This window comes from Pseudomonas sp., from assembly GCF_046581935.1.
GTDB lineage: Bacteria > Pseudomonadota > Gammaproteobacteria > Pseudomonadales > Pseudomonadaceae > Aquipseudomonas.
The window spans coordinates 1-56,397 of the sequence record NZ_JAYGFK010000025.1 but is presented as its reverse complement, the minus strand read 5'-3'; the positions used below and the strand labels follow the sequence as shown (position 1 = coordinate 56,397).

Here is a 56,397-nt window from a genome sequence, read left to right as displayed (position 1 = left end):
TTGAGCCAGACGATATCGGCCACTGCAATATGGTTGAGTGTGCCGAGGATGGAGGTGAAGAACGCTCCACGGTCCTCATTCAGTGCCTGTGGCGAAAGCTGGCCGGCCGCTGCATAGAGCTTGTCGTTCATCCATGCGTTATAGCGGGCCAGTAACTGGTAGTGGGCAAGTTGGGACATGGCACTTAACTCGGCAATTAAGGTTCAGTCAGGCATCGAATACCGGGCGGAAGAAGGTGCGCTCGTAGCTAACCACACATTGCGTCTCTTGCGCATACTGGAAGGCTGCCAGGCACTCGGCGTCAGCGAAAGACTTGAGGCGATACTGCTCGTACTCTGCCAGGCTGGGGAAGCTGAACATCGCCAGGCCGATATTGTTGGCGCCTTCCGACGGCAGAAAGTAACCGTGATGGATGCCGCCAAACTTCGCCACCAAGGCAATCCACAGTTTGCCGTAATGCTCGAATTCCTTGAGTTTGCGCGGGTCGAGCACATAGCGGATATGACAGGTGATCATGCTGGCCTCTCTAATAGTCTTGGCTGGCTAATTCAGGCCGCTCACGGGTTCAACGGTGAGTGAGCTGAGTGAGTATTTCTTTTACTACGGGCACAACAGATAGAACCAGCAGTGCGGCCATGCTGTAGTTGAACCACTTGCGATTCTGCTCGCTAGTCAGCAGGTTTTTAAGCATTGAGCCGAACAGCAGCCAAACCCCAACGCAGGGAAACGACACGACAAAAAAGGTCAGGGCGATTGTCAGGTTCTGCGTGTAAAAACTTGCGCCAATGGTTGTGAAGGCTGCAATTGCACCTGTGGCGACTACCCAAGCCTTCGCATTTACCCACTGAAACAAGGCTCCTTTCATAAAGCTCAGGGGCTTGGCTTGGTGCTCTGCAGTAACCGCACCCGCCGATCTGGCAATTAACCAGGCCAGATAGAGTAAATACAGCGTGCCAACGCACTTGATGATGAAGTGTAAGCTGGGGAATAGGTCAAATAGCTGGGCGAAGCCCAGGCCAACAAGCAACAGCATGATGGTAAAACCAACACATATTCCCGCCAGTAGCGGCAGGCTTCGTTTGATGCCGAAATTCAGGCCGGATGTCATCACCATAATGTTGTTTGGCCCAGGTGTTACTGAGGACGAAACAGCGAAGAGAATGACGGCGAGTAAATATTCCATGTGACTGTCCATAGCGCTGTGTTTCAGCAGATTTAGGGTCTGCTGAGGTGTTAATCAAGTTTTGCTTTTTCGATCATTGAGCGGTAACGCGGGGCTTGCCCGCCCTGGTACGCGAGCGGGTGGCTTAGGCTATGGGCGTGGTTATACAAACCAAAATTCGACCTCGTCGGTCTCTACTTCAAATGACGCCGCGTGCTCTACATGTGCTGGTACGTGATACCACTCGCCGACGCCCACTCGGATGGTTTGGTTGTTCATGGTCAGGAGCAATTCGCCGCGCGTAATCACACCATGGTTATCGGTTTCATGGCTGTGCGGCGGGATGGATGTTCCTGCAGGGTATGACGCAAATAGCACGGTACTGTCTTTTGCCTCAAGTTTGTAGGCATCGAAGCGGCCATCAAATAGGGGTAGTTGTTTAATTCTATTTGGGTACTTGCCTGGCATTTTATTTCTCTTCCTTGTAATGCATCACGGATTGTCAAATTGTGAAGACTGCTCTTATTTATTGCGGGCTTATCTGGCTATTTGTTCTAGGCACGTTTCGACGCCATTTATTGTGAAAGTAAAATCGTCATGCCCTTGTGAGGCACAGTAAATAAGCCGGCCGTTGCTCTGGCGATTAGGCGCTGGCGCTGGCTTTATATACTGTGAGCGCCTGCAGGCGTTCGCGATTTAACGCCTCGCCCAGTTCGGCACCCTTAAACCCTTGAGCGAGCAAAGGTTGCACGGCTACCGCCCGCGCTGCGTGCATTGCGGCGCGCAGGTAATCGGCTTGCGGGTAGGCGCGTTGTTCCAGACCGAGGCGGCCACGGGCGTCCATTTCGCACGCTGCGATAAACTCCTCGAAGCGTTGTGGGCGGCGGAATACGTCGAAGCCTTGCAGCAGTTTGAGCAAGGTCGAGGCCTTCAGCTCTAGCGCGCGATGGCCGTGGGTGTGGAACTCGCCGACCTGCAGGGCGAGTTCCTGGCAATCCTTGGGAACTTTGCAGCGCTGGTTGATCGCGCGGATCAGCTTTAACCCTTTGTGCTCGTGGGCGATGTGCCGGGGCCATTCGGCTTCGGGTGTCAGGCCTTTGCCGACATCGTGCAGCAGGCAGGCCCAGCGCACCGTCAGCGGTTGCTGATGTTCGGCGCATTGGCGCAGCACGCTAAGCACATGCACGCCTGTGTCAATTTCTGGGTGATGGGCGGCTGGTTGTGGGATGCCGAACAGCATATCGACTTCTGGCAGCAGCACCTGCAATGCGCCACAGTCGCGCAAGACTTGGATAAACACATCCGGGCGCGGCTCCATAAGCGCGCGGGAGATTTCCTTCCAGCTGCGCTCGGGCGTCAAGGCGCTGAGTTCACCCGACTCGCTAAGCTCGCGCATTAGCGCCATGGTTTCGGCGGCGACCGTAAAACCCAGGGGCGCATAGCGCGCGGCAAAGCGTGCGACCCGCAGCACGCGCAACGGATCTTCGGCGAAGGCCGGGGAGACATGACGTAGCAACCTGGCGTCGAGGTCGCGCTGGCCGTCATAGGGGTCTATCAGGTTGCCTTGGTCATCTTCGGCTATGGCGTTGACGGTCAGGTCGCGGCGGACCAGGTCTTCTTCCAGGGTCACGTCCGGGCTGGCGAAGAAGGTGAAGCCGCCGTAGCCATGGCCGCTTTTTCGTTCGGTGCGGGCCAGGGCGTATTCCTCGCCGGTTTTGGGGTGCAGGAACACGGGGAAGTCCGCCCCCACCGGACGGTAGCCCAGTTTGAGCATCTGCTCGGCACTGGCACCGACCACCACCCAGTCGATCTCGCTGACTGTGCGGCCTAACAGGCGATCGCGTACTGCGCCGCCTACTTTGTAAATCTGCATCATGGTTCCTCCGCTAAGTGCGGAGGATAGCGGCTGGCCGCTGACGATGGGTAGCCTGGATGTGTTTTCAGTGGGTCCCCGGATTACATGCGTCCGGGCTAGGGGCTGTTAGGGCGCTGCTTGGGGGATCTGTTGCAGTAGCGCTTGGGTCGCGCGTTCGAGCAATTCAGCGCTGTCCTTGGCGGGGCTCAGGCCAGTGTTGATCAGGCCTTCCCAGAGGGGCTGCTGTGTTGGGGTAGTCAGGCGAATGCGCAGGGTGCCGGTCTCATCGCGCAGGCGATGCATCGCTTGATAAGGGCCAAGCGGTGTTGGCGGTGCGCTATCAACCTTGATATCCAGCGGACTGTCCTGCATCGCCAGTGAGTAATGCACCTGAATCTCTGCCTGTGGGTTGGCCTGATAGCCGCGCGCACTCAAACCTTCGCGCAGTAATTGTGCAAGCTGCGCATTACGCTCGATAAACGCTGCGTCGTCTTGCTCGGGCTGTTCGGCGGCAACCAGGGCAAAGGTGTGTTTGCCGGCTAAATCAACGCTGGCTGGGGTCAGGATCTGGGCACGAGGCAAATTGCTGCTGCAAGTGGCCATCGCTAGGCACAGCAGTAGAACGGCAAATAGGCGCATAAGCAGACTCCTCGTGGGTCTGCTGTTCATGCTGGTGCTCGGCATAGGCGTGCACAACCGATCAAATGGGTGGAATCATCAGGTCGAGGCGCGGGTAGTCGCCGTCATGGCTAGCATCACTTTTCGGTGGAACATGCTGGGTGCCGATCAACTGATCACCTTGGTACATATCCAGGTGGATATTGAAGCCCCACAAGCGGTGCAGGTGTTTCAGTACTTCTTCTGTCGAGCTGCCCAGCGGTTTACGGTCGTGTTGTTGGTGGCGCAGGGTCAATGAGCGGTCACCACGGCGGTCGATACTCCAGATTTGTACGTTGGGTTCGCGGTTGCCCAGGTTGTATTGCGCGGCCAGGGTTTCACGAATCTGCTGGTAGCCGGGCTCGTCGTGAATCGCCGGGACGTACAGTTCGTCTTTCTGGTCATCATCGAGAATGCTGAACAGCTTGAGGTCGCGAATTACCTTGGGTGACAGGTACTGCAGGATGAAGCTCTCGTCCTTGAAGCTGGTCATGGCGAACTTCAAGGTGCTTAGCCAATCGCTGCCGGCAATCTCCGGGAACCAGCGGCGGTCTTCGTCGGTTGGCTCTTCGCAGATGCGGCGGATGTCGCGATACATGGCGAACCCGAGGGCGTAGGGATTGATGCCGCTGTAGTAGGGGCTGTCGAACGGCGGTTGGTAGACCACGCTGGTGTGCGACTGCAGGAACTCCATCATGAAGCCTTCGGTCACCAGGCCTTCGTCGTACAGATCGTTCATCAGGGTGTAGTGCCAGAAGGTGGCCCAGCCTTCGTTCATCACCTGGGTTTGGCGCTGCGGGTAGAAGTACTGGGCGATCTTGCGCACGATGCGGATGATCTCGCGCTGCCAGGGCTCCAGCAGCGGCGCGTGTTTTTCGAGGAAGTAGAGAATGTTTTCCTGCGGTTCGGCGGGGAAGCGTTTGTTGTCCGTGTCGCCGCCCTTGCTGGCGCTTTTCGGAATGGTGCGCCAGAGGTCGTTGATCTGTTTCTGCAGGTGTTCTTCGCGGTCCTTCATGCGCCGCCGTTCTTCCTCGGCGGAAATCGGGTAGGGACGCTTGTAGCGGTCGACGCCGTAGTTCATCAGGGCGTGGCAGGAGTCGAGCAGGTCCTCCACTGCGTCGATACCGTGGCGTTCCTCGCATTGCATGATGTACTGCTTGGCGAACACCAGGTAGTCGATGATCGAGCTGGCATCGGTCCAGGTGCGGAACAGGTAGTTACCCTTGAAGAAGCTGTTGTGGCCGTAGCACGCGTGGGCAATTACCAAGGCCTGCATGCAGATGGTGTTCTCTTCCATCAGGTAGGCGATGCACGGATCGGAGTTGATCACGATCTCGTAGGCCAGGCCCATCTGCCCGCGCTTGTAGCCTTTTTCGGTGCTGAGGAAGTGTTTGCCATAGGACCAGTGGTGGTAGCCCAACGGCATGCCGACCGAGGCATAGGCATCCATCATCTGCTCGGCGGTGATCACCTCGATTTGATTGGGGTAAGTGTCCAGTGCGTAGCGTTCGGCGATACGACTGATCTCGCGGTCATAGCTGCGGATCAGCTCAAAGGTCCACTCTGAGCCAGTAGAGATCGGCTGACGCCGTTTATCTTGGGCATTGGTCATGTGGTAAGCCTCCGCTGGAACAGGTCGCGGAATACCGGGTAGATATCCCCGGCAGAAATCAGTTGCTGCTGAGCGAAGGTGTCGGCGAATGCCTCACTCACTTGCTCATACTCAAACCACAGCGCCTGGTGCTCGCGCGGGGTGATCTCGACGTAGGTGAAGTACTGCACAAACGGCATGATCTTATTGATCAACAGATCCCGGCACACGGGTGAGTCGTCATTCCAGTTGTCGCCATCCGAGGCCTGTGCCGCATAGATATTCCATTCGTTGATCGGGTAGCGCTCGGTCATGACCTCGTGCATCAATTTGAGCGCGCTGGAAACGATGGTGCCGCCGGTTTCCCGTGAATAGAAGAACTCCTCTTCGTCGACCTCTTTGGCGCTGGTGTGGTGGCGGATAAACACCACTTCGATCTTGTCGTAGTTCCGCTTGAGGAACAGGTAAAGCAGGATAAAGAAGCGCTTGGCGATGTCCTTGGTCGACTGGGTCATCGAACCGGACACGTCCATCAGGCAGAACATGACGGCTTTGGAGCTGGGGTTGGGTTGTTTGACCAGCAGGTTGTACTTGAGGTCGAAGGTGTCGAGGAAGGGCACGCGCCTGATCCGATCACGCAGTTTGCTGATGTCCTCTTCAAGGGCCTGAATATCACCGAAGTTGTCGGGTTGCTCTTGCTTTAGACGCTCAAGCGCGGCCTCCGCCGCTTTGAGCTTGTTACGGCTGCTGCCGGAAAGGGCGATGCGCCGAGCGTGTGCCGAACGCAATGTGCGGACGATATTGATCCGCGATGGATTGCCTTCGTTGCTGATCCCCGCGCGCACGCTCTTGAAGGTATCGCTGCCGGTCAGGTGGCGTTTGATCAGGTTGGGCAGCTCCAGGTCCTCGAACATAAAGTCGAGGAATTCTTCCTGGGTGATTTGGAAGACGAACTCGTCGATGCCTTCGCCGGCGTTGCTCGCTTTGCCGGCACCTTGGCCGCCGCCACCACCTTGTGGACGGGCAATTTTCTCGCCAGTGGTGAATTCTCTATTGCCAGGGTGCACGGTGGTCTGGCGGCCGCCGCGGCCGTGGTGCAGCACCGGTTCGTCAATGTCGCGGCCGGGGATGCTGATTTGTTCACCGTGCTCCATATCGGTAATGGAGCGGCGGCTGACCGCCTCTTCCACGGCCTTCTTGATGTGGTCACGGTAACGCCGCAAAAAGCGCTGGCGGTTCACCGTGCTCTTGTTTTTGCCGTTCAGGCGTCGGTCGATCACATGGCTCATAACTGCCCTCCGTGCACTGCATACATCAGGCGCAAACATTGGCAGAGCACACTGGCGTGCTCTGCACCGCTATGTAGCCTGTTGCATCAGGCCGCTTTATTGCGATTTACGAACACGCAGGTACCACTCGGACAGCAGGCGAACCTGTTTGTCGGTGTAGCCGCGCTCGACCATGCGAGTGACGAAGTCGTTGTGTTTTTGTTGATCCTCCTTGCTCGCCTTGGCGTTGAAGCTGATGACCGGTAGCAGGTCTTCGGTGTTGGAGAACATTTTCTTCTCGATCACCACGCGCAGCTTTTCGTAACTGAGCCAGGTTGGGTTCTTGCCGTTGTTGTTGGCGCGGGCGCGCAGCACGAAGTTGACGATCTCGTTGCGGAAATCCTTCGGATTGCTGATGCCAGCGGGTTTTTCGATTTTCTCCAGTTCTTCGTTTAGCGCCACGCGGTTGAGTATTTCGCCGGTTTCCGGGTCACGGTATTCCTGGTCCTGAATCCAGAAGTCGGCGTACAGCACATAGCGGTCGAAGATGTTCTGCCCATACTCGCTGTAGGACTCGAGATAGGCGGTCTGGATTTCCTTGCCGATAAATTCGATATAGCGCGGGGCCAGGTACTCCTTGATAAAGCGCAGGTAGCGTTCGCGCACTTCGGCGGGGAACTGTTCTTGCTCGATCTGTTGCTCCAGCACGTAGAGCAGGTGAACAGGGTTGGCGGCCACCTCATGGGGGTCGAAGTTGAACACCTTGGAGAGAATCTTGAAAGCAAAGCGGGTCGACAGGCCGTTCATCCCTTCATCCACGCCGGCGGTGTCACGGTACTCCTGAATCGACTTGGCTTTTGGGTCGGTGTCTTTGAGGTTCTCGCCGTCATACACGCGCATTTTCGAGTAAACGTTGGAGTTTTCAGGTTCTTTCAGGCGGCTCAGTGTGGTGAATTGCGCGAGCATTTTCAGGGTGTCCGGCGCGCAATGGGCTTTGGCCAGGGAGCTGTTGAACAGTAACTTGTCGTAGATTTTGATCTCGTCGGTGACGCGCAGGCAGTAGGGTACCTTGACGATGTAGATGCGGTCGATGAACGCCTCGTTGTTCTTGTTGTTGCGGAAGCTGTGCCACTCTGATTCATTGGAGTGGGCCAGCAGGATGCCGCTGTAGGGGATCGCGCCAAGGCCCTCAGTACTGTTGTAGTTACCTTCCTGGGTGGCGGTCAGCAGTGGGTGCAGCACCTTGATCGGTGCCTTGAACATTTCAACGAATTCCATCAACCCCTGGTTGGCCCGGCACAGTGCGCCCGAGTAGCTGTAGGCGTCGGCATCGTTCTGCGGGTATTCCTCAAGCTTGCGGATGTCCACCTTGCCGACCAGGGCGGAGATGTCCTGATTATTCTCATCACCGGGTTCGGTTTTGGCCACGGCTATCTGGTTGAGAATCGAGGGGTAAAGTTTGACCACCCGAAACTGGCTGATATCACCGCCGAATTCCTGTAGGCGCTTGGTCGCCCAGGGCGACATGATGCTGCCCAGGTAGCGCCGTGGGATGCCGTAATCTTCTTCCAGAATGGCGCCGTCTTCAGCGTCGCTGAACAGGCCGAGTGGCGATTCAAATACGGGCGAACCTTTGATGGCGTAGAACGGCACTTTCTCGATCAGGTGCTTGAGTTTTTCCGCCAGGGACGATTTGCCGCCGCCCACTGGGCCGAGCAGGTAGAGAATCTGTTTCTTCTCTTCCAGGCCCTGAGCAGCATGGCGGAAGTAGGAGACGATCTGGTCGATGCACTCTTCCATGCCGTGGAAGTCGGCAAAGGCTGGATAGCGGCGGATCACCTTGTTGGAAAAGATACGCGACAGTCTCGGGTCAGTTGAGGTGTCGAGCAGTTCCGGCTCGCCAATGGCCAGTAGCAGGCGTTCAGCTGCTGAGGCATAGGCTCCGCGGTCCTGCTTGCACAGCTCGAGGTACTCCTGGAGGGAGAGTTCCTCCTGGCGAGTCGCTTCGAAACGTTGTTGGAAGTGGCTGAAAATGCTCATGACTTCACCTCGCTCGATGCGCAGAGCCGGTGCGGGGTCGGTCAGGTGCCAGGTAGCTCCGGTGCGGATGCAGCCGGGATAAAACCCCCAGATCACCTAATAGTCATACCGATGGCCCGATGCCGTTTGGCCGGCTCTACCTTGTTTTGGATGGCCTGCGCTAAAGGATAGTTCGGAATCAGTGGTGTTAGGGGGACTGTAACGGCAACAGAGTATTACCGTTGGTCGGGAGTTGCCGGCAGGCCGCTGCTGGCGCGGCCTGAACGCTGAAAAAAATTATTCGGCTGGAGCTTGTGCGGTGTCATCGGGAAAGGTGGCACGCCATAGCTCGAAACCACCATCGAGGCTGTAGACATCACTGAAACCCTGGCCGACTAGGTAGGCCGCCGCGCTCTGGCTGGAGTTGCCGTGATAGCAGGCCACGATCAGCGGTGCATCAAGATCAGCTTGGCTGATAAAGCTGTGCAGTGAATGGTTGTCGAGGTGCTGCGAGCCGCTGATATGTCCGGCAGCAAAACTTTGCGGATCGCGGATATCGACGACAACTGCACCCTGTTGGCGTAAGGCCTGGGCTTGCTCGGGTGGGATGCGTTTGAATTCGCTCATGCTTGCTCCTTACAGTCGCAGCTGTATTTCTCGCCGCTATCGATGTTCATCAGGGTCATGCTCGCCCCCCATACACAGCCGGTATCCAGGGCCACCACGTTGGGCTCCTGGCATTGACCTTCAAGCGCTGCCCAGTGGCCGAAGATGATGCGTTGCTCACGGGCTTTGCGCTGTTTGTAGCTAAACCAGGGGGCGTAGCCCGCTGGTGCGCTGCCTACGCCTTCCTTGCTTTTCAGGTCGAGGGTGCCGTCGGCTTTGCAGAAGCGCATGCGGGTGAAGTAATTGGTGATCACCCGCAGGCGGGTCACGCCTTGCAGGTCGCCGTGCCACTTGGCCGGTTCGTTGCCATACATGCCGTCGAGAAACAACGGCAAACGTGCATCGTCGCGCAGGGCTTCTTCAACTTCGGCGGCACGTTTGAGCGCCTTGCTTATATTCCACTGCGGCGGAATGCCGGCATGCACCAGGGCCGTTTTGCGGGCGTCGTCGTAGTGCAGCAGTTTTTGCCGGCGCAGCCAATCAAGCAAGTCGGCTGCATCCGGCGCGTCGATAATCTCGCGCAAGGTGTCGCCTTTTTTCAAGCGTTCAATATTGTGCGCCACGGCCAAAAGATGCAGGTCGTGATTGCCCAGCACGCAAGTTAGCGCATCGCGCATGCCATAGAGAAAACGCAGCGTTGCCAGGGACTCAGGGCCGCGATTGACCAAGTCGCCAACCAGCCATAGTTTGTCCTGTGCAGGGTCAAAGGCCACACGCTCAAGCAGGCACTGTAGCGGTTTCAGGCAACCTTGCAGGTCGCCGACGGCGTAGGTGGCCATTAGTGCAGCGAGCCCGGCACCGCAAGGCGGAAGGGCGCGATGATGGCGTCAAAGCGTTTGCCGTCTTCGGCGAGCATTTGGTAACTGCCCTGCATGATGCCGACGCGAGTGGCCATCACCGTACCGCTGCTGTAGGTATGGCTTGCGCCTGCCTCAATCAGTGGCTGCTGGCCGATTACACCGGCGCCGCGTACTTCCTGCACGCGGCCGTCGCCATCGGTAATCACCCAATGGCGTGAGAGCAACTTGGCCGGCAGTTCGCCGTTATTACTGACGGTTACCGTATAGGCAAAGGCGAAGCGGCTTTGCTCCGGCTGCGATTGCTCCGGCAGGTAGCGGGTAACGACGCTGACGTCGATGTTGTAGCGCGAATCGCTCATGCGTAATTAACTCGTTAGACGGAAAGCCAGTCTAGTCGCTGTCAGTCGGGGTGGGTTGCTCAGCCAGTTTGTCCGCCAGGCGGACAAACGCTGCCAGGTCCAGCTGCTCGGGGCGCAGGCTGCCATCTACGCCCGCGGCTTCGATGGCGTCGGCTGGCAGCAACGCCTTGAGGGTATTACGCAAGGTCTTGCGGCGCTGGTTGAAGGCTTCGCGCACCACACGCTCAAGTAAGTGGTGGTCCTTGGCCGGATGCGGCAGAACTTCGTGTGGCACCAGACGGACGATGGCCGAGTCGACCTTGGGCGGCGGGTTGAACGCGCCGGGGCCGACATTGAACAGATGCTCTACACGGCAGTGGTACTGCACCATGATCGACAGCCGCCCCCAATCACCACCGCCAGGCGTGGCCGCCAGACGTTCGACCACTTCCTTTTGCAGCATAAAGTGCATGTCGCGGATCAGTGCGGCGTTATCCAGCAGATGGAATATCAGCGGTGTGGAGATGTTGTACGGCAGGTTGCCGACCACGCGCAGGCTGTGCGGCGCGGCCTGCAGTTGGTTGAAATCGAACTTCAGCGCGTCGCCTTGATTCAGGCGAAAACGCGGGTTGTTGCCGAACTGGTGTTGCAGGATCGGGATCAGGTCGCGGTCGAGCTCAATCACGTCGAGCTGTGCACCGCTGTTCAGCAGGCCTTCGGTGAGAGCCCCTTGGCCCGGGCCGATTTCCAGCATGTGCTCGCCTTCGCGGGCATGGATCGCACGCAAAATGCGATGAATGACCCCTGCGTCATGCAGGAAGTTTTGGCCGAAGCGCTTGCGCGCGCGGTGTTGGTATTCGGACATGCAGCGGCTCCAGGCTTTAAACCAAGGGCTTAAAGCGTATTTAACGCGTGTAGAAAGCCCAGCAGTTTAACAGCATTGGCGGCTTGCGCTCTGTGCTGGGCGCGGCTGTCAGTGGCTTGTTGTCTGGCTGTCGGCCATTTCGTAAGCGGTACGCAGGGCAACCTGCAGGCTGCCGCTGTCAATCTTGCCGCTCCCCGCTAGGTCCAGGGCCGTGCCGTGGTCGACTGAGGTGCGGATGATGGGCAGGCCCAAGGTGATGTTCACTGCCGCGCCAAAGCCTTTGTACTTGAGTACTGGTAGACCTTGGTCGTGGTACATGGCGAGCACCGCATCGCACTGTTCAAGATGCTTGGGGGTGAACAGTGTGTCGGCCGGCAACGGGCCAATCAAGTTGATACCTTCGCTGCGCAGTTGTTGCAGTGTGGGCTCGATGATCTCGATTTCTTCACGGCCCAGATGGCCCCCTTCGCCCGCGTGAGGGTTGAGGCCGCAGACCAGGATGCGTGGTTGGGCGATGCCGAATTTCGTGCGTAGATCGTGATCGAGGATGCGCGTGACCCGGCTTAGGCGTTCCGGGGTAATGGCTGCGGCAACATCCTTGAGTGGCAGGTGCGTAGTCACTAGCGCTACACGCAGGCCATGGGTCGCTAGCATCATCACCACTTGCTCGGTATGTGTCAGCTCGGCAAGAAATTCGGTATGGCCGGAGAAGGTGATCCCTGCTTGGTTGATCACACCCTTGTGTACGGGCGCGGTAATCATCCCGGCGAAATCGCCATTAAGACAGCCTGTGCCCGCGCGCGCGAGGGTCTCCAGTACGTAGCGCGCGTTGTTTTCGTCCAATACGCCGGGCTTTACCGGCGCGCCCAGTAAGGTGTTCCATACATACAGGCTGCCTGCGGGGGCGGCTTGGCTTGGCCAGTCTTTGGGATCGACTGCTATCAGCTTAATGTCCAGCCCGAGCAGTTGTGCCCGCTCAGCCAGCAAGTCGCGGTTGGCGATGGCCACAAGCACATGCGGTTGTGCTTCGTGGGCCAGTAACAGGCACAAGTCCGGGCCTATGCCGGCGGGTTCGCCTGGAGTCAGGGCAAAGCGACGAAGGGCAGTCATCAAGGTGCTCTCGGTTAGGCGCCAACTGGATTGGTGCGCAGTTAAGGGTATTTAGGTCGCTGTGCTGTGGCATAAAAAAGCCCAGCTCTGCGTGTGCATGAGCCGGGCTGTTTATTACTGAGTTAGCGCTTCTAACGCTATCAGAGCTTGATCTCGACGTAGGCCTCGTCGCGGATCTGGCGCAGCCAGGCTTGCAGCTCTTCATCATATTTGCGGTTGCGCAATACGGTTCTTGCTTGCTGTTCGCGGTACTCAGCGCTGCTGTCTGTGGCGCGGCGGCCCATGACTTCAAGCACGTGCCAGCCATAAGGGCTTTTGAAGGGTTTGGACAGTTGGCCCGCTGGCGTACTGTTCATGACTTCGCGGAACTCGGGCACCAATACGTTCGGGTCAATCCAGCTCAGGGTGCCGCCGTTAAGCGCTGAACCTGGGTCTTCCGAGTAGCTCTTGGCCAGTTCTGCGAAGTCTTCACCCGCCAGGATGCGCTGGTAGAGACGCTCAATCAGGCGCTTGGTCTCGGCTTCAGTGCGGATTTCGCTGGGCTTGATCAGGATATGGCGAACGTTGACTTCATCGCGCACCTGAGTGCCGCCGCCACGCTTCTCCAGCAACTTGATCATGATAAAACCGCCCGGCGTGCGTATCGGCTCCGTTACTTGGCCGACCGATAGGTCGCCGAGCATCTTGTCGAACGGTGGTGGCAGTTGTCCGGCTTTACGCCAGCCCATTTCGCCGCCTTCCAGTGCAGTTTCGCTGGCCGAACGGGCAATAGCCAGTTGAGCAAAGTCGGCACCTTTTTGCAGTTGTTGATACAGGTCCTGCGCTTGGCGGTCGGCAGCCTGGATATCTTCTGGTGAGGCAGCTTCGCTCACTGGGATAAGGATGTTGGCTAGGCGAAACTCTTCCGAGAGCTGCATCTTGCCGAGGTCCGAGGCGAGGAAGTTCTGCACTTCCTGATCGGTCACCTGAATGCGCTCTGCCACACGGCGTTGGCGCACGCGGCTGATGATCATCTCGCGGCGTACTTGGTCACGTGCATCGGTATAAGACAGGCCATCTTTCGCCAACGCCGCGCGAAATTGCTCGATGCTCATACCGTTACGCTGAGCAATAGTGCCGATGGCCTGGTTCAGTTCTTCATCGGTAATCCGGATGCCGGAGCGATCACCGATCTGCAGCTGAATGTTCTCGATGATCAACCGTTCCAGCACTTGCTGGCTGAGTACGTGCTCTGGCGGCAATGCTGCGCCGCGCTGAGTGATGGTCTGCTGTACTTCACGCAGGCGTGAATCAAGCTGGCTTTGCATAACAACATCGTTATCAACAATTGCCACGACACGGTTGAGTGGTCGTACTTCAGCATGCGCCACAGTACCCAGAAACAGCGCGCCCAACAGCAGGGGGCGCACGCAATCAGAAAGCTTGATCTTCACGTTCACGATAACCTTGAATGCCTTGGTCGAGGAAAGTCTCAACTTTATTACCAACTACACCACCCAGACCTTTGAGCACGATCTGCAGGAAAATACCGCGGTCAGCCTGGTCGTTACGCGAGGGGCTCAAACTGACTTCGTTATAGTCAATCCAGTAACGGTTGATCAGGCGCAGCTTCCAGCAGCAACTGTCGTACTCGAAACCGGCAAAGGCTTCCAAGGTGCGATCTTGGCTGTAGTCATACTGCCAGCGGGAGATTACGTTCCACTGCGGCACGATCGGCCAGATAATCGAGAAGTCGTGCTGGCTGATCTTGTAGTAGTCCTTGATGTATTCAGGTGTTCCCGGGGTGCCGTAGTCACCGCCGCCTACTACCCAGTTACCACTGGCCTCGTCGTAGCGCACAGTGTCATTGCGGTAGCGATAACCGGCGTTGACCACCTTGTTCGGGTTGTCTTCTGGTTGGTAATGGAACATCGCGCTACCAGAGCGGGTGCTGCCGCTATCTGGGTCCCAGTTGAAGTCGGACGAGAAGCGCCAGTCGCGGTTAAAACGGTAGAGGTACTCCAGCGCATAAGGTGAAACTGTTGCGGTGGCTTCACTGCGCGTACGATAGTCAATGCCCGGCATTTGCACTTTGCGGTCTGCAAAATAGATTGCCTGGCCAATGCTGAAGCGTTGCCGCTCAAAGCCATTCGGCTCAATCCAGCGGTTGGTTACGCCCAGCGAGAGCTTATTTTCATCGCCGATACGATCCTTACCGGAGAAGCGATTCTCGCGCCACAGTGAGGAGTAACTGAAGCGACTTTCGCCAGTATCAAAGACCGGAATATCAGTCTGATCTTCCTCCGGTACATAGAGGTAGAACAGGCGCGGCTCAAGCGTTTGCCGGTAGGACTTGCCGAACCATTGCGTGTCTCGGTCGAAGTACAGGCCGCTGTCCAGACTGAACATGCCAATGCCGCGGCTTTGGCTGCTTTTGTATTCCTGCTCTGCCAGCAGTGTGTTCTTGCCTTGCTGGTCCAAACTCAGGTTGTAGTTGGTTTGCAGGTACTTGACCTTGGGCGTGATGTAGCCCCAGCTCCATTCCAGTGGCAGGCTTACCGCAGGCTCGACATGCAGGCGCTCGCCATTAGCGCGGGCTAAACCTTTTAGGCGAACGTCGTACCAGTCTTCTAGGTTACCGTCTTCGTCTGAGTATTGGCCGTTGCGTAGGCTGCGATCAAAGCGCACAAATTCCGCGCCATAGGTAAAGTTAAAACCGGCGGGTTCAGCGGGCAGCTTGCCATCGAGCGTTAGCTGAGGCAGACGGTTATAAGGCGTAATGTCGGTAATGTTGGCCATTTCATAGGCGTGCACATTCAACTTGGCGGTATAGCTCTCGCCGCGGTAGGTCAGGGTGCCGCGTTGGTCAACATAGCTGGTGGTGCTAATGCCCAGGTCGGTGTTCAGATCTTGGAAGTAGTACGGGTCGCTGATATCGGTGTAATCAACTTCTGCCAGCAGGCGCTCATCAAGGCCCTGCTTGTGCTGCCAGCTGTACATCCAGCGCTGATCTTGGTATTCCGACTGCAGTTTGCGGTCGTCATTACTGTCTTGCAGGAATGCTGCGCCTACCTGGCCTTCGCTGCTTTTGGTGAGGTAGCGGAATTCGCCTTCCATCAGCAAGCCGCGATCACTCATGTAGGTAGGGTACAGCGTGGCATCGTAGTTCGGTGCCAAGTTGAAGTAGTAAGGCGTTTGCAATGTCAGGCCATTACTGCCTGAGCTGCCAATGCTCGGCGGCAGGAAACCGGACTGGCGACGATCATCAATCGGGAAATAAATATAAGGTGTGTAGAACACCGGAATATTCTTCACCCGCAAGGTCACGTTGGTTGCCGTACCGAAACCCGTTGCAGGGTTCAGGGTGATGTTATTGCCTTTCAGGTGCCAGGCGTTGCTGCCGGGTTCGCAACTGGTATAGGTGCCGTCTTTCAGGCGGATGATCGCGCTTTCTTCACGCTTGGCGTAGAGCGCGTTACCGCGGACATGGCTCTTGTGCAGCACATACTCAGCGTTGTCGACCTTGGCTTCACCGTTGTCCAGTTGCAGTTCGGCGCGGTCACCGACAACCAGCATGCCTTGGTCACGCAGACGCACATTGCCGATCAGCTCGCCGCGGTTTTCCGCCTGGCGCAGGTTGGCCTCATCGGCCTCAACCTGCATGCCGGCCTGACGCAGCACCACATCACCGGCCAGCGTAGCGACTTGTTCTTCCTGCTGATAGCGCGAAGCTTTAGCTGAGAGGAACATCGGCGCATCGCTCATCGGCGTCTTGTCGTTCATGCCTGGTCGAATAGGCTCAACGTACGCGCCTGCGCAGTAGGGGCCGGCTTCAGCCAGTTGAGCCGCCGTGAGGTTCTCACGAGGGACCCAGTCGAGGTGGCTGTAGTCAGCGCTGCGCGATGTCAGACCCTTGCCACGGCTTTCCGTAACCAGGGTTGCTTGCGCAGCTTTGCCCTGGCCGGACTCAGCGCTGCTTTCGCCGGCCTTGCTGCTGGCAAGCGAATCACGTTGTGCTGGTCGGGCTGGCAGTGCAGCATTGCTGGTTTTCGGGGCGCATGCCCAGCCGCCGGTGGCGGAAACCTGGCAATCGTACTGCTCAGCTGCGATAGCAAAAGGAACGGCTAAAGGTTGTAGCGCCAGAAGGCTGCCAGTGACCAGTAGAGGGAATTTTTTACGAAACGCGGGGTATTTTACTGCCATCTTATTTTTTCCGGGCTTCCTGCGCGCCATTGGCCCTGAGGCCGCACGCCTCTCGATGGGCTTGAAAAGATGCTGGATAATAAAGCATGACCCGCGCAACGGCTAGCGCCGTCGGAGACCTTGTAATGCCTGATGAAGATGTTCGCCTAAAACTCATTGAAAATTGGCTGCAAAAAAAGCTGCCTGAGCTATTTGCCGAGCAGGGCTGGGGGGCTGTACCAGTCGCTATTTTAACGCCGGCCAGTAGTGACGCCAGCTTTCGCCGTTACTTCCGCTGGCAGGGCGCGGGACGCACGCTGATCGTGATGGATGCTCCTCCGCCGCAGGAAGACTGCCGGCCATTCGTCAAGGTCGCGCAGTTACTGGCCGGGGCGCAGCTGAATGTGCCGCAGATCCTTGCTGCAGACCTTGAGCGCGGCTTTTTGTTGCTCAACGATTTAGGTCGGCAAACCTATTTGGATGTGATCAATGAAGGCAATGCGGATGCCTTGTTTGCTGATGCCCTGCAGGCGTTATTGGCCTTTCAGCAATTGCCGATGAATGAGCCCATGCCCAGTTATGACGACGCATTACTGCGCCGTGAACTACAGCTTTTTCCTGAGTGGTATGTGCAGCGCCATCTGGGTATCGATTTCAGCCCGGCGCAGCAGGCTGCCTGGCAACGCTGCAGTCAGTTGTTGATCGACAGCGCCTTGGCGCAACCCAAAGTGCTGGTGCATCGCGACTATATGCCGCGCAACCTGATGCTCAGTGAACCGAACCCTGGCGTGCTGGATTTTCAAGATGCGGTCTACGGGCCGGTGACTTACGACGTTACCTGTCTGTTCAAGGACGCTTTCCTGAGCTGGCCGGAGGCGCGCGTGCGCAGTTGGCTGGAGCAGTATTGGCAGCAGGCGCGTGACCTGGGTGTGCCGGTGCAAGCGGAGTTGGAAGACTTCCTGCGGGCCAGCGATTTGATGGGCGTGCAGCGTCACCTCAAGGTAATCGGTATTTTTGCGCGCATTTGTCACCGCGACGGCAAACCCAAATACCTGGGTGATGTGCCGCGCTTCTTCTCTTATATAGAAGCGGTATTGGCGCGTCGGCCGGAACTGGCTGAGCTGGGCGAATTGCTGGCCAGTCTGCAGCGGGAGTCAGTATGAAGGCGATGATTCTGGCCGCCGGCAAAGGTGAGCGGCTGCGCCCGCTGACCTTGCACACCCCAAAACCCTTGGTGCGCGCTGCTGGTGTGCCGCTGATTGAGTATCACGTGCGCGCCCTCGCGGCGGCGGGGTTTACCGAGCTGGTGATTAATCACGCCTGGCTCGGGCAGCAGATTGAGGACTACTTGGGCGATGGCGCGCGCTTCGGCGTCAGCATTGTGTATTCCGCTGAAGGTGAGCCACTGGAAACCGGCGGCGGTATTTTTCAGGCGTTGCCGCTATTGGGCGAGCAGCCCTTCGTCCTGGTTAATGGCGATATTTTCACGAATTACCCCTTTGCCGAGCTGCGTCGCCCGTTAACCGGGTTGGCTCATCTGGTGTTGGTGGCGAACCCCGATCATCACGCAGGTGGTGATTTCTGCCTGCAGGCCGGGCAGGTGAGTGATGCACAGGAAGGGCAACGTAACCTGACCTATAGCGGCATGGCGGTTCTCTCGTCTGACTTGTTTGCAGGTTGTCAGTCGGGGGCTTTCAAGCTCGCGCCATTGCTGCGCAAGGCCATGGCGGCAGGGCGGGTCAGCGGTGAACAGTTTGCCGGTTGCTGGGTCGACGTTGGCACCCATGAGCGTTTGGCAGAAGTCGAGCGTTTGCTTGAGGCGCGCGAATAAGATGCTCTGGCCTGCGACGTTGCTTGGGGCAGTTGCCGGGCTGGCTGTGGCCAGTATTCCGGGGGCGATGCTGGGTGCTCTGCTTGGCCAGGTGCTGGATCGACGTTTGCGCCTGCAGTCCTGGGCGTCGTTGCGTGAGCGTTTGGGTGGCCGTGCCGAGCCGAGTGATGAATGGCTGCTGTTTGTGTTGCTGGGGCGCTTAGCCAAAAGTGGTGGGCGTGTGCTGCCGGCGCATATTCAGCAGGCGCAGGCGGAAATGCAGCGCCTGGCGCTGAATAGCGAAGGCCAGCGTCAAGCGATAGCCGCATTTGCCCAAGGCAAGACGGGACGTGACAGTTTGCGCGGGCCGTTGCGGCGCCAGCAGGCGCATAGTGAAGCACTGTTGCGCGCCTGTTGGCGCATGGCCTGGGTTGATGGTCAGGTCGGGCAGGCTGAGCGTGAGTTGATCATGCTTTGGGGTAAGTGGCTGCAGGTCCCGCCGGCCACTCAGGAGCAGTTTAGTGATGCTTATGCGCCGCAACAGGGGCCGCTCGCTTCATCTGTCAGCACGGCTTATCAGCGTGCGCTGAATGTGTTGAATGTCAGTGCCGATGCCGAGCCAGCACAGATTAAGCAGGCTTACCGGCGTTTGCTCAGTCGCCACCACCCCGACAAATTGGCCGGCAGTGGGGCTTCAGCGCAACGCTTGCACGAAGCGACTGAGCGCACCCGTGAGTTGCACCAGGCCTACGACCTGATTCGTCAGCGCCATGGGTTTCGTTAGGAGGCGGGCCAGTTTTAGCGCGATGCTGCGTTTCTCGATGACTCATCTATTCGCATCTCGAGCCTTGCCTCGTGCTAAAACTGGCCCCGACTCGGCTGAGAACAAAACTGCAACAGACTCTATCGATTGGCATGCTGAGTTATTTGGCTTGTAGCTTCATCTTCAGCCAGCCTTTGATCCGCCGGTACAGTTGCTCCTGCTCGGCTTCGCGATTGCCGGGCAAGGCTTTCATGGCCACCTGTATATAAGCGGGATGTTTCTGCCGTTTGCTGGCTTGCGAGCGCTGCAGCGCGGCTTGGCGGTCGGCCGGCAAATCTTTGTAGTAGAAGTCGCCGGTGGCCAATTGCAGTTGTGGGATCAGCTCATCCAGTGGCGGGGTATAGCCAGTGGGTAGCTCGGCAGCGACCAGCAGGAGATTTTGGATGTTGGCTGGTTTACGTTCTGCCAGGTAGCGTGCGGCCCAGTAGGCACCGCTGCCGTGGCCAAGCAGGACGATGGTTTTGGCCTGCTGTTGCTCGGCGAAGCCGATGGCTGATTCGATGCGTGCCAGTACCCGTCCGGCATGGGCCTTCTGTTGTTCTTCAGGGGGCGGCAGTGGTGTTGCGGCGGTTGCGCTGTCGGCGCTGCTGGCGTCTGCCGTGGTTTTGTCCGGCGCAGGTTCGCTGGCGGCCTGGGCGTCTGGAGTTGCTGCGCTGTCGGCTGGTGACTCAGTAGGCGTTGCACTGCGTGGCGGGAGCGCGTCGCTGTTCGGGTCCGGCAGGGTCAGGCTGAGGCTATGCCAGCCAGCATCGGGTAGTTTATGGCGTAGTGGGCCAACGCTTTCTGGCCAGTCGGCCGTTTCCTCATCACCGGGCAGGATAATCACCACGCCACTTGGCTCGGCGACATTGGCCGGTAGCCAGAGGGCAAGAAAGCTTTCGTCGCCGGCCTGCAACTGTTGTTGCTCTTTTTTCTCCAGTTGCTGTTCCAGTGCCGTGGCTTCCAGGGCACTGCGTTCTATTAATGGGGGGCGCGTTACGGCTGCGGGTTGCTCACTCTGTTGGCTGCCCTCAGTGCTCGGCTCGCTAGCTTGTGCCCATAGCTGTGTGGCTTGCGTCGACAGCAGTATGATCAAGGCAGCCGTTAAGCTGTGGGCAAGGCGGGGCATTGAGTCATCCTCGGGTGGTAGGTCTGCAGAGACTAATACGCGGGCCGGCCGTTGTCAGGTGCGCGTGAGCTTGCAGGGCGAGTGCCGGACTAAGGTAAGGGCTGGCGCTGCAAGGGTTGGCAATTTTTAGGAGCATCACGGCGTTGTCGCGCATTCTTATTTTCCTGCTGTTGTGGCCTGGCGTGCTTTGGGCCGAGAGCGCTGCGTTGCCGCTGCGCCCGGTGTTTAGCGCCGAGCAAAAGGCCTGGCTGCAGGCCCATGGCGAACTGCGCGTCGGTTTGATCATGCAAGCGCCCTGGGCGCAGTACGAGCGTCGCCAGCAGCGGCTTTCCGGGGTTAATGTCGATTTGGTCAACCGGCTTTTGCAGGGTATGGGTGTGCGGCCGCAGTGGCAGCGCTACAACGATCAGGTTGAGCTGGAGGCTGCCTTACAGCGTGGTGAAGTGGACCTCGCCCCCGGCTTGCAGCAAACCCCGAAAGGGCTGCGTCGCTGGCTTTACTCCGACCCCTATATGCGTGTGCCGCATTTGGTGGTGGGCACGCGCCGTGGCAGCAGTGCGGTCGACTTGGATCGCCTCGGCCGTGATGAGAGTGTTGCTGTGCGCGGGCCTGGTGTGGTGTATGAGTATCTACGCACGACGCAAAGTAATCTGGAGCTGCGCAGTGTCAGTTCTGAGCGTGCCGCCCTCGACCTGCTGCAGCGTGAGGAGGTTAGCTATGCGGTGGTCGATGAAGCGCGCCTGAGTTTGTTGCTGCGTGAGCCGCAATTTGCTGGGTTTAGCATCGTCGGTGATATTGGCCTGCCGCAGTTACTGCGCATTGCCAGCCGGCGCGATGCACCGATTCTGGCGCAAATTATCGGGCAGACTCTGCAAGCCTTGCCCGCGCGTGAGCTGGACCGCTTGCAGGAACGCTGGTTTCCGATCAGCTCTGGGCAGCTCGGCAACCCACTGGCTTTCTGGCGCGGCGTTACGTTGCTGCTGCTGGTCGCGTTATTGGCGGCTTCGGCCATCATCATGCATTTACGCCCCCAGCGGCGCGCGCTTGAACGTCAGCTGCTGGATGCTCGCGCTCTGCTCAGTCAGCGTGAGGAGGCTGAGCAGGCGTTGCGCCTTAGTCAATTTTCTATCGACCACAGTACGGTGGGCATTCTCTGGGTCAACTGGGACAGCCATGTGCGCTATGCCAACCTGGCGGCCGAACGCATGCTCGGCTATAGCACTGGGTCGCTGGTCGAGCTGCCGCTGGGTCATCTGGAGCCCAGTCTGGATATGGACCGCTGGCTGAGCCTGTGGCGTCAGGCGCGTGGCAGTGATGAGCCGTTAGCAGATTTTGAAACCGACTGTCGGCGCGCCGACGGCAGCCTTTTGCCGGTGGATATTTCTCTGAGCTTTCTGCGCTTTGCTCAGTCCGAATACCTGGTGGTGTTTCTCAGCGATATCACCGAGCGGCGGCGTGCGCAGGCCGCCTTGCAAGAAAGTGAGGCGCGCCTCAAGGGGATTGCCGGCAATGTGCCGGGACTGGTATTTCGCTTAGAGCGGGCTGCTGCGGATAAAACCGTGAACTTCGCCTATATCAGCGAGGCCAGCCAGGATCTGGTGGGTTATCCGGCTGCCGAGCTGCAGCGTGTGGACCGTGGTTTGCGTAGCCTGGTGCACCCCGATGATCAGGCGAGCTACCACCAAACACAGGATGCCGCCTTGCTTGGCGACCGTGATTGGCAATGGCAGGGGCGTATTCTCACGCGAGCTGGCGCGTTGCGCTGGGCTGACATCAAGGCCACGGCCCGCAGCTTGGGCGAAGGCCGGGTGGTGTGGGATGGCATTGTCTGGGACATCACCGACAACAAGCAGGTGGAGCTGGAGTTGGCCGATTCCCGTGCGCGGTTGCGTGAGTTGGCCGCTCATTTGGAGAGTGTGCGCGAGGAGGAAAAGGCGCGTATCGCTCGCGAAGTCCACGACGAGCTTGGTCAGGTACTTACCGTGCTCAAGTTGGAAACCGCCATGTGCGAGCTGGCATTCGCCGGTCAGGTTGACGGTTTGGATGAACGCTTGCGCAGCATGAAGCGCCTTATCGCCCAGTTGTTCCAGCTGGTGCGCGATGTGGCCACGGCGCTGCGGCCACCGATTCTCGATGCGGGTATCGCTTCGGCGATTGAATGGCAGGTGCGCCGTTTCGAGGCCCGCACCCAGATTCCTTGTCTGGTCGAGGTGCCGGAGAACCTGCCCAAGCTGAGTGATGCCAAGGCTATTGGCCTGTTCCGGATTCTTCAGGAGGCACTGACCAACATCATGCGCCATGCCGGCGCACACAGTGTGCAGGTCTATCTGCGTGTTGAAGGCGAAGCGCTTTGTTTGTGTGTGATTGACGATGGTAAAGGCTTTGTCCCCGAGCAGCGTAAAGCTGGGCAGTCGTTCGGCCTGGTCGGTATGCAGGAGCGGGTGTTTATGCTGGGCGGACACTTACAGATTGACAGTCAGCCGGGCGAGGGGACTACGCTGCTGGCGCAAGTGGCTCTGGATAAGGAAGAAATCTCGTGATTAGGGTTGTGGTGGCAGAAGATCACGCCATCGTGCGCGAAGGTATCAAGCAACTGATCGGCATGGCCCGCGACCTTGAGGTGGTGGGCGAGGCGAGTAATGGCGAGCAATTGTTGGAAGTGCTGCGCAAGGTTGAGTGCGATGTGGTGCTGTTGGATATCTCCATGCCAGGCGTCAATGGCCTTGAGGCGATTCCACGGATTCGCGCACTGACAAAACCGCCCGCCGTGTTGGTGCTGTCGATGCATGATGAAGCGCAGATGGCTGCACGCGCCCTGAAAATTGGTGCGGCCGGCTATGCCACCAAGGATAGCGATCCGTCGCTGCTGATTACGGCGATCCGCAAGGTCGCCGGTGGTGGGCGTTATATCGACCCGGAATTGGCCGACCGCATGGTCTTCGAAGTCGGTTTGACGGATTCGCGGCCGCCGCATGTGCAGCTTTCCGAGCGTGAGTTTTCCGTCTTCGAGCGCTTGGTGCGCGGCGAAGGGGTCAACGACATTGCCCTGCACCTGGCGGTCAGTAATAAGACCGTGAGTACCCATAAAGCGCGGTTGATGCAGAAGCTGGGCATCCAATCAGTGGCTGACCTGGTGCGTTACGCCATGGAGCATAAATTGCTCTAGAGCAGGGCGCTGAGCCGGCCGGCGAAATCGCTTGATCGGGCGTGGCGCTCGCGCCGTCTGCCCTGGCGTTTTGCTCATTCTGGTGCGGCCCGCGCACCCCTTTGAAGCGCACGGCTAATTCTGTGTTTTTGTAGGGCAATGCCTACAAAACTCTCTCCGGTTGCCTGATAACAAGTTGTCATCCCGCCCGATTCTTCCCGCGCCGCGCCGCACCTAGTCTTGTACTCAACAGCGTGCAGACAAGAAAAAGGTGTGGCGATGAGCGGGTCTCAGGCAAGCGATGTGCTGGTGAGCTTTCGGGGTGTACAGAAGAGCTATGACGGTGAAAACCTGATCGTCAAAGACCTCAACCTGGATATCCGCAAAGGTGAGTTTCTTACCCTGCTGGGCCCCTCCGGTTCAGGCAAAACCACCAGCCTGATGATGTTGGCCGGTTTTGAAACGCCCACGGCTGGCGAGATCATGCTCGATGGGCGTTCGCTCAATCGCCTGCCGCCGCACAAGCGCGACATTGGCATGGTGTTCCAGAACTATGCGTTGTTCCCGCACATGACCGTTGAGGAGAACCTGGCGTTCCCACTCAGCGTACGTGGCATGTCACGCACCGACATCACTGAGCGGGTCAAGCGAGCGTTGTCCATGGTCCAGCTCGACAGCTTCCGTAGCCGTTATCCCGGTCAGTTATCCGGTGGCCAGCAGCAGCGTGTCGCGCTTGCTCGCGCTCTGGTGTTCGAGCCACAGCTGGTGCTGATGGACGAGCCATTGGGCGCGCTGGACAAACAATTGCGTGAACATATGCAGATGGAGATCAAGCATCTGCATCAGCGTCTGGGTGTGACCGTGGTGTATGTCACCCATGACCAGGGCGAGGCGCTGACCATGTCTGATCGCGTGGCGGTGTTCCATCAGGGCGAAATTCAGCAGATTGCCCCGCCGCGTGATCTCTACGAAACGCCGCGCAATACCTTCGTGGCGCAGTTTATCGGCGAGAACAATCGCCTGGCTGGCCAGTTAGTCAGCCAGCAGGGCGATGAATGCGTCGTGCGTTTGCCGCGTGGCGAGGAAGTGCGCGCTATTGCGGTCAATGTGGGGGCCGTCGGCGAGCCGGTAAGCCTGTCTATCCGGCCTGAGCGCATCCACATGAATGGCCACAGTGAAAACAGCCCTAATCGATTCTCCGGGCGTATCGCCGAATTCATCTATCTGGGTGATCACGTGCGCATTCGTATGGAGGTTTGTGGCATCTCCGATTTCTACGTCAAACAACCTGTGGCCGAGCTGGACCCTGGCCTGGCGGTTGGTGACTTGGTTCCGCTCGGCTGGTCGGTCGAGCATGTCCGTGCGCTGGACCCGTTACATCCTGAGTGATGGGCCGGCGCAGTGCTTCACCCTTACCACGTAACACAGAGGAGCTTACAAGAATGACGAAATCCCTGAAGCTCGCGGCTCTCGCCTTGGGCGTGAGTTGCGCGATGCCGGTACTGGCGGCAGACCTTACGGCGGTGTCTTTTGGCGGCGCGAACAAGGCGGCGCAAGTTAAGGCCTTCTACGAACCCTTCGAGAAACAAACCGGGCAAAAGGTACTGGGCGGCGAGTACAACGGCGAAATGGCCAAGGTCAAAGCCATGGTCGACACCAACAGCGTGAGCTGGGACCTGGTAGAGGTGGAGTCCCCAGAACTGGCCCGTGGCTGTGACGAAGGCCTGTTCGAAGAGCTTGATCCGGCGCAGTTCGGCAACCAGAGCAACTTTATCGAGGGGGCCATCCAGCCTTGCGGCGTTGGCTTCTTCGTCTGGTCCACCGTGCTCGCGTACAACGCCGACAAACTGGCCAGTGCACCGAGCGGCTGGGCTGACTTCTGGGATGTGGCCAAATTCCCTGGCAAGCGCGGCCTGCGCAAGGGCGCCAAATACACCCTGGAATTCGCCCTGATGGCTGACGGTGTGCCGGTCAAGGACGTGTACAAGGTGCTGGCTACCAAAGACGGTCAGGATCGTGCGTTCAAGAAGCTCGACGAGCTGAAGCCGAACATCCAATGGTGGGAAGCCGGCGCCCAGCCGCCGCAGTACCTGGCCAGTGGCGACGTCGTGATGAGCTCGGCCTACAACGGTCGTATTGCTGCGGTGCAGGGCGAGAGCAATCTGCAGGTGGTGTGGAGCGGTGGCATTTATGACTTCGATTCCTGGGCCATCCCACGTGGTGCCAAGAATGCTGAGCTGGCCAAACAGTTCATCGAATTCGCGGTTAAGCCTGAAGCGCAGAAGACCTACTCAGAAAACATCGCTTACGGCCCGGCTAACAAGCAGGCAATTGAGTTGCTGGCACCTGAGCGTCTGAACCTGATGCCAACCACGCCGGAAAACATTGCTAACCAGGTGGCTATCAACGTGACCTTCTGGGCCGACTACGGCGAGCAACTGGAACAACGTTTCAACGCCTGGGCCGCGCGCTAAAGCGACCTACCCGGTCCCGCCAGTGGCGGGACCGACTGATTATTTGCCGCCTGTGAGCGGCCCTTGCCTGCGGAGTTGTCCATGGCCAGCGTACTGTCCGCCACCGAGCTGCCCGGGCCAAGCCTGAAGCAGCGTCTGGCCCGCGCCGAGCGCTTCAATCGCCTTAAATCCAAGGCGTTGATCTTGCCGCTGTTGCTGTTTCTGTTTCTGACGTTCCTGTTGCCGATTGGTGCGTTGCTGATGCGCAGTGTCGACAACCCGGAAGTGGTCGGCAGCATGCCGCGCACCGTCGAGGCTATCGCCAGTTGGGATGGTCGGGGCTTGCCGAGTGAGGCCGCTTTCCAGGCGATTGCCCTGGACCTTGCCGAAGCGCGCCGTAACCAGAGCCTGGGCGATCTGTCCAAGCGCCTGAATATGGAGCTGGCGGGGTTCCGCAGTCTGGCTACGAGAACCGCGCGTGCGCTGCCACTGCCTGAGGAGCCGGCGTCCTATCAAGTGGCGTTGCAGAACCTGGACGAGCGTTGGGGCGACCCGGCGTACTGGCAGGTGGTGCGGCGCAATACGTCTGCGGTCACGCCGTATTATTTGCTAGCGGCACTGGATCACCGGATCGATGATCTTGGCGAGCTGGCCAGTGCCACGCCGGATCAATCCATCTACCTGGATATTTTTGCCCGCACCTTCTGGATGAGCCTGGTGATCACCGCCATCTGCCTGGTGCTGGCTTACCCGCTGGCCTACCTGCTGGCCAATCTGCCGACTCGCCAGGGCAACCTGCTGATGATTCTGGTGCTGTTGCCGTTCTGGACCTCGATTCTGGTGCGCGTGGCTGCCTGGATTGTCCTGTTGCAGTCCGGCGGGCTGATCAACAGCGCCCTGATGTCGCTGGGCATTATCGATGAGCCGCTGCAGTTGGTGTTCAACCGTGGCGGGGTGTACGTGGCCATGGTGCACATCATGCTGCCGTTTATGATCCTGCCGATTTACAGCGTGATGAAGGGCATCTCACCTACTTATATGCGTGCGGCGGTATCACTTGGCTGTCATCCGTTTGCCAGCTTCTGGCGGGTGTACTTCCCGCAGACTCTGGCCGGCGTCGGCGCGGGTTGCCTGCTGGTATTCATCCTGTCGATTGGCTACTACATCACCCCGGCACTACTGGGCAGCCCGAACGACCAGATGATCAGCTACTTCGTGGCCTTCTACACCAACACCACCATCAACTGGGGTATGGCCACAGCTCTCGGCGGTTTGCTGCTGGGTGCGACCATGCTGCTTTATGTGGTGTACAGCTGGCTGGTTGGCGCAAGCCGTCTGCGCCTTGGCTAACGGATAAAAGGCCTGCCGCGCAGGCCACTGATGACCCTCTCCGGCTGGTGGAGAGGGCGCAACGCTCAAAGCATAAGTGGAGTAACACCGCATGCTCAGCCCCTACATGTCACCCGTCGAGCGTCTCTGGTACTACGGCCTGCGCATCCTCTGCGGCCTGGTTCTACTGTTTTTGATTCTGCCGGTGTTGGTGATCGTGCCGCTTTCATTCAACTCCGGCACCTTCCTGGTCTACCCGCTGCAGGGCTTCTCGCTGCGCTGGTATGAGGACTTCTTCATGTCCGCCGACTGGATGCGCTCGCTGAAGAACAGCCTGATCATCGCGCCGGCGGCCACCACCCTGGCCATGGTGTTTGGCACCTTGGCTGCCATCGGCCTGACGCGCGGCGAGTTTCGCGGCAAGGCCTTGGTGATGAGCCTGCTGATTTCACCGATGATTGTGCCGGTGGTGATCATCGGTGTGGCCAGCTACCTGTTCTTCGCTCCGTTGGGCTTGGGCAACAGCTACCTGTCACTGATTCTGGTGCACGCGGTGCTCGGTGTGCCGTTCGTGATCATCACCGTGTCCGCGACGCTGCAAGGCTTCAACCACAACCTGGTGCGCGCAGCGGCCAGCCTCGGGGCGTCGCCTTTGACTGCCTTTCGGCGGATCACCTTGCCATTGATTGCCCCGGGGGTGATCAGCGGGGCGTTGTTTGCTTTCGCCACGTCCTTCGATGAAGTGGTGGTGACCCTGTTCCTCGCCGGCCCTGAGCAGGCCACCCTGCCACGGCAGATGTTCAGCGGTATCCGCGAGAACCTGTCGCCGACCATCGCGGCCGCTGCAACGCTGTTGATTGGCTTCTCGATTGTGCTGTTGCTGACCCTGGAATGGCTGCGTGGCCGTAGCGAGAAGTTGCGCACCCAAGTCGAAAGCTGATTTTTGCGTGGTCTCACCACGACCGCCGCAGCCCTGTGCTTGCGGCGGTTTTTTGCTTTTGCGGTGAGCTCAGCGAAAGTTCGCCGGGGCGGATAAGATGCCAAGCTTTAGCTGCCCTAGCGAGGAGTGCCGATGGACTTCGACGATCCCGGATTTCGCGAACTGATCGACGCGCTGCATGACGGTCTCTATATCACCGATGCCTCAGGTATCACGCTCAAGGTCAACCGTGCTTATGAGCGCCTGACCGGCCTGCGCAGTGAGGATGTGGTCGGCCAGCACATGCAGGCGCTGGTCGAGCAGGGGGTGATCTCTCAGTCGGTGTCGCTACGGGTGCTCAAGGAAGGCAAGGCGCTGTCGATGATGCAGAGCGTCAGCCAGGGCAAGCGCTTGCTGGTCAGTGGTACGCCGATCTGTGCCGCCGATGGCAGCGTGCGCTATGTGCTCAGCACCGTGCGCGACATGACCGAGTTGCTGCGCATCAAGCATGAGCGCGACGAGTTGCAGTACCTCAAGCAACTGCGCAGCAGCACGGCGCAGTTGCATGCGGGTCAGCGTGATGACCTGCTGGATGCTTCCCCAGTGGCGAACCATCCTGTTTCCGCGCGGGTATTTGCCCAGGCGCGCCAGGTCGCGGCCAGTGACGTTAAGGTGCTGCTGCAAGGCGAGACGGGGGTGGGCAAAACGCTGATCGCCCAGTACATCCACAAAACTAGCCCGCGTGCAGCGCAGCCGTTTCTGGCGTTGAACTGCGGCGCGTTGCCGGAGAACCTGATCGAGGCCGAGCTGTTTGGTTATGTCGCGGGGGCCTTTACCGGTGCCGGCAGCAAGGGCAAGCGTGGCCTGCTGGAGCTGGCGCATCAGGGCACGGTGTTCCTTGACGAAATTGGTGACCTGCCGCTGGTGCTGCAGGTAAAGCTGCTCAAGGTGATTGAGGAGAGCCGCTTTATCCCGGTGGGCGGCCTGGAGGTCAAGGAGGTCGACGTGCGGATCATTACCGCCACTCACCATGACCTGCGGCGGATGGTCAGCGAAGGGCGGTTTCGCGCCGATCTGTACTACCGGCTTAACGTGGTGCCGATTCATATCCCGGCATTGCGCGAGCGGCCTGAGGAAGTCCAGCCGCTGCTCGACTTCTACCTGGCCGAGTTTAATCAGCGTTATCAGCGCGAACTGGAGTGGGGGCTGGAGGCGCTGGATGTACTGACTGAGTACGCCTGGCCGGGCAACATTCGTGAGCTGATCAACCTAGTCGAGCGCCTGGTGGTTACCTGTAGTGGGGCTACGGTCGGGCTCTTCGATCTGCCTGAAGACATGCGTAATAGCCGCGCTGAGGGCGATGGCGAAAGCCAGCTGCCTTTGCGTAAGCAGGTGGAGAACCTTGAGCGGCGCTTGATCCGCAAGGCCCTGCTGCGCCACAAAACCACTCGTGAGGCGGCCAAAGTGCTCGGTGTAAGTCAGGCTACGCTGGTGCAAAAGATGCAGCGCTGGGAACGTAGCGATTAGAAAATGGATCGGCTTTATGGCTTTTGATTGATTTATTGATCAGCGCCACGCGACGCTGAGCTGTGACAAATCGACGCAAGCCTTGTACGGCAAGGGTTTCAGCAAGCTGGCACAGGAATCGCTATAGCAGCGCTCGAACCCGTCTAGCCAAACCGTGCATAAAAGGGCCTGCTGATGACCATTGCTGCATTCAAGATCGCCAATAAATTGCTGACCGGCCAAGGTGCAGTTGAGCAACTGGCGAACGAACTGCCACGGCTGAAGATCAACAATCCGCTGATCGTTACTGACGCCATCCTAATCAAGTCCGGCACCGTCGAGCATGTGCTCAAGCAGCTCGGCGAGCGTGCTTACGGCATCTTCGATGGCGTTGAGCCAGAGCCGGAGATTGCCATCGTTGAAGCCTGCGCCCAGGCGTACCGAGCTGGCGGCCATGACGGCTTGATCGGTGTGGGTGGCGGCAGCGCTATCGATATCGCCAAAGCCGTGGCAGCGTTTGTCGGCCATGACGGCGCGCTGGAAGAGCTGTTCGGCGTCGATCAGGTCAAGCGTAAAGGCCCGCCGCTAATCGCCATCCCGACCACTGCCGGCACCGGTTCAGAAGTCACCAACGTGGCGATTCTGTCCGATAAGAAAGCGCAGCTGAAAAAAGGCATCGTCAGTGATTACCTGCTGCCCGACGTAGCCCTGGTTAGCCCGGTGATGACCCTGACCTGCCCGCGCAGCGTCACCGCCGCCAGCGGCGTCGATGCCTTGGTGCATGCCGTGGAGTCGTACTTGTCGGTGAATGCCTCGCCGATCACCGACGCGCTGGCCATCGCGGCCATCAAGCTGATTAGCAAAGCGCTGCCCAAGGCTTACGCCAACCCGGCTGACCTGGCTGCGCGTGAGGATATGGCCACCGCCAGCCTGATGGCCGGTATGGCTTTTGGTAACGCGGGCGTGGGTGCGGTGCATGCGTTGGCTTATCCGTTGGGCGGTCGCTTCAACATTGCGCACGGCGTCAGCAATGCGTTGCTGCTGCCCTATGTGATGGCGTGGAACAAGCTGGCCTGCGTTGAGCGTATGGCTGAAATCGCCAGCGCCATGGGTGTGCATACCCATGGGCTGAGCGACAAGGCTGCGGCTGACCTGGCTGTCGAGGCCATGGCCGAGTTGTGCGCCAGTGTCGACATCCCCAAGGGCATGCGCAGCTTCGGCGTGCCGGAAGACGCGATCCCGACCATGGCCGTTGAGGCCAGCAAGATCGACCGCCTGATGCGTAACAACCCGCGCCTGCTGACGGCGGCGGATATCGAAAAAATCTACCGCGCCGCTTACTGAGCCGCGTGCGTTGAAGCGCCCCGGTTGTGCCGGGGCGTGCTGATTTGCCCACATACTAATAACAGCAAGGTAAACAACAATGTCCGAGCTTCAACAATACGGCGTGGAAACGCCTTACTGGTCCATGGGGCCATTTAAAGTACGTCTGCCGTTTATTCATTACCGCTTTGAAATCTCCGATTACATGCAGGGCTTGCTCATGTGTGCGGTGGATTTGGCGGCCATCCCGCTGATGACCGAATTCCTCGGTATGCCATTCGAGGTGGCGTTGGCGGTGGTGATGCTCAACGGGCTGTTGTATCTGGTCCACCATTTGCTCGGCGACCCCGTCGTGCCGGGTTGGATTACCCCGGCAATCCCCTTACTTATGGCCTATTGCTCGCAGTTTGCGGAGGGCCCGGAGCGGGTGCATGCGCTAATCGCCTTCCAGTTGTTGCTGGGGATATTTTCCATCGCCCTCGGTATGACGGGGATGGCGCGCAAGGTGGTGTCGCTGGTGCCGTCGGCGCTCAAGGCCGGCATCATTATGGGCGCCGGACTGAGTGCGGTAGTTACGGTGTTCAAGGAAGGCGGGCGCTTCGACAGCTTCCCCTGGACGATCTCGATTGCCATTGGCATCGCCTTTTACCTGGTGTTCTCCATCCACTTCCAAGAGCTGAAGAAGCGCAATCGCTTCTGGTGGAACTTCGCCAAGCTGGGCATCTTCCCGATCATTCTTCTAGCCGTGGTGGTTGCGCCGATATTTGGCGAGGCGGCCTGGCCGAATATCGAATGGGGCATCAGCAAGCCTGACTTCGCCACTCTCTGGAACGAGTACACCGTGTTTGGTTTGGGCATGCCGCCGCTGATGATGTTTGTCACGGCCATTCCTACCGTGCTGGCCGCCTACCTGGTGGTGTTCGGTGATGTGCTTGGCGCGAAAGCCATCCTGGCCGAGGCGGACGAAGTGCGGCGCGACGAGAAAGTCGATTTCGACCCCAACCGCTCGCACCTGATATTCGGTGGACGTAACGCGCTGATGAGTATTCTTGGCCCCGACCTGGCCATGTGCGGCCCGCAGTGGTCGGCCATGCAAGTGGTGATCACCGAGCGCTTTAAGGGTGGTGCCAAGGCCATGAAGTCGATCTACGGCGGCGTCGGCTCGTTCCGCTGGGGCACCAATACCGGCCTGCTGCTGTTGCCAGTGGTCACACTGGTGCAGCCGATTCTGGCTGTGGCGCTGGCGTTGACGCTGCTGATCCAGGGCTACGTCAGCGTGCGCCTGGGCATCATGGAGGCGCGTAGCCAGCGTGACCTGGGTATCGCCGGGGTGATCGGCGCGGTACTGGCCATCAAGGGTGCTGGCTGGGCTTTCGCTATCGGCCTGGGGCTGTGCCTGCTGATTTACGGCGCGCGCTTCTTCCGTGGTGAGAACGACCAGACCTTCACCAAGGACCTGCCGCCGAGCGACGCGTCCAGCAAATCTCTCGACTGAATGTACTGGCCGGGAGCAGCAAGCTCCCGGCTACAGGAGTAACCCATGAACTTGAACGACCCCGATCTGTTGCGCCATCAGGCTTATATCGATGGGCAGTGGTGCGATGCGCCGGATGGTGCGGTAAGCGAAATATTCAACCCCGCCAATGGCGAGTCGCTGGGCATGGTGCCGAATTTGGGTGTAGAACAGGCCCGTCGTGCCATCGTGGCCGCGCAAGCTGCCCAGCCGGCCTGGCGTGCGCTGACGGCCAAGGAGCGCGCGGCACGCCTGCGTAAATGGTATGAGCTGATGCTGGCCAACCAGGAAGACCTGGCGCAGATCATGACTGCCGAACAGGGCAAGCCGCTCAGCGAAGCGCGCGGCGAAGTGCAGTACGCGGCGTCCTTTATCGAGTGGTTCGCCGAGGAAGCCAAGCGCGTTTACGGCGACACCATTCCTGGCCATCAGGCCGATAAGCGTCTGCTGGTGACCAAGGAGCCAGTCGGTGTGACGGCGGCTATCACGCCATGGAATTTCCCCGCCGCGATGATCACGCGAAAGGTCGCCCCAGCCTTGGCAGCCGGCTGCGCCATGGTGCTCAAGCCAGCACCACAAACCCCCTTCAGCGCCCTGGCACTGGCGGTACTGGCCGAGCGTGCCGGTATTCCCGCTGGGCTGTTCAGCGTGCTGCCGGCCGACGCCGAGCGCTCCCGTGAAGTCGGCGCTGAACTGTGCGCCAACCCCATCGTGCGTAAGCTGTCGTTCACCGGCTCCACCGGTGTTGGCATTAAGCTCATGGAGCAATGCGCGCCGACCCTGAAAAAGCTGTCACTTGAATTGGGCGGCAACGCACCCTTCATTGTTTTTGCGGATGCTGACCTGGATGCGGCGGTCGAGGGCGCGATGGTCGCCAAGTACCGCAACGCCGGGCAGACCTGTGTGTGCGCCAACCGCCTGTACGTGCACGAGACGGTTTATGACGCCTTTGCTGGGAAACTGGCAGCGGCTGTGGCCAAGCTCAAGGTTGGTCATGGTGTCGAGACGGGCGTGACTACAGGTCCATTGATCGACGGCAACGCGGTGGCCAAGGTGCAAGCGCACTTGGCCGATGCCTTAAGCAAGGGTGCCAAGGTGCTGCAAGGCGGGCAGGTACACGCGCTGGGCGGCAACTTCTTTGAGCCGACCGTACTGACCGATGTCACGCCCGGCATGCGGGTGGCCCGCGAAGAGACCTTTGGTCCACTAGCACCGTTGTTCCGCTTCAGTGATGAGGCCGAGGTGGTGCGTCAGGCCAACGATACCGAGTTTGGTCTGGCGGGCTATTTCTATACCCGTGATCTGGCGCGCGCGTTCCGCGTGGCTGAGGCGCTGGAATACGGCATGGTCGGTATCAATACCGGGCTGATCTCCAACGAAGTAGCCCCGTTCGGCGGTATGAAAGCCTCCGGCTTGGGCCGTGAAGGTTCCAAGTACGGTCTCGACGAATATCTGGAAATCAAATACCTCTGCCTCGGCGGCATTTGACCCTCCGTTCAGTAGCGCTTGGCGTTTAACCGCAGCGCCATCTGCCGAGGTGGCGCTGCCAGGTATTGGCGTAATCGTTATACTGCGCGCCACCGTGACTCAGCCACAGAGGTGCACCATGCAACCCTACGCCATTGCCCCGTCGATTCTTTCCGCCGACTTCGCCCGCCTGGGTGCGGAAGTGGATAAGGTTCTCGCCGACGGTGCCGACATCGTGCACTTCGATGTGATGGACAACCATTATGTGCCGAACCTGACAATTGGCCCGATGGTCTGTACGGCGCTGCGCAAGTACGGCATCACTGCACCTATCGACGTTCACCTGATGGTCAGCCCGGTTGATCGCATCATCGGCGACTTCCTTGACGCAGGTGCCAGCTACATCACCTTCCATCCCGAAGCCACGTTGCACGTTGATCGCTCCCTGCAGTTGATCAAGGACGGCGGCGCCAAGTGCGGCCTGGTGTTCAACCCGGCAACCTCGCTGGAAGCTTTGAAGTACGTGATGGACAAGGTCGACATGATCTTGCTGATGAGCGTTAACCCCGGTTTTGGCGGGCAGAAGTTTATCCCCGGTACCTTGGACAAGCTGCGCGAGGCGCGTGCCCTGATCGACGCATCCGGTCGCGACATTCGACTGGAAATCGACGGTGGGGTGAATGTGCAGAACATTCGTGAGATTGCCGCCGCTGGGGCCGACACATTCGTCGCGGGCTCGGCGATTTTCAATCAGCCGGACTACAAGGCGGTGATTGATGCCATGCGTGCCGAGCTGGCGCAGGCGCGCGGATGAGCCTGCTGCGCGAGCTGTTCCAGGGCGAGCTGCCGCGCCTGGTGATGTTTGACCTAGACGGTACGCTGGTGGACTCGGTGCCTGATCTGGCCGTTGCTATCGACAAGACCTTGCTCTTGCTGGGTCAGCCGGCGGCGGGTGTCGAGCAGGTTCGCGATTGGGTCGGTAACGGCGCGCGAGTGCTGGTGCGCCGTGCTTTGGCGGGCAGTCAGGAGCATGCGCAGGTGGATGATGCGCTGGCCGAACAGGCGCTGGAGCTGTTTATGCAGCACTACGCCGAAAGCCATACCCTGACTCAGGTTTATCCCGGAGTCATACAAACACTGGATTGGTTGCGTGCGCAGAAGGTCGAGCTGGCCATTGTCACCAACAAGCCTGAGCGTTTTGTCGCCCCCTTGCTGGATGAGAAGGGCCTGGGCGGCTATTTCCGCTGGATTATTGGTGGCGATACCTTGCCGCAACAGAAGCCTGATCCGGCTGCGCTGCTGTATGTGATGCAACTGGCCGGGGTCGATGCGGCGCAGGCGCTGTTTGTCGGCGACTCACGCAACGATGTGCTGGCGGCGAGTGCGGCGGGCGTGACCTGTGTGGCGCTGAGTTATGGCTACAACCATGGCCGGCCTATTGCCGAGGAGAACCCCGCGCGCGTGCTGGATAATCTGACGGGCTTGCTGTACTCAGCTTAACCCCGCTTTTGCCGGGCCTTGTGGGTTGATTCAGCCCCGGCCCTGCGCTAGTGTGGCCAAACTTTTATCCCGCCAGAAATATAAGAGAGCTTCGTGGTGGTCACCTGCATACGCTGGTCGGTAAGTTCCGACATGAAAATCATCAAGGCCTTGGCCCGTTGGCGCTGGCGCCTCTGACCTGATCTTGGCCGCTTAGCCGGCGCGTTTGCACACGACCGTTTTAACCTCAAGCCACGAGGCTGATCATGACCCGCGAAGAATTCCTGCGTTTAGCCGCTGCCGGCTATAACCGCATCCCTGTTGCCTGCGAAACCCTGGTGGATTTCGACACGCCACTGTCCATTTATTTGAAACTGGCTGACGAAGCCAACACCTATCTACTCGAGTCCGTACAGGGCGGCGAGAAATGGGGGCGTTACTCGATCATCGGCCTGCCTGCCCGTACCGTGCTGCGTGCTTACGAACACGATGTGACGGTCAGTGTCGATGGTGTGGAAGTTGAGCGTCACCACTGCGAAGACCCGCTGGCTTTTGTTGAGCAGTTTAAAGACCGCTACAAGGTACCGACCCTGCCGGGCTTGCCGCGCTTCAATGGCGGGCTGGTCGGTTACTTCGGCTATGACAGTGTGCGTTATGTCGAGCCAAAGCTGGCTAAGGGTGTAAACCCGGATGCTCTGGGCACGCCGGATATTCTGCTGATGGTCTCCGATGCCGTGGTGGTGTTCGACAACCTGGCCGGCAAGATGCACGCTATCGTGCTGGTTGACCCAGCTGATGCCGATGCGTTGGAACAGGGGCAGGCGCGCTTGCAGGAAATTCTGCACAAGTTGCGTCAGCCAATTACGCCGCGCTTGGGTGTCGACTTGGCAGCTCCTGCCGCTGCTGATCCGGACTTCGTCTCCAGTTTCAAACGCGATGATTACGAGCACGCGGTTAAGGCGATCAAGGATTACATCCTCGCTGGCGACTGCATGCAGGTGGTGATCTCGCAGCGCATGTCGATCCCCTTCAAGGCCGCGCCGATTGATTTGTATCGCGCGCTGCGGTGCATCAACCCGACGCCCTATATGTACTTCTTCAATTTCGGTGACTTCCACGTAGTCGGCAGCTCGCCAGAAGTGCTGGTGCGCCTGGAGGATGGTTTGGTGACGGTGCGTCCGATTGCCGGCACACGCCCGCGTGGCGCGAACGAAGAAGCCGATCTGGCCTTGGAAGAAGACCTGTTATCCGATGCCAAGGAAGTCGCCGAGCACCTGATGCTGATCGACCTAGGCCGCAATGATGTCGGCCGGGTTGCCAGTACCGGTAGCGTCAAACTCACCGAAAAAATGGTGATCGAACGTTATTCCAACGTCATGCATATCGTCTCCAACGTCACCGGCCAGTTGAAGGAAGGCCTGACCGCGATGGACGCCCTGCGCGCCATTCTGCCGGCCGGCACCTTGTCCGGTGCGCCGAAGATCCGCGCCATGGAAATCATCGACGAACTAGAGCCGGTCAAGCGTGGCGTCTACGGCGGTGCGGTGGGTTATCTGGCCTGGAACGGCAATATGGACACCGCCATCGCTATCCGTACCGCGGTGATCAAAAACGGTGAGCTGCATGTGCAGGCCGGTGCCGGCATTGTTGCCGACTCAGTGCCGGCGCTGGAGTGGGAGGAAACGCTGAACAAGCGTCGCGCCATGTTCCGTGCTGTGGCGCTCGCCGAACAAACCGTTTCTGACCAGACCAAGCGCTGAGGAGTCCTGCCATGCTGCTGATGATTGATAACTACGACTCCTTTACCTACAACGTGGTGCAGTACCTGGGTGAACTCGGTGCTGACGTACACGTGATCCGCAACGACGAACTGAGTATTGCCGAGATCGAAGCGCTGCAGCCTGAGCGCATCGTGGTGTCGCCCGGTCCGTGCACGCCGACCGAGGCCGGGGTGTCCATCGAGGCCATCCTGCATTTCGCCGGCAAGCTGCCGATTCTCGGTGTGTGCCTCGGCCACCAGAGCATTGGCCAGGCCTTTGGCGGCGATGTGGTCCGCGCGCGCCAGGTGATGCACGGCAAAACCAGCCCGGTATTCCATCAGAACCTCGGTGTATTTGCCGGCCTGAATAATCCGTTGACGGTGACCCGCTACCACTCGCTGGTGGTCAAGCGTGAAACCCTGCCAGATTGTCTGGAAGTCACCGCCTGGACCCAGCATGCCGATGGCTCAGTGGACGAGATCATGGGCCTGCGCCACAAGACCCTGCATATCGAGGGCGTGCAGTTTCACCCTGAGTCGATTCTCACTGAGCAGGGCCATGAACTGTTCGCTAACTTCCTCAAACAACAAGGAGGCCTGCGCTGATGAATATCAAGGAAGCCCTCAACCGGGTGGTCAGCCAGCTCGATCTGTCGACCGAAGAAATGCAGAGCGTCATGCGCGAGATCATGACCGGCCAGTGCACGGATGCGCAGATTGGCGCGTTCCTGATGGGCATGCGCATGAAGAGCGAGACCATCGACGAAATCGTCGGCGCGGTTTCGGTTATGCGCGAGCTGGCCAGCCATGTGCACCTGCAGACCCTCGACCATGTGGTGGATGTGGTGGGTACTGGCGGCGATGGCGCGAATATCTTCAACGTATCCACGGCCGCCAGCTTTGTCGTCGCGGCCGCTGGCGGCAAGGTGGCCAAGCACGGTAACCGTGCGGTTTCGGGCAAGAGCGGTAGCGCCGACTTGCTTGAGGCCGCAGGTATTTACCTGAGCCTGACGCCGGAGCAGGTGGCGCGGTGTATCGACAGTGTGGGTGTCGGCTTTATGTTCGCCCAGGTGCACCATTCGGCGATGAAGTACGCCGCCGTGCCGCGTCGTGAGCTAGGCCTGCGCACCATCTTCAACATGCTCGGCCCGTTGACCAATCCGGCGGGGGTCAAGCATCAGGTGGTTGGCGTGTTCAGTCAGGCTCTGTGTCGGCCTCTGGCAGAGGTACTTAAGCGCCTTGGTAGTCAGCATATCTTGGTGGTGCATTCGCGCGACGGCCTGGATGAGTTCAGCTTGGCGGCCGCGACCCATGTCGCCGAGTTGAAGGATGGGGTGGTCAGCGAGTATGAAGTTCTGCCAGAAGATCTCGGTCTAAAGAGCCAGAGCCTGGTCGGTTTGGCCGTGGAAAGCCCGGAGGCTTCGCTGGTCTTGATTCGCGATGCCCTGAGCAAGCGTAAAACTGAAGCTGGGCAGAAGGCGGCAGACATGATTGCGCTGAACGCTGGTGCGGCACTCTACGCGGCAGATCTGGCGAGCAGCTTGAAAGAAGGCGTGCATTTGGCCCACGATGCTTTGCATACCGGCCTGGCCTGGGAGAAGTTGCAAGAGTTGGTATCCTTTACCGCTGTATTCAAAGAGGAGAATGCCGGGTGAGTATTCCAACTGTTCTGGAGAAAATTCTCGCGCGCAAGGCTGAAGAAGTAATAGCCCGGCGTGCGATCGTCAGTTTGGCCGAGCTTGAGCAGCAAGCACGTAGCGCCGATCCTGTACGCGGCTTTGCGCAGGCACTATTAACCCAGGCGAAGAGTAAGCAGCCGGCCGTTATTGCTGAAGTTAAGAAGGCTTCGCCGAGCAAGGGTGTGCTGCGCGAGAATTTCGTGCCGGCAGATATTGCGCAGAGCTACCAGAGCGGCGGCGCCACCTGCCTGTCTGTGCTGACTGACATCGACTTTTTCCAGGGTGCGGATCGCTACCTGCAAGAAGCGCGGGCAGCGTGCGCGCTGCCAGTGATTCGCAAAGACTTTATGGTCGACCCTTACCAGATTGTTGAGGCCCGCGCGTTGGGGGCCGATTGTGTGCTGCTGATTGTCTCTGCGCTGGAAGACAGTCAGATGGCTGAGCTGGCGGCCACGGCCAAGGCCTTCGATCTGGATGTTCTGGTAGAGGTGCATGACGGCGATGAGCTGGAGCGTGCGCTGAAAACCCTCGATACGCCGCTGGTAGGCATCAATAACCGTAACCTGCACACCTTTGACCTCAGTTTGGAAACCACCCTGGATTTGCTTCCACGCATTCCGCGTGATCGTTTGGTGGTGACCGAGAGCGGCATTCTTAATCGTGCCGATGTCGAGCTGATGGAAATCAGCGAGGTCTATGCCTTCCTGGTCGGTGAAGCGTTTATGCGGGCTGATAACCCGGGCGCGGAACTGGAGCGGTTGTTCTTCCCCGAGCGCAAGCGGGTGATCGCCTCTCCTGATGTTGATTGACTGACCAAACATAAAAAAGCCGACGCATGCGTCGGCTTTTTTATGTTTCACGGAGTGCTCAGCGTGTGCCGAACACCACCATGGTCTTGCCTTTGACGTTGACCAGGCCCTGTTCTTCCAGAGCTTTGAGCACGCGCCCGACCATCTCGCGGGAGCAGCCGACGATACGACCAATCTCCTGACGGGTGATCTTGATCTGCATGCCATCTGGGTGAGTCATCGCATCAGGCTGCTTGCACAGGTCAAGCAGGGTGCGGGCAACGCGGCCGGTAACATCAAGAAAGGCCAAGTCGCCAACCTTGCGTGTGGTGTTACGCAGGCGCTCAGCCATCTGGCTGCCCAGTGCGTAGAGAATATCCGGGTCCTGCTGGGTAAGCTCACGGAACTTGGCATAGCTGAGCTCTGCCACTTCGCACTCGGTTTTGGCACGCACCCAGGCGCTACGTTCTTTTTCGCTACCGTCCTTTTCGAACAGGCCCATCTCACCAAAAAAATCGCCGGAGTTAAGGTAGGCGATGATCATTTCTCGGCCGTCATCGTCTTCGATCAGGATGGTCACCGAGCCTTTGACGATGAAGAACAACGTTTCACAACGGTCACCCGCATAGATAATGGTGCTTTTTGCGGTATAGCGGCGGCGGTGACAATGTGCGAGAAGCTTGTCGAGATTTTTTATTTTAGGTGTAAGGGTAATGGCAACCATGCTCGAGTCCCGAATATATAAAAGTGAGCCGCTCTCTGGCTGGCGTTTTTAATAATAGTTATCTGGCCAAGTGTGCCAGTATTCAGACGTCAGCTTAGCAATCGGCTTAATACTATGTGCGCTTTTGCGACCTGGCTAACATCCTAGGGTGGAACTTGTAGTTGCCATGGTCTAAAGGCCGTTGGCAAAAACGCTGTGTTAAGCTTTCTCCCTTTTTCAGCAGCGGAGCCTGGGTAATGAAAGCGCGTATTCAGTGGGCCGGTGACGCCCTGTTTATCGGTGAGTCGGGCAGCGGTCACGCGGTGGTAATGGACGGCCCGCCAGAGAGCGGTGGACGTAACCTGGGTGTGCGGCCGATGGAGATGGTGCTGATCGGCCTGGGTGGCTGTAGTAACTTTGATGTTGTCAGCATCCTGAAGAAATCCCGCCAGGCAGTCGAAAGCTGTGAAGCCTTTCTGGAGGCCGAGCGCGCCACTGAAGAGCCCAAGGTGTTCACAAAGATTCACCTGCATTTCGTGGTCAAGGGCCGTGGTCTGAAGGACGCTCAGGTCAGGCGTGCGGTTGAGCTGTCGGCTGAGAAATACTGCTCGGCCTCGATCATGCTGGGCCGTGGCGGCGTTGAGATTACCCATGACTACGAGATTGTCGAGTTGGGTGAGTAAAGCGCTGCAGACATCCCGTGATATGAGAAAAGGGCACCGTGGTGCCCTTTTTTGTACCTGTGATCTAGGGTCTGTTGCCGTTTCACTCGCAGCAACGCGGCTCGCTATGATCCGGCAACAGACCCTAGCCCTACACGCGGTAAGTGGTGCTGGTCATTACCTTGGCCAGCAGGCTCATGCCGAACTTCAATGGTGCCGGGAAGCGCAGGCCGCCGGCATCTAGGGCATTGCAGGCGTGCTGTTCTTCGTCGATGCGCATCTGTTCGAGAATGGCGCGAGACTTCTGGTCTTTCTGCGGGATCTGCTGCAGGTGATCGTCGAGATGCTTAACCACCTGATCTTCGGTGGCGGCAACAAAGCCCAGGCTGATCTTGTCGCTGATCAGTCCAGCTGCGGCACCGACGCCAAAGGACAAACCGTAGAACAGAGGGTTGAGAATGCTTGGCTGGCTGCCGAGTTGGCGGATGCGTTGTTCACACCAGGCCAAATGGTCGATTTCCTCATCAGCCGCATGCTCCATCGCCTGGCGCACTTGCGGCAGCTTGGCGGTCAGCGCCTGGCCTTGATACAGCGCCTGGGCGCAGACCTCGCCCGTGTGGTTGATGCGCATCAGCCCTGCGACATGCTGAGTCTGACGTTCATCCAGCTCGACGTCTGGCTGCACGATGGCCGGTGATGGTCGGGTTGGCTGGCCGCTGAAGGGCAGCAGGGTGCGCAAAGCCGCATCGGCTTGCAGGAGCAGGCGATCAACAGGTGAGAAGTGACGTTCGCTGGTCATAAGGACCTCCGGCGATGACTACGGCGGCCAGTTTACTCCAAGCATGGGCGAAGGTCTGTTGACGTTTCGTCGCAGCCTGGCCAATACCTGAGCGGCCGCTATGGTTGGCCATGCTCAGGGTAATTCGCGCAGCACACGAAACCCCAAGGCATAGTTCTTGTATTGCGGTTGTTTCATATCGCGTTGGCTGCTGTGCAGGTAACTGGGGCCGCTGTTCCAGGCACCGCCACGGACCGTGCGTGGGGCTTGGTCGAGCAGGCCAACTGATTGTTGTTCGCTGCCGTCGAAGGGGCTGGCAAAGCGTGAGGCCGTCCATTCCCAGACATTCCCGGCGGTGTCATACAGGCCGAAGGCGTTGGCGGCGAATTGACCAATGCGCTCGGTTTTGTTTTGGATTAGGCGTGAGGTCGCGCAGCCGCGACAGTGCGCACGGGGTTGAGTTTCCGGGCTGTCGAGCTGCTCACCCCACCAGTAGTAACTGTCACTGCCGGCTCTGGCGGCATATTCCCACTCTGCCTCAGTGGGTAGCCGATAACGCTGGCCGCTAACCTTTGACAGCCATTGGCTATAGGCCACGGCCTGGTGCCAGGACACATTGATCACCGGGCGCTGCGCCGACAGTCCCCAGCCTTCGTTATCCGGCATCGGCGTGGCGGTTGCCTCGGCGTACTGCTGCCAGTCAGAGAAGCTAATTTCGTAGCGGCCAATGGCAAACGGCTGCCTGATTTCGATAGGCGTCAGCGGGCGTTCGTTGTAATTGCCACGGCCGCTGTGGTCACCCATCAGGTAGCGCCCCGCCGGCACCACAACCATCTGCGGCCCTTGCTTGCCTTGAGGCAGCGCATCGCTGAGGACACTGCCAAGCGTTTGCGCATGCAGCGTGCCGCCGGCGAATAGGGCGAGCAGCGTTAGCGTTGCGACACGTAAGCGCATCAACCTGGCGGCCATGCCAGCTGTCGCTGACCCAGTACGTGCATATGGATGTGGTACACGGTTTGGCCGCCCAATTCGTTGCAGTTCATCACCACGCGGAAGCCTTCCTCGCAGCCTTGTTCCTTGGCTAGCCGCTGGGCGGTGTAGAGGATATGCCCGGCCAGCGGCTTGTCCGCCTCGCTCAGGTCGTTGAGGGTGCTGATGTGTTTTTTCGGGATAACCAGAAAGTGCACGGGCGCTTGTGGGGCGATGTCGTGAAAGGCAATCACCTGGTCATCTTCATAAAGCTTGCGTGCCGGTATGTCACCAGCGACGATCTTGCAAAACAGGCAGTCCATGGACAGTCCCCTGGTCGCTCAAAAGAGGGCCGAGTTTAGTAGACAAGGAGTGCGGGTGAAAAACGATATTCATGATCTCGGGCTGGTGCTGGACTCCAAGACCAAGCTGGTGTTGATTGAGTCCTGGGATGAGCCTCGAGTTCTGGAAACCCTGACCAGCCTGGCTGTGCGCCGTGGATTGGGCCTGCAGGTGTGGTCGGTAACCGAGGGCTTGCAGCGTTTGGGCTTCTCCATACAGGAGCCGGTCGACAGCGAAACTCTTGAACCGGAAACCGCGCTGCGCCTGATCAAGGCTGATAGGCAGCCGACGCTGTATGTGATGTGCGATCTGCATCCGTTTCTTGAGGACAATCCAAAACTGGTGCGTTTGCTCAAGGAAATCGCCATGAGCGAGCTGCCTGGCAAGCCGACGCTGGTGCTGGTGTCCCATGCCTGCAAATTGCCGCCGGAGGTACAGCGCTACGCTTCGCGCTTCAGTCTGTCGTTACCCTCCGAAGACGAACTGTTGACCATCGTGCGTGATGAGGCCACGGCCTGGAGCGCGCGTAATCGTAATGCGCGCGTACGCACCGATAACCGCACGTTGCAGCAGGTGGTGAAGAACCTGCGCGGCCTCAGCCATGCCGAGGCGCGGGCACTGGCGCGTAATGTGATTTGTGATGACGGCGCGATCACTCAGGAAGACCTGCCGGAGCTGAACAAGACCAAATTCCAGTTGCTCGATCTGGATGGCGTGCTGAGCTTTGAATACGACACCGCGCGTTTCGCCGAGGTCGGCGGGCTGAGCACGCTCAAGCGCTGGCTGGGTGAGCGGCAGAGTATCTTCCTCGAAGGTAAAGGCGTCGATCTGCCCAAGGGTGTGTTGTTGGTGGGGGTGCAGGGCGGCGGCAAGAGCCTGGCCGCCAAGGCGATTGCCGGTCTGTGGGGCTTACCCTTGCTGCGCTTGGACTTCGCCTGCCTGTACAACAAGTTCTTTGGGGAAACCGAGCGCAACCTGCGTGACGCGTTGAAGCTTGCCGAGCAGATGGCACCGTGTGTGTTGTGGATCGACGAGATCGAAAAAGGCCTGGCCAGCGGCGACCACGATGGTGGTGTGAGCCAGCGTGTGCTTGGCACTCTGCTGACCTGGATGGCCGAGCGTAAGGCTCCGGTGTTTATGGTGGCCACCGCCAACACCATCTCGCGGTTGCCGCCGGAGCTGGTGCGCAAGGGACGTTTTGACGAGCTGTTCTTCGTCGACCTGCCGGATGCGAGCGTGCGCGGCGAGATCTTCCGCATTCACCTGGCGCGGCGTGAGCTGGACCCTGCGAGCTTTGATTTGACGCAACTGGCCGCAGTTTCTGACGGGTTTGCCGGTGCGGAGATCGAGCAGGTCGTGGTCAGTGCGTTGTATGCCGCACAAGCCCAGCAGCAGGCCGTTACCCAGGCTGTGTTGCTGCAAAGTATCCAGGCTACCGCACCGCTTTCCGTGGTCATGGCCGAAGACCTTGCAGCCTTACGCGCTTGGGCGGACGGCCGCACGGTCAATGCTGGCTAGTGGCGTTGTTTAGAGTGGTTTGCCGAACTGGCGATTAAGCCGGGCGCTGATGCGTCGTACTAGCCAGCGTGGGGCCAGGCGTGGGCTGATGGCGAGCAGACGATTGCGCCAGCCGGGGATGATGATGGCGCGGTTCTTCTCCAGCGCGTTGACGGTGATGAGCGCCACTTCCTCGGTGCTCATCATCAGTTTGCTGCCCTGCAGTTTTTTAATATCCATCTTCGCCGTGCGGAAGAATGCGCTGCGGGTTGGCCCTGGGCACAGCACGGAAACCTTGACTCCATAAGGCTTGAGTTCCTCGCGCAGGCCTTCGGAAAAATGCAGAACGTAGGCCTTGCTCGCGTAGTAGTTGCTCATGCCTGGGCCCGGCTGAAAACCGGCAACCGAGGCCACGTTGAGAATCTGCCCGCTGCCTTGGCCAGCCATGATGGTGCCGAGGGCATGGCAGAGGCGCGCCAGGGCCAAGATGTTCAGTTCGATTAGTTGCTGCTCACGTGCCCAGTCCTGTGCGACGTATACGCCAGAGGTGCCGATGCCGGCGTTATTCACCAGCAGGTCGATGCTGCGCTCACCTTGCTCCAGCTCATGTAACAGACCGCTGAGCTGCATGGGCTGGCTGAGGTCGCAGACGCGGAACACAACCTCCACGGAGAAGCGCTGGGTCAGCTCGCAGGCGATGCTTTCCAGTGCATCGCGCTGGCGTGCCACCAGAATCAGATTGCGCCCCCGCCGAGCCAGGGCTTCAGCTAGCGCCAGGCCAATGCCGCTGGAGGCTCCAGTAATAAGCGCGTACCGGGTCATAGGGTTCTCCGTGATGGGGCCTTTCGACCCCATGTGCCGCGCAAGGTTGCACTGCTGGTGTCAGCGGTTACAGGCTGGTCATCACTGCGGGTACGGCGATGGCGACGATGATGCCAATCACGATGATGGCGATCCACGACAGCGCCAGGATTTTCACCGCTGTGCTGTTGGGCGGTGGGGGTGGGCCAAAGCGGTTGGCTTCGGTGCTGCCGGGGATGATAAACATCAGCAGGGAGAACACCCCGCCGACAATCGGCACCAGCGTGACCAGCAACAGCCAGCCCGACCAGCCAATGTCATGCAGGCGCTGTACGCCGATCATGATACCAACCACCGCCACGGCAATACCTGCTGCCACCATCAGCAGCCCGCCGAGAATTTCCGAGGCAGCGAATACACCGCCGGCTACACCAAACAGCGGCAAGCAGGCCAGCATCAGCACCATCGACCAGGCCAGGTAGCGCAAACGGCCAATTCGCCCGTCGGTGGTAAAGGCTTTTAGTTCGCCGAATTCTGGCAGGGCTTCTGCCACGGCCGCTTTTGGCGTGGCATAGGGGGTGGCCGCTGCGCTGACCACTTCTGCAGGGGTATCTGTGAGCATGGCCTGGCGGGCGATAAATTTTTCGATAACGATGCCGCACGCCGAGCATTCGATAGCTTTGGCTTGCTTGTGACCGCATTTCGGGCAGGTCATTTCGCTTGTACTTTCGGCAGTTGGCGTTGAGACCTGAGTTTGGGGTGCGTGATCATCGGTTTCCACCAGGCTCAGGCTGGCGGCTAGGTCTTGCTCCTTACGCACTTTGGCGCCGGCGCTTTGCAGTGCCTTGAGGTACTGGTCGGCTTCGTTTTCGCTAAGATCGCGCTTGATATCGACATTGCGGCCGCTAAACAGCGCGTTGATTCGGGTCTGGTCGCTCTTGAACAGGCGGGCGAGATTTTCTTTGGTCGTTTCCAGGCTGACGTCGGGCATCAACTCGCCGCTGAACACAATTTTGAAGCGGGCTTGGGTCATTTCGGCGTCCTTGTCGGATTGAGAATGGAATTGCGCTACAGACTAGCCGGCCTGCAGGCCAGTAAACAAGCTGCCTGCACGCAAATGTGCACAGGGCTAGAGGCGGTTCACGCTCTGTTGGCGGACCAGCTACCGACCAGGCGACCGTTGCGTAACAAGTAGAGCTGGTTGAATAGCTCGAGCAGGCCTTCCGAGCGCTGCGGGCGGAGAAATACCCAGTCGTCGACCTGCAAACCTGTGCCGGCAGAGCCGGTCAAGCGTTCCTGGTTGGCACTGCGGCCATACAGTGAGTCATAGCTGAGCCCGGCTGGAGACACTGGGGTTGCCGGCCATTGCCCGCCATACAGGTAGTAGGTTTTTTCGCGATTAGGGTTCCAGCGCTGCAGCATCTGATAACTCTCTTCGAGAAACGGCAACTGTCCGGGTAGCGCTTTGAGTACCGGGCTGGCGATCCAGAGTGCAGCTTGTTGGGCGCTGAGTTGTTCGCTGTCGAAGTCGCTGGGTTTCAGCAGGGCAGAGCCAGCCGCTACTTCATTAAGTGGCGTGTTGAAGCGGGTGTGCAGGGTGTAGGTCAGGCTCCCGGCACCATTGAGTAATGGCTGTTGTGGCCATAGCTCACGGAAGCTGGCCGCCGTGCTGATAAAAGCCCGGTAGCGCTCTGCGCTTAGGGCAAAGGCGCGCTCTTGGTCCATCCACAAGGGTGTGTGGGCAATATGTGCGTCATAGCCCATCAGCCCGCGAACACGCAGCAGGTTAGCGGTTGTGCCCAGCCAGGTCATCGCCGCGCCGAGGTCGGCGGGAGTGGCAAAGCCGCCACGCGCCATGCCGATGTCGATTTCAAAGGCCACTTGCAACGGTTGGCCGAGGGCACTGGCGAGTGCCGCATATTCCTGTAAGCGTGCTTGGCTATCGATCAACCAGGTGAGTTGCGTGGCCGGGTTAAAGCTGCTGCCCGACGGCAATTGCTGGTAGAAGCTCAGCGCGGCTGCCACGGGTAGAGGCTTGCCGAGCAGCAGGTCGGCCTGGGGGAAGTTCAGTGCCAGCTGATTGATCTGCGGCTGGTGAAATACCATGAAGCGTTGAGTACCAAGCTTCTTCGCCAGATATTCCAGCAGGCCGGTAGCCGCCAGGGATTTGGCCGCTAGACGCAGTGGCAGCTGGGTGCCGAGCTGGCTGGTCAGCAGTTCGGCGTTTTGGTCGAGGCGTTCCAGGTCTACCACCAGCAGGGGGAGCCCGGCGCTGTCGCGCTTTAGCAGCTGATTTAGGGCGGCAAAGTAGGGCGTGTGCGGTTGGCCGTGGTCACTTGGGCGCAATGCCCAGCCGCCAAGCAGCCCGAGCGCGCCGAGGCCGAGCAGACTGCGACGTTTCATCGTGTCCAGCGTTGTTGCAGTTGCACGCTGTGCTTGAGCGCGGCGCGGTATTCACTGTCGAGGCGGGCGATTAACTGCTCGACGCTGGGTAGGTCGCTGATGTTGCCAACGCCCTGGCCTGCCGACCATACGGTTTTCCACGCCTTGGCCTCTTCATCCATCGGCTTGAGTTTGTCGCCGTAGTTGATTTCACCTTTGTTCTGCAGCTGTTTGAGGTCGTAACCAGCAAGCTCCAGGCTCTGGCGCATAAAGCTTGCCGGTACGCCAGAAACTGCGGGGGTATGAATGATGTCGGCGGCTTTGGCGTCGAGGATCATCTGCTTATAGGCGGCGGAGGCGGCATTTTCCTGGGTGGCGATCAGGCGGGTGCCGAGGTAGGCGAGGTCGGCACCTAACAGTTGCGCCGCCAGCACTTCGTGGCCCTGGTTAAGGCAGCCAGCCAGCAGCAGGGTTTTGTCGAAGAATTGGCGAATCTCTGCGATTAGTGCAAATGGGCTCCAGGTTCCGGCATGTCCGCCGGCACCTGCGGCTACTGCGATCAGGCCATCGACGCCGGCTTCGGTCGCTTTCTCGGCATGTCGGCGGGTGGTTACGTCATGGAATACCAGGCCGCCATAGCTGTGTACGGCATCCACCACCTCTTTCACTGCGCCAAGGCTGGTGATGACGATGGGTACGCGTTGCTCGACGCAAATCGCCAGGTCCGCCTGTAGGCGCGGATTGCTGCCATGCACGATCAGGTTGACCGCATAAGGCGCGGCGACGCTGTCCAGGCCTGCTTCGATCTCTTGTAGCCAATCCTTAAAGCCGCTGCTTTCACGCTGATTCAGCGCCGGGAAACTGCCAACGATGCCGTTGTTGCAGCAGGCCAAAACCAGTTGTGGGTTGGACACTAGAAACATCGGCGCGGCGATCACAGGTAGGCGCAGGCGTTGTTCGAGTAGCGGCGGAAGGGACATAGGTAAATCCTCTTTTTCTCGGGGTTAGAACGGGCGCACCACAACAAGAATGACGATGCCCAATAAGGCCAGAACTGGTGCTTCGTTGAACCAGCGGTAGAACACATGGCCGCGCTGGTTTTCACCGCGGGCGAAGGCTTTGAGCTGGGCGCCACACATAAACTGGTAAACCACCAGCAGCAGCACCAGGCTCAGCTTGGCGTGCATCCAACCCTGGCTGAAGTAGTAGCTGGGGTTGAGGCTGATCAGCCATAGGCCAAAGCCGACAGTCAAAATCAGCGACGGCCACATGATCCCGCGATAGAGCTTGCGCTCCATGATGCAAAAACGTTCGCGACTGACCTCGTCTGTACTCATGGCGTGGTAGACGAATAGGCGTGGTAGGTAGAACAGGCCGGCGAACCAGCAGACCATGGCAATGATGTGCAGGGCCTTGAGCCACAGATAGAGCATTGTTCGACCTCGTCGCAGAAAAGAGCCCCGATAGTAGTGGTCGATGCCAGCGCCGTCATCATCGGTGGCGCTCAAGTGTTGGCCCCTGGCCGAAGCGGCCGTATCATCGGCAGCTTTCCACTGCTGGTATTGCAAAGGGGCAAGTGATGATCAAGGTCGGAATCGTCGGCGGCACGGGTTATACCGGGGTCGAGTTATTGCGTTTGTTGGCGCAACACCCGCAAGCGCAGGTCGAGGTCATTACCTCGCGCTCTGAGGCTGGTATGCGTGTCGATGAGATGTACCCGAACCTGCGCGGTCATTACGACAACCTGGCATTCAGTGTGCCGGACGTGGCCACGCTGGGCGCTTGCGATGTGGTGTTTTTCGCCACACCTCACGGTGTCGCCCATGCTCTGGCCGGTGAGCTACTGGCAGCTGGAACCAAGGTGATCGACCTGTCTGCCGACTTTCGCTTGCAGGATGCCGACGAGTGGGCGAAGTGGTATGGCCAGCCCCATGGCGCGCCGGATCTACTTCCGGAGGCAGTCTACGGCTTGCCTGAGGTCAACCGCGAAGCGATCAAGCTGGCGCGACTGATCGCCGTGCCGGGTTGCTATCCGACGGCCGCCCAGTTGGCGTTGATTCCACTGTTGGAGGCCGGTTTGGCCGATACCTCGCAGATTATTGCCGACTGCAAGTCGGGGGTCAGCGGTGCTGGGCGTGGTGCCAGCGTTGCTTCGTTGTTCAGCGAGGCCGGCGAAAGCATGAAAGCTTACGGGGTCAAAGGCCACCGGCATCTGCCGGAAATCCGTCAGGGCTTACGTCGAGCTGCCGGTAAGGATGTTGGTCTGACCTTTGTGCCGCACCTGACGCCGATGATTCGCGGTATTCACGCCACGCTGTATGCAACTGTGGTCGACCGCTCGGTGGATCTGCAGGCGCTGTTCGAGAAGCGCTATGCAAATGAGCCCTTCGTTGATGTGATGCCTGCTGGGAGTCATCCTGAGACCCGTAGCGTGCGTGGTGCCAACGTCTGTCGGATCGCCGTACATCGCCCCCAGGATGGTGATCTGGTGGTGGTACTGTCGGTCATCGACAATCTGGTCAAAGGGGCGTCTGGCCAGGCGCTGCAGAACATGAACATTCTTTTCGGCCTGGATGAGGGGTTGGGTCTGTCCCACGCAGGCATGTTGCCCTGATGGCGGGTTGGGAAGTCCGCCCAAGCGATCCCGGGCGGGCGCGCCGTTTGCGTCTGCTCGGGCTGCTGCTGGTGCTGTGCATCCCTCTGGCGTTTTATGCCGGAAGTTGGTGGCAGCAGTACATACAGCCTTCTGCCGTGGTAGTGCAGCCTGGCGTGCCGTTACGTGATGAGCAGCTGCTGCGTGAGGACGACGAGTTGCGTCAACAACTGGCGGTGGTCAGTAGTGCTGAGAAGCTCAGCCAGCAGGCCAATGAGCAAAGCCGTCTGACCATCAAGTTGCTGGAAGAGCAGATATATAAGCAGCAGCAGGATCTGGCCTTCTACAAAGGCGTGCTGGCTCCGGCCAGTCGGCGCGAGGGCCTGCGTATCAAAACCTTTGAGCTACAGGCCACGGACAGCCCCGAGCATTTCCGCTACAAGATACTCCTTAGCCGCGTCGGTAAAGGCGATGCACCGCTGGAGGGACAGTTACAGGTCTCGATCGTCGGTAAGCAGGGGGAGCAGGATGCCACGCTTGAGCTGGCAGCCCTGACCGCAGGCTTGCCAGACGCCTTACCAGGCCAGTCGATTGACTTCGCCTTTAAGCATTTTCAGGCTATTCCCGAAGCGGGGCGCTTTGCTGAGCTGAAGCTTCCTGAGGGCTTTATCCCGAGAGAAATCAAGGTGCGTGCCGATGTTCAGGGTGAGAAGCCCTTGCTGCGCACGTTCAAGTGGAACAAAGAGGAGTAACTGTTCCTTATGTGGAATAAAGACAAAGCGCGCCCTGATGCGCAGCGCTTCGCCGGTAAGACCAGCTTGATTGCAGTTGGTGCTGAGCTGCATGGCGACCTACGTTTTCAGGGCGCGGTACAGGTGGATGGCCAGGTTCATGGCAATCTGTTGGCTACTGAAGGTATGGTGCGTATCAGTGTGCAAGGGCGGGTTGAAGGTGAGATTCGCGCCCCTCATATAGTGATCGACGGCGAGGTTGCTGGTGATGTGCATGCCAGCGGCCATCTTGAGCTCGGAGCGCGAGCGAGAGTGCGCGGTAACCTCTACTACGCCCTGATGGAAATGGCTATGGGGGCGCAGATTGAAGGTCGCCTTTGCCGCCTGCAGGACGAGTCCCGTCCGCTGGAACTGCCGCAGACTCTAGATGCTGCGCAATAGTTGACCGATTTACTAGGGCAAGCGGATAATGCCAACCAGAATGCAGTATGGCGCTTAGCGCCGGGAGTTAATCAGAATGAGCGTCGAAACCTTCACCCCTAGCGCTATGCAATTTACGCAGGGTGCCGCGAACAAGGTGAAGAACCTAGTCGATGAAGAAGGTAACCCGCGCCTGAAGTTGCGCGTGTTCGTAACCGGAGGCGGTTGTTCCGGCTTCCAATATGGCTTCACCTTTGATGAAGAAGTGGCTGATGACGACACCATCATTGAGCGCGAAGGTGTCAGTCTGGTGGTCGATCCGATGAGCTTCCAGTACCTGGCTGGTGCCGAAGTGGATTATCAGGAAGGTCTGGAGGGTTCGCGTTTTGTCATCAAGAATCCGAATGCCACCACCACCTGTGGCTGCGGTTCTTCATTTTCGATCTGATCCATAGCTGTTTACTGCAACGCCGCGCCCAATGCGCGGCGTTGTCGTTTCTGTGCGTTGCTTGCTTAGGCCGGGTATATTGCGCCCAGAACGCGTAGCCCTTTTGCGCCTGTAACGCTGGGGCGGTTGGCGGGAATGCCTTCTAAGCAGCAATGTGCCAGCCAGGCAAAGGCCATCGCTTCAATCCAGTCTGCTGGCACGCCCAGCTCATCAGTGCTGCTGACCTGGCACTGCGGCAGCAATTGAGCAAGGCGTTGCATCAGTGTGTGGTTGTGCGCGCCGCCGCCACAAACCAGCAGCATATCGGTGCTTTGCTGGGCTAATTTGAGCGACTCAGTAATGCTGATAGCGGTCAACTCCAGCAGCGTTGCTTGCACGTCAGCCGCCGAAAATGGAGGCAGTGCTAGCAGCTGTTGATCTAGCCAAATCAGGTTGAACAGCTCACGGCCGGTGCTTTTCGGGCCCTGAGTTTGAAAGTAGGGATCGCTTAGCAATGTCTGCAATAGCTGCGGTTGTACTTGTCCCTCGGCTGCCCATTGGCCGTCCTTGTCATATGCCAATCCCTGGTGCCGATGAATCCACGCGTCCAGTAGGACGTTGCCAGGGCCGCAGTCAAAGCCATGCACCGCCTGTTCGGGTTCAAGCAGGCTGAGATTGCTAAAACCGCCGATATTAAGGATTGCCCGTGTGCTGTTTGGGCTGGCGAACAATGCCTGGTGGAATGCTGGAACCAATGGCGCGCCCTGACCACCAGCGGCGACGTCCCGGCGGCGGAAGTCACTGACGACACTGATACCGGTGAGCTCGGCAAGTAGGGCGGCGTTACTGATTTGAATACTGAACCCGCGAGCTGGCTCGTGGCGCACTGTCTGTCCATGGCTGCCAATAGCGCGGATGCTTTCCGCTGGCAGTTGATGCTGCGTCAGTAGGTCATTGATACCTTGCGCTGCCAGTTGCGCCCATTGCTGTTCGGCTATGGCAGCACGAGCCAGCTCATCTGGGCCTGAGGCGCACAAGCTCAGCAGAGTGCTGCGCAACTCATCGGGCATCGGTAGATAGTGAGTACCAAGCAGGCGGGTGTGCTGATCATGCTCAATCAGCGCAATGTCCAAGCCATCCAGGCTGGTACCGGACATCACGCCAAGGTAGAGGGGCATGTATTAATTAGCGCTGATTGTTGAGCGCAAGCATTGTCGAGCGCTCTTTATCCATTTGCGCCATCAATGGTTTGCTTAGTTGCATGAAGCGGGCTTTCTCGCTACTTGCAATAGGGTCAGCCATCGGCAGCTTCTGGCTTAACGGGTCAACGTGCACACCATTGACCTGGAACTCATAGTGCAAGTGCGGGCCTGTTGATAGGCCTGTGGTGCCGATGTAGCCAATGATCTGCCCTTGCTTGACGTTGCCACCCGTGCGTATGCCTTTGGCAAAGCCTTGCATGTGCGCGTAGAGCGTCCGGTAGCGCTGGCCGTGTTGCAGGATCACTGCGTTGCCATAACCACCATGGCGACCAGCCAGAACAATACGTCCGTCGCCAGCAGCCTTGATCGGGGTGCCGCGTGGTGCTGCATAGTCGACACCTTTGTGGGCGCGGATTTTGTTCAGGATCGGGTGGCGGCGACCATTGGAAAAGCGTGAACTGATACGTGCGAAGTCCACCGGCGTTCGGATAAAGGCTTTGCGCATACTTTCGCCGTCGGCGGTGTAATAGCTGCTGTTGCCTTGTTTGTTGGTGTAACGCACCGCGGTATAGGTCTTGCCGCGATTGGTGAAACGTGCCGAAAGGATGTCGCCGGTACCAACCTGTTTGCCATTGACCACTTTCTTTTCGTAGATCACCTCAAACTCGTCGCCTTCGCGAATATCCATGGCGAAGTCGATGTCGTAGCCGAATACATTAGCCAGATCCATCGTCAGATTGTGCGACAGGCCTGCGCGCTTGGCTGAAACAAACAAGGAGCTGTTGATTACGCCGTGAGCATAAGTCTCTTTGACCTCGGGTTTGACCAGTTCACGTTTGAAGCTGAAGCCCTTGTCTGTCTTTAACAGCGAAACGCTCTCTAGATCGCTGAGCTTGCTGTGCAAAGCTTCTAATTGGCCGTCTGCAGTCAATTTGAATTCGAGGGGTTGGCCTACTTTCAGGCGCGTTAACTGCTTGGCTTCTTTGCTGCTGTTAAGTACTTCATGCAGGGTATTCGCACTTAGGCCAACCTTGGCGAAAATCGTGGATAGTGTGTCGCCATTTTCAACGCGAATGGTGTGCTGCAGTGGATCTACTGCTTGTGGCTCTCCGGCTGTAGTCGCTTCTAGTTCATCACCTGGCGAGTCACTGGTGGCGAATGGGGATTCATTTTCACTCAAGTTCTGCGAGGCGGCTGATGCCTGGTCATCCTGCGGCTCTGCATAGTCTGAGGCGCTATCAAGCTCAAGGTTGATATAGGTTTTCTTAGCTTCAACTTCGCGGGTGGGGAATACCAATAGGGCTAGGCTCAGTAGGGCGGCGACGCCACTGGCCGCCAATATATGGCTTTTCGGGTAAAGGGGCGGCGCTTTAGTTGTAGAGGTCATAGGCTGCTTTTTGACTTTGAAAATGAAAAGAAATAGATAAACAAAATGATGAATATGCAGTAACTGTATAAAATATAACCAAATCGTCAGCTAGGCAACCCCGGTTGTCGCAAGGTTGTCTCGGTGCTGGTGGGTGGGTAGCGGAACTTGTGATTTGTCTGCGATCTTGTATGGTTGGTTCCCTTTCGTTTTGAGTGGTCGTGAGTCCTGTCATGAAGTCGGTTGAAGAGCAGTTGGCGCTGATCAAGCGTGGCGCAGAAGAGGTTCTGGTTGAGGCTGAGCTGGTTGAGAAACTCAAGCGTGGTCAGCCACTGCGTATCAAGGCGGGTTTTGATCCGACTGCGCCGGATCTACACCTTGGGCATACCGTGCTTATTAATAAGCTACGTCAGTTCCAGGAGTTGGGGCATCAGGTGGTTTTCCTGATCGGTGATTTCACCGGGATGATTGGTGATCCCAGTGGCAAGAGCGCAACACGTCCACCGTTGACCCGTGAGCAGGTGCTCGAGAATGCCGAGACCTATAAGGCCCAGGTTTTCAAAATCCTAGATCCGGCCAAAACCGAAGTGGCGTTCAACTCCACCTGGATGGACGCAATGGGGCCGGCGGACTTTATTCGCCTGACCTCGCAGTACACTGTTGCTCGCATGCTTGAGCGCGATGATTTCAGTAAGCGTTATTCGACCCAGCAGCCGATTGCGATTCATGAGTTTCTCTATCCGCTAGTTCAGGGCTATGACTCGGTTGCTCTGCGCGCGGATGTCGAGCTGGGTGGTACGGATCAGAAGTTCAATCTGCTCATGGGGCGTGAGTTGCAGCGCGCTTATGGTCAGAGCTCTCAGTGCGTGGTCACCATGCCGTTGCTTGAGGGGTTGGACGGTGTGAAGAAGATGTCCAAGTCATTGGGTAACTATATAGGCATCCAGGAAGCTCCGGGTGTCATGTACACCAAGCTGGTTTCCATGCCTGATGCGCTCATGTGGCGTTATTTTGAGCTGCTCAGCTTTCGCTCCATGGAAGAGATTGGTCAGTTCAAGTCTGACGTTGAGCAGGGTGCCAACCCTCGCGATATCAAGATTAAGTTGGCCGAAGAGATTGTCGCTCGTTTCCATGGCGAGGAGGCCGCGCTCAGTGCTCATCGTTCGGCGGGTAATCGCATGAAGGAAGGTGAGCTGCCGGAAGACCTTCCAGAAATTGAGGTGTTGTCGGCTGATGACATGCCTATCTCTGCGCTCCTCAATAAGGCGGGCCTGGTGAAGAATGCTGCGGTGGCGCGCGATCTGCTTGGCTCTGGCGGTGTGCGCGTGGATGGCAATGTAGTGGATCGCACCTTTATGTATAAGATGGGGGCGGTACACGTTTGTCAGGCGGGTAAGAAAGCGTTCGCGCGCATCACGCTTAAGCCTGAATAAGTAGGCTATATACGCTGACCGGGCCTGCATGGGCGTCGGCGGTGTATTCGGTGGGTGCGTGGTTGGTTCGACAAAGCCGTTGAAGCGTCAGCTTCAACGGCTTTGTCGTTTCTGTAGGTGGTGCGGTTTCGGAACTGGCGTCTGGGTATTTGTAGTTATTGAAAAAAAGCATAATAATCGATTGACCTGCGTTTCATTGCCCCTATAATGCGCAGCTCTTCAGGCGTATGCGGCTCCTTAAACTTCTTATAAAACAAGAAGTTAGATTTAAAAAAGGGTTGCAAAGCAGCGAAAGCTGCGTAGAATGCGCCTCCTCTTCAGGGTGGTGTGTTTGGGTCTGAGGGGGTTCGGTCGGGCTGATCGAAAGCGGTAAAAGAGGCAGTTGACAGCGGTTTGAAACGCTGTAGAATTCGCCTCCCGCTGACGAGAAGCTAGAAGTTGATCGAAAGCGCAAGTGGTTGAGTTTGAAAAGAAATTTTCGAAATCACTTGACGGAAG

At 58.6% G+C, this 56,397-nt stretch carries 53 protein-coding genes and 1 pseudogene (1 of these 54 only partly in view); 26 read left to right on the top strand and 28 right to left on the bottom strand.

Annotated features, from left to right (window positions below):
• The 16 genes from VCA57_RS21120 to VCA57_RS21045 all read right to left on the bottom strand — a co-directional run.
• On the bottom strand, positions 1-179 hold the beginning of the coding sequence (locus tag VCA57_RS21120; protein WP_411187309.1) for a DinB family protein. It extends 364 nt beyond the left edge of the window; the window shows 179 of its 543 coding nt (coding positions 1-179); it begins with the start codon at positions 177-179; its stop codon lies off the left edge, out of view.
• 28 nt (positions 180-207) lie between these two features.
• The gene (locus tag VCA57_RS21115; RefSeq protein ID WP_411187307.1) at positions 208-516 is read right to left on the bottom strand and encodes an NIPSNAP family protein; all 309 of its coding nucleotides are present in this window, start codon (positions 514-516) and stop codon (positions 208-210) included.
• 49 nt (positions 517-565) lie between these two features.
• Positions 566-1,183, bottom strand: a complete 618-nt coding sequence (locus VCA57_RS21110; RefSeq protein ID WP_411187305.1) for a LysE family translocator — start codon at positions 1,181-1,183, stop codon at positions 566-568.
• 141 nt (positions 1,184-1,324) lie between these two features.
• On the bottom strand, positions 1,325-1,630 hold the full coding sequence (locus VCA57_RS21105; protein ID WP_411187303.1) for a cupin domain-containing protein: 306 nt from the start codon (positions 1,628-1,630) through the stop codon (positions 1,325-1,327).
• Positions 1,631-1,805: 175 nt separating this feature from the next.
• Positions 1,806-3,035: a multifunctional CCA addition/repair protein gene (locus VCA57_RS21100; RefSeq protein WP_411187317.1), complete on the bottom strand. Its 1,230-nt coding sequence runs from the start codon at positions 3,033-3,035 to the stop codon at positions 1,806-1,808.
• Between the two features lie 108 nt (positions 3,036-3,143).
• Entirely contained in the window at positions 3,144-3,656 is a 513-nt protein-coding gene (locus VCA57_RS21095; protein WP_411187301.1) for a DUF4136 domain-containing protein, read from the bottom strand.
• Between the two features lie 61 nt (positions 3,657-3,717).
• The gene (locus VCA57_RS21090; RefSeq protein ID WP_411187299.1) at positions 3,718-5,286 is read right to left on the bottom strand and encodes a SpoVR family protein; all 1,569 of its coding nucleotides are present in this window, start codon (positions 5,284-5,286) and stop codon (positions 3,718-3,720) included.
• Positions 5,283-6,554, bottom strand: a complete 1,272-nt coding sequence (locus VCA57_RS21085) for a YeaH/YhbH family protein (RefSeq protein ID WP_411187297.1) — start codon at positions 6,552-6,554, stop codon at positions 5,283-5,285. Before VCA57_RS21085 ends, VCA57_RS21090 begins: the two co-directional genes overlap by 4 nt.
• Positions 6,555-6,650: 96 nt before the next feature.
• Positions 6,651-8,573 carry a PrkA family serine protein kinase gene (locus VCA57_RS21080; protein ID WP_411187315.1) on the bottom strand — a complete coding sequence of 641 codons (1,923 nt, stop codon included), beginning with the start codon at positions 8,571-8,573 and terminating at the stop codon, positions 6,651-6,653.
• Positions 8,574-8,849: 276 nt separating this feature from the next.
• Positions 8,850-9,179 (bottom strand): thiosulfate sulfurtransferase GlpE, encoded by a 330-nt coding sequence (glpE, locus tag VCA57_RS21075; RefSeq protein ID WP_411187295.1) that lies wholly within the window; start codon positions 9,177-9,179, stop codon positions 8,850-8,852.
• On the bottom strand, positions 9,176-9,997 hold the full coding sequence (locus tag VCA57_RS21070) for a symmetrical bis(5'-nucleosyl)-tetraphosphatase (protein WP_411187293.1): 822 nt from the start codon (positions 9,995-9,997) through the stop codon (positions 9,176-9,178). Before VCA57_RS21070 ends, glpE begins: the two co-directional genes overlap by 4 nt.
• The gene (apaG, locus tag VCA57_RS21065; protein WP_411187291.1) at positions 9,997-10,377 is read right to left on the bottom strand and encodes a Co2+/Mg2+ efflux protein ApaG; all 381 of its coding nucleotides are present in this window, start codon (positions 10,375-10,377) and stop codon (positions 9,997-9,999) included. The genes VCA57_RS21070 and apaG overlap by 1 nt, the downstream gene beginning before the upstream one ends.
• Before the next feature lie 31 nt (positions 10,378-10,408).
• Positions 10,409-11,221: a 16S rRNA (adenine(1518)-N(6)/adenine(1519)-N(6))-dimethyltransferase RsmA gene (gene rsmA / locus VCA57_RS21060; protein WP_411187289.1), complete on the bottom strand. Its 813-nt coding sequence runs from the start codon at positions 11,219-11,221 to the stop codon at positions 10,409-10,411.
• Between the two features lie 108 nt (positions 11,222-11,329).
• Positions 11,330-12,331, bottom strand: a complete 1,002-nt coding sequence (pdxA, locus tag VCA57_RS21055) for a 4-hydroxythreonine-4-phosphate dehydrogenase PdxA (protein WP_411187287.1) — start codon at positions 12,329-12,331, stop codon at positions 11,330-11,332.
• Between the two features lie 140 nt (positions 12,332-12,471).
• On the bottom strand, positions 12,472-13,764 hold the full coding sequence (locus VCA57_RS21050; RefSeq protein ID WP_411187285.1) for a peptidylprolyl isomerase: 1,293 nt from the start codon (positions 13,762-13,764) through the stop codon (positions 12,472-12,474).
• Positions 13,745-16,513, bottom strand: a complete 2,769-nt coding sequence (locus tag VCA57_RS21045) for an LPS-assembly protein LptD (RefSeq protein WP_411187283.1) — start codon at positions 16,511-16,513, stop codon at positions 13,745-13,747. Before VCA57_RS21045 ends, VCA57_RS21050 begins: the two co-directional genes overlap by 20 nt.
• Before the next feature lie 125 nt (positions 16,514-16,638).
• On the opposite strand from VCA57_RS21045, the gene VCA57_RS21040 reads away from it, so the two are divergent.
• The 3 genes from VCA57_RS21040 to VCA57_RS21030 are packed head-to-tail and all read left to right on the top strand — an operon-like array spanning position 16,639 to position 19,086.
• The gene (locus VCA57_RS21040; RefSeq protein ID WP_411187281.1) at positions 16,639-17,655 is read left to right on the top strand and encodes an aminoglycoside phosphotransferase family protein; all 1,017 of its coding nucleotides are present in this window, start codon (positions 16,639-16,641) and stop codon (positions 17,653-17,655) included.
• Positions 17,652-18,323, top strand: coding sequence for an N-acetylmuramate alpha-1-phosphate uridylyltransferase MurU (gene murU / locus VCA57_RS21035; RefSeq protein WP_411187279.1), 672 nt, complete (start codon positions 17,652-17,654; stop codon positions 18,321-18,323). Before VCA57_RS21040 ends, murU begins: the two co-directional genes overlap by 4 nt.
• Position 18,324: 1 nt before the next feature.
• Entirely contained in the window at positions 18,325-19,086 is a 762-nt protein-coding gene (locus tag VCA57_RS21030; protein WP_411187276.1) for a DnaJ domain-containing protein, read from the top strand.
• Positions 19,087-19,225: 139 nt separating this feature from the next.
• On the opposite strand, the gene VCA57_RS21025 is transcribed toward VCA57_RS21030, so the two are convergent.
• Positions 19,226-20,233, bottom strand: coding sequence for an alpha/beta hydrolase family protein (locus tag VCA57_RS21025; RefSeq protein WP_411187274.1), 1,008 nt, complete (start codon positions 20,231-20,233; stop codon positions 19,226-19,228).
• A 143-nt stretch (positions 20,234-20,376) separates the two neighbouring features.
• Here VCA57_RS21025 and VCA57_RS21020 point away from each other — a divergent pair, with 143 nt between their 5' ends.
• From VCA57_RS21020 to trpC, 16 genes and pseudogenes are all read left to right on the top strand, one after another.
• Positions 20,377-22,773, top strand: a complete 2,397-nt coding sequence (locus tag VCA57_RS21020) for a PAS domain S-box protein (RefSeq protein ID WP_411187272.1) — start codon at positions 20,377-20,379, stop codon at positions 22,771-22,773.
• Positions 22,770-23,399 (top strand): response regulator, encoded by a 630-nt coding sequence (locus VCA57_RS21015; protein WP_411187270.1) that lies wholly within the window; start codon positions 22,770-22,772, stop codon positions 23,397-23,399. Before VCA57_RS21020 ends, VCA57_RS21015 begins: the two co-directional genes overlap by 4 nt.
• A 258-nt stretch (positions 23,400-23,657) precedes the next feature.
• The gene (locus VCA57_RS21010; protein WP_411187268.1) at positions 23,658-24,767 is read left to right on the top strand and encodes an ABC transporter ATP-binding protein; all 1,110 of its coding nucleotides are present in this window, start codon (positions 23,658-23,660) and stop codon (positions 24,765-24,767) included.
• Between the two features lie 53 nt (positions 24,768-24,820).
• Positions 24,821-25,852, top strand: a complete 1,032-nt coding sequence (locus VCA57_RS21005) for an ABC transporter substrate-binding protein (RefSeq protein WP_411187266.1) — start codon at positions 24,821-24,823, stop codon at positions 25,850-25,852.
• Positions 25,853-25,933: 81 nt separating this feature from the next.
• Positions 25,934-27,181, top strand: coding sequence for an ABC transporter permease (locus VCA57_RS21000; protein ID WP_411187264.1), 1,248 nt, complete (start codon positions 25,934-25,936; stop codon positions 27,179-27,181).
• A 91-nt stretch (positions 27,182-27,272) separates the two neighbouring features.
• A complete protein-coding gene (locus VCA57_RS20995; RefSeq protein ID WP_411187262.1) occupies positions 27,273-28,100 on the top strand; it encodes an ABC transporter permease in 828 nt (275 codons plus the stop codon).
• 132 nt (positions 28,101-28,232) lie between these two features.
• Positions 28,233-29,606 carry a sigma-54 interaction domain-containing protein gene (locus VCA57_RS20990; protein WP_411187260.1) on the top strand — a complete coding sequence of 458 codons (1,374 nt, stop codon included), beginning with the start codon at positions 28,233-28,235 and terminating at the stop codon, positions 29,604-29,606.
• 174 nt (positions 29,607-29,780) lie between these two features.
• Positions 29,781-30,929 (top strand): iron-containing alcohol dehydrogenase, encoded by a 1,149-nt coding sequence (locus VCA57_RS20985; RefSeq protein ID WP_411187258.1) that lies wholly within the window; start codon positions 29,781-29,783, stop codon positions 30,927-30,929.
• Positions 30,930-31,008: 79 nt separating this feature from the next.
• The gene (locus VCA57_RS20980; protein ID WP_411187256.1) at positions 31,009-32,403 is read left to right on the top strand and encodes a hypothetical protein; all 1,395 of its coding nucleotides are present in this window, start codon (positions 31,009-31,011) and stop codon (positions 32,401-32,403) included.
• Positions 32,404-32,448: 45 nt separating this feature from the next.
• Positions 32,449-33,909, top strand: a complete 1,461-nt coding sequence (gene gabD, locus VCA57_RS20975; RefSeq protein WP_411187254.1) for an NADP-dependent succinate-semialdehyde dehydrogenase — start codon at positions 32,449-32,451, stop codon at positions 33,907-33,909.
• Positions 33,910-34,027: 118 nt separating this feature from the next.
• Positions 34,028-34,702, top strand: coding sequence for a ribulose-phosphate 3-epimerase (gene rpe, locus VCA57_RS20970; protein WP_411187252.1), 675 nt, complete (start codon positions 34,028-34,030; stop codon positions 34,700-34,702).
• Positions 34,699-35,565, top strand: a pseudogene (locus VCA57_RS20965) (phosphoglycolate phosphatase). Before rpe ends, VCA57_RS20965 begins: the two are co-directional and overlap by 4 nt.
• 68 nt (positions 35,566-35,633) lie before the next feature.
• The gene (trpE, locus tag VCA57_RS20960; RefSeq protein WP_411187250.1) at positions 35,634-37,127 is read left to right on the top strand and encodes an anthranilate synthase component I; all 1,494 of its coding nucleotides are present in this window, start codon (positions 35,634-35,636) and stop codon (positions 37,125-37,127) included.
• Positions 37,128-37,138: 11 nt separating this feature from the next.
• The gene (locus VCA57_RS20955) at positions 37,139-37,732 is read left to right on the top strand and encodes an aminodeoxychorismate/anthranilate synthase component II (RefSeq protein WP_411187248.1); all 594 of its coding nucleotides are present in this window, start codon (positions 37,139-37,141) and stop codon (positions 37,730-37,732) included.
• Positions 37,732-38,781, top strand: coding sequence for an anthranilate phosphoribosyltransferase (trpD, locus tag VCA57_RS20950; RefSeq protein WP_411187246.1), 1,050 nt, complete (start codon positions 37,732-37,734; stop codon positions 38,779-38,781). Before VCA57_RS20955 ends, trpD begins: the two co-directional genes overlap by 1 nt.
• The gene (gene trpC / locus VCA57_RS20945; protein ID WP_411187244.1) at positions 38,778-39,614 is read left to right on the top strand and encodes an indole-3-glycerol phosphate synthase TrpC; all 837 of its coding nucleotides are present in this window, start codon (positions 38,778-38,780) and stop codon (positions 39,612-39,614) included. Before trpD ends, trpC begins: the two co-directional genes overlap by 4 nt.
• A 58-nt stretch (positions 39,615-39,672) precedes the next feature.
• On the opposite strand, the gene crp is transcribed toward trpC, so the two are convergent.
• Entirely contained in the window at positions 39,673-40,317 is a 645-nt protein-coding gene (crp, locus tag VCA57_RS20940; RefSeq protein ID WP_119952584.1) for a cAMP-activated global transcriptional regulator CRP, read from the bottom strand.
• Between the two features lie 236 nt (positions 40,318-40,553).
• Between crp and VCA57_RS20935 the strand changes: the two genes are divergently transcribed.
• On the top strand, positions 40,554-40,979 hold the full coding sequence (locus VCA57_RS20935) for an OsmC family protein (RefSeq protein ID WP_411187242.1): 426 nt from the start codon (positions 40,554-40,556) through the stop codon (positions 40,977-40,979).
• 130 nt (positions 40,980-41,109) lie between these two features.
• Here the strand turns inward: VCA57_RS20935 and coq7 are convergent, their stop codons facing one another.
• From coq7 to VCA57_RS20920, 3 genes are all read right to left on the bottom strand, one after another.
• Entirely contained in the window at positions 41,110-41,757 is a 648-nt protein-coding gene (gene coq7, locus VCA57_RS20930) for a 2-polyprenyl-3-methyl-6-methoxy-1,4-benzoquinone monooxygenase (protein ID WP_411187240.1), read from the bottom strand.
• A 114-nt stretch (positions 41,758-41,871) separates the two neighbouring features.
• The gene (locus VCA57_RS20925) at positions 41,872-42,705 is read right to left on the bottom strand and encodes a formylglycine-generating enzyme family protein (protein ID WP_411187238.1); all 834 of its coding nucleotides are present in this window, start codon (positions 42,703-42,705) and stop codon (positions 41,872-41,874) included.
• A complete protein-coding gene (locus VCA57_RS20920) occupies positions 42,690-43,028 on the bottom strand; it encodes a histidine triad nucleotide-binding protein (protein WP_411187236.1) in 339 nt (112 codons plus the stop codon). The genes VCA57_RS20925 and VCA57_RS20920 overlap by 16 nt, the downstream gene beginning before the upstream one ends.
• A gap of 55 nt (positions 43,029-43,083) precedes the next feature.
• Between VCA57_RS20920 and VCA57_RS20915 the strand changes: the two genes are divergently transcribed.
• The gene (locus tag VCA57_RS20915) at positions 43,084-44,565 is read left to right on the top strand and encodes an AAA family ATPase (RefSeq protein WP_411187234.1); all 1,482 of its coding nucleotides are present in this window, start codon (positions 43,084-43,086) and stop codon (positions 44,563-44,565) included.
• Positions 44,566-44,574: 9 nt separating this feature from the next.
• On the opposite strand, the gene VCA57_RS20910 is transcribed toward VCA57_RS20915, so the two are convergent.
• From VCA57_RS20910 to hemJ, 5 genes are all read right to left on the bottom strand, one after another.
• Entirely contained in the window at positions 44,575-45,366 is a 792-nt protein-coding gene (locus VCA57_RS20910; protein ID WP_411187232.1) for an SDR family NAD(P)-dependent oxidoreductase, read from the bottom strand.
• Positions 45,367-45,433: 67 nt separating this feature from the next.
• Positions 45,434-46,378, bottom strand: coding sequence for a DUF805 domain-containing protein (locus VCA57_RS20905; RefSeq protein WP_411187230.1), 945 nt, complete (start codon positions 46,376-46,378; stop codon positions 45,434-45,436).
• A gap of 107 nt (positions 46,379-46,485) precedes the next feature.
• A complete protein-coding gene (locus tag VCA57_RS20900; protein ID WP_411187228.1) occupies positions 46,486-47,748 on the bottom strand; it encodes an alanine racemase in 1,263 nt (420 codons plus the stop codon).
• A complete protein-coding gene (locus VCA57_RS20895; RefSeq protein ID WP_411187226.1) occupies positions 47,745-48,707 on the bottom strand; it encodes an NAD(P)H-dependent flavin oxidoreductase in 963 nt (320 codons plus the stop codon). Before VCA57_RS20895 ends, VCA57_RS20900 begins: the two co-directional genes overlap by 4 nt.
• Positions 48,708-48,731: 24 nt before the next feature.
• Positions 48,732-49,160, bottom strand: a complete 429-nt coding sequence (hemJ, locus tag VCA57_RS20890) for a protoporphyrinogen oxidase HemJ (RefSeq protein WP_411187224.1) — start codon at positions 49,158-49,160, stop codon at positions 48,732-48,734.
• Positions 49,161-49,306: 146 nt separating this feature from the next.
• Here hemJ and argC point away from each other — a divergent pair, with 146 nt between their 5' ends.
• The 4 genes from argC (at position 49,307) to erpA (ending at position 51,919) form a co-directional block, all read left to right on the top strand.
• Entirely contained in the window at positions 49,307-50,341 is a 1,035-nt protein-coding gene (argC, locus tag VCA57_RS20885; RefSeq protein ID WP_411187222.1) for an N-acetyl-gamma-glutamyl-phosphate reductase, read from the top strand.
• Positions 50,341-51,072, top strand: coding sequence for a DUF6776 family protein (locus tag VCA57_RS20880; RefSeq protein WP_411187220.1), 732 nt, complete (start codon positions 50,341-50,343; stop codon positions 51,070-51,072). The genes argC and VCA57_RS20880 overlap by 1 nt, the downstream gene beginning before the upstream one ends.
• Positions 51,073-51,081: 9 nt before the next feature.
• Positions 51,082-51,492 (top strand): bactofilin family protein, encoded by a 411-nt coding sequence (locus VCA57_RS20875; protein WP_411187218.1) that lies wholly within the window; start codon positions 51,082-51,084, stop codon positions 51,490-51,492.
• A gap of 76 nt (positions 51,493-51,568) precedes the next feature.
• Positions 51,569-51,919, top strand: a complete 351-nt coding sequence (erpA, locus tag VCA57_RS20870; RefSeq protein WP_411187216.1) for an iron-sulfur cluster insertion protein ErpA — start codon at positions 51,569-51,571, stop codon at positions 51,917-51,919.
• 65 nt (positions 51,920-51,984) lie between these two features.
• On the opposite strand, the gene VCA57_RS20865 is transcribed toward erpA, so the two are convergent.
• Positions 51,985-53,076, bottom strand: a complete 1,092-nt coding sequence (locus VCA57_RS20865; protein WP_411187214.1) for an anhydro-N-acetylmuramic acid kinase — start codon at positions 53,074-53,076, stop codon at positions 51,985-51,987.
• A 7-nt stretch (positions 53,077-53,083) separates the two neighbouring features.
• Positions 53,084-54,487, bottom strand: a complete 1,404-nt coding sequence (locus VCA57_RS20860; RefSeq protein ID WP_411187212.1) for a peptidoglycan DD-metalloendopeptidase family protein — start codon at positions 54,485-54,487, stop codon at positions 53,084-53,086.
• Between the two features lie 212 nt (positions 54,488-54,699).
• Here VCA57_RS20860 and tyrS point away from each other — a divergent pair, with 212 nt between their 5' ends.
• A complete protein-coding gene (tyrS, locus tag VCA57_RS20855) occupies positions 54,700-55,899 on the top strand; it encodes a tyrosine--tRNA ligase (RefSeq protein WP_411187210.1) in 1,200 nt (399 codons plus the stop codon).
• The last annotated feature ends 498 nt before the right edge of the window (positions 55,900-56,397 follow it).

Coding starts and splice junctions, on each gene's coding strand:
- erpA (WP_411187216.1), top strand. CDS start 51,569: ATGAGCGTCGAAACCTTCACCCCTAGCGCTATGCAATTTACGCAGGGT.
- gabD (WP_411187254.1), top strand. CDS start 32,449: ATGAACTTGAACGACCCCGATCTGTTGCGCCATCAGGCTTATATCGAT.
- VCA57_RS20875 (WP_411187218.1), top strand. CDS start 51,082: ATGTGGAATAAAGACAAAGCGCGCCCTGATGCGCAGCGCTTCGCCGGT.
- VCA57_RS21110 (WP_411187305.1), bottom strand. CDS start 1,183: ATGGAATATTTACTCGCCGTCATTCTCTTCGCTGTTTCGTCCTCAGTA.
- VCA57_RS21085 (WP_411187297.1), bottom strand. CDS start 6,554: ATGAGCCATGTGATCGACCGACGCCTGAACGGCAAAAACAAGAGCACG.
- coq7 (WP_411187240.1), bottom strand. CDS start 41,757: ATGACCAGCGAACGTCACTTCTCACCTGTTGATCGCCTGCTCCTGCAA.
- VCA57_RS21105 (WP_411187303.1), bottom strand. CDS start 1,630: ATGCCAGGCAAGTACCCAAATAGAATTAAACAACTACCCCTATTTGAT.
- VCA57_RS21000 (WP_411187264.1), top strand. CDS start 25,934: ATGGCCAGCGTACTGTCCGCCACCGAGCTGCCCGGGCCAAGCCTGAAG.
- VCA57_RS20900 (WP_411187228.1), bottom strand. CDS start 47,748: ATGAAACGTCGCAGTCTGCTCGGCCTCGGCGCGCTCGGGCTGCTTGGC.
- VCA57_RS21030 (WP_411187276.1), top strand. CDS start 18,325: ATGCTCTGGCCTGCGACGTTGCTTGGGGCAGTTGCCGGGCTGGCTGTG.
- VCA57_RS20990 (WP_411187260.1), top strand. CDS start 28,233: ATGGACTTCGACGATCCCGGATTTCGCGAACTGATCGACGCGCTGCAT.
- glpE (WP_411187295.1), bottom strand. CDS start 9,179: ATGAGCGAATTCAAACGCATCCCACCCGAGCAAGCCCAGGCCTTACGC.
- murU (WP_411187279.1), top strand. CDS start 17,652: ATGAAGGCGATGATTCTGGCCGCCGGCAAAGGTGAGCGGCTGCGCCCG.
- VCA57_RS21040 (WP_411187281.1), top strand. CDS start 16,639: ATGCCTGATGAAGATGTTCGCCTAAAACTCATTGAAAATTGGCTGCAA.
- pdxA (WP_411187287.1), bottom strand. CDS start 12,331: ATGACTGCCCTTCGTCGCTTTGCCCTGACTCCAGGCGAACCCGCCGGC.
- VCA57_RS21070 (WP_411187293.1), bottom strand. CDS start 9,997: ATGGCCACCTACGCCGTCGGCGACCTGCAAGGTTGCCTGAAACCGCTA.
- VCA57_RS21090 (WP_411187299.1), bottom strand. CDS start 5,286: ATGACCAATGCCCAAGATAAACGGCGTCAGCCGATCTCTACTGGCTCA.
- trpE (WP_411187250.1), top strand. CDS start 35,634: ATGACCCGCGAAGAATTCCTGCGTTTAGCCGCTGCCGGCTATAACCGC.
- VCA57_RS20905 (WP_411187230.1), bottom strand. CDS start 46,378: ATGACCCAAGCCCGCTTCAAAATTGTGTTCAGCGGCGAGTTGATGCCC.
- VCA57_RS21045 (WP_411187283.1), bottom strand. CDS start 16,513: ATGGCAGTAAAATACCCCGCGTTTCGTAAAAAATTCCCTCTACTGGTC.
- trpD (WP_411187246.1), top strand. CDS start 37,732: ATGAATATCAAGGAAGCCCTCAACCGGGTGGTCAGCCAGCTCGATCTG.
- VCA57_RS20935 (WP_411187242.1), top strand. CDS start 40,554: ATGAAAGCGCGTATTCAGTGGGCCGGTGACGCCCTGTTTATCGGTGAG.
- rsmA (WP_411187289.1), bottom strand. CDS start 11,221: ATGTCCGAATACCAACACCGCGCGCGCAAGCGCTTCGGCCAAAACTTC.
- hemJ (WP_411187224.1), bottom strand. CDS start 49,160: ATGCTCTATCTGTGGCTCAAGGCCCTGCACATCATTGCCATGGTCTGC.
- VCA57_RS20910 (WP_411187232.1), bottom strand. CDS start 45,366: ATGACCCGGTACGCGCTTATTACTGGAGCCTCCAGCGGCATTGGCCTG.
- VCA57_RS21095 (WP_411187301.1), bottom strand. CDS start 3,656: ATGCGCCTATTTGCCGTTCTACTGCTGTGCCTAGCGATGGCCACTTGC.
- VCA57_RS20955 (WP_411187248.1), top strand. CDS start 37,139: ATGCTGCTGATGATTGATAACTACGACTCCTTTACCTACAACGTGGTG.
- VCA57_RS20995 (WP_411187262.1), top strand. CDS start 27,273: ATGCTCAGCCCCTACATGTCACCCGTCGAGCGTCTCTGGTACTACGGC.
- VCA57_RS20880 (WP_411187220.1), top strand. CDS start 50,341: ATGGCGGGTTGGGAAGTCCGCCCAAGCGATCCCGGGCGGGCGCGCCGT.
- VCA57_RS21025 (WP_411187274.1), bottom strand. CDS start 20,233: ATGCCCCGCCTTGCCCACAGCTTAACGGCTGCCTTGATCATACTGCTG.
- argC (WP_411187222.1), top strand. CDS start 49,307: ATGATCAAGGTCGGAATCGTCGGCGGCACGGGTTATACCGGGGTCGAG.
- VCA57_RS20980 (WP_411187256.1), top strand. CDS start 31,009: ATGTCCGAGCTTCAACAATACGGCGTGGAAACGCCTTACTGGTCCATG.
- VCA57_RS20985 (WP_411187258.1), top strand. CDS start 29,781: ATGACCATTGCTGCATTCAAGATCGCCAATAAATTGCTGACCGGCCAA.
- VCA57_RS21100 (WP_411187317.1), bottom strand. CDS start 3,035: ATGCAGATTTACAAAGTAGGCGGCGCAGTACGCGATCGCCTGTTAGGC.
- VCA57_RS21115 (WP_411187307.1), bottom strand. CDS start 516: ATGATCACCTGTCATATCCGCTATGTGCTCGACCCGCGCAAACTCAAG.
- VCA57_RS20865 (WP_411187214.1), bottom strand. CDS start 53,076: ATGCCCCTCTACCTTGGCGTGATGTCCGGTACCAGCCTGGATGGCTTG.
- tyrS (WP_411187210.1), top strand. CDS start 54,700: ATGAAGTCGGTTGAAGAGCAGTTGGCGCTGATCAAGCGTGGCGCAGAA.
- crp (WP_119952584.1), bottom strand. CDS start 40,317: ATGGTTGCCATTACCCTTACACCTAAAATAAAAAATCTCGACAAGCTT.
- VCA57_RS20860 (WP_411187212.1), bottom strand. CDS start 54,487: ATGACCTCTACAACTAAAGCGCCGCCCCTTTACCCGAAAAGCCATATA.
- VCA57_RS21010 (WP_411187268.1), top strand. CDS start 23,658: ATGAGCGGGTCTCAGGCAAGCGATGTGCTGGTGAGCTTTCGGGGTGTA.
- VCA57_RS21080 (WP_411187315.1), bottom strand. CDS start 8,573: ATGAGCATTTTCAGCCACTTCCAACAACGTTTCGAAGCGACTCGCCAG.
- rpe (WP_411187252.1), top strand. CDS start 34,028: ATGCAACCCTACGCCATTGCCCCGTCGATTCTTTCCGCCGACTTCGCC.
- apaG (WP_411187291.1), bottom strand. CDS start 10,377: ATGAGCGATTCGCGCTACAACATCGACGTCAGCGTCGTTACCCGCTAC.
- VCA57_RS20925 (WP_411187238.1), bottom strand. CDS start 42,705: ATGGCCGCCAGGTTGATGCGCTTACGTGTCGCAACGCTAACGCTGCTC.
- VCA57_RS21005 (WP_411187266.1), top strand. CDS start 24,821: ATGACGAAATCCCTGAAGCTCGCGGCTCTCGCCTTGGGCGTGAGTTGC.
- VCA57_RS20895 (WP_411187226.1), bottom strand. CDS start 48,707: ATGTCCCTTCCGCCGCTACTCGAACAACGCCTGCGCCTACCTGTGATC.
- VCA57_RS20920 (WP_411187236.1), bottom strand. CDS start 43,028: ATGGACTGCCTGTTTTGCAAGATCGTCGCTGGTGACATACCGGCACGC.